This window comes from Sulfurimonas sp. (assembly GCF_029027585.1).
Taxonomy (GTDB): domain Bacteria; phylum Campylobacterota; class Campylobacteria; order Campylobacterales; family Sulfurimonadaceae; genus Sulfurimonas.
Genome location: NZ_CP093397.1, coordinates 57,672 through 115,342, shown reverse-complemented (window position 1 = coordinate 115,342; position 57,671 = coordinate 57,672). Strand labels below are relative to the sequence as shown.

The 57,671-nt window shown below is 31.3% G+C and carries 56 protein-coding genes, 2 tRNA genes and 3 pseudogenes (2 of these 61 cut by a window edge); 36 read left to right on the top strand and 25 right to left on the bottom strand.

All coding sequences use genetic code 11. The features are described from left to right. A protein-coding gene (locus MOV50_RS00550; protein WP_321778503.1) for a dihydroorotase crosses the window boundary here: on the top strand, positions 1-766 show its 3' portion. Its footprint begins 452 nt before the window's first position; the window shows 766 of its 1,218 coding nt (coding positions 453-1,218); the start codon falls outside the window, past its left edge; it ends in the stop codon at positions 764-766. A gap of 41 nt (positions 767-807) precedes the next feature. After that, positions 808-1,119, top strand: coding sequence for a response regulator transcription factor (locus tag MOV50_RS00545; RefSeq protein ID WP_321778502.1), 312 nt, complete (start codon positions 808-810; stop codon positions 1,117-1,119). Positions 1,120-1,189: 70 nt separating this feature from the next. Here MOV50_RS00545 and tgt read toward each other — a convergent pair whose 3' ends face one another. Further along, positions 1,190-2,308, bottom strand: coding sequence for a tRNA guanosine(34) transglycosylase Tgt (tgt, locus tag MOV50_RS00540; protein WP_321778501.1), 1,119 nt, complete (start codon positions 2,306-2,308; stop codon positions 1,190-1,192). A 109-nt stretch (positions 2,309-2,417) separates the two neighbouring features. On the opposite strand from tgt, the gene efp reads away from it, so the two are divergent. Together efp and MOV50_RS00530 are read left to right on the top strand one after the other, a co-directional pair. Then, on the top strand, positions 2,418-2,984 hold the full coding sequence (efp, locus tag MOV50_RS00535; RefSeq protein WP_321778500.1) for an elongation factor P: 567 nt from the start codon (positions 2,418-2,420) through the stop codon (positions 2,982-2,984). A gap of 90 nt (positions 2,985-3,074) precedes the next feature. Beyond that, entirely contained in the window at positions 3,075-4,496 is a 1,422-nt protein-coding gene (locus MOV50_RS00530) for a helix-hairpin-helix domain-containing protein (RefSeq protein ID WP_321778499.1), read from the top strand. Positions 4,497-4,850: 354 nt separating this feature from the next. On the opposite strand, the gene MOV50_RS00525 is transcribed toward MOV50_RS00530, so the two are convergent. From MOV50_RS00525 to MOV50_RS00485, 9 genes are all read right to left on the bottom strand, one after another. Further along, positions 4,851-6,173 (bottom strand): aminotransferase class V-fold PLP-dependent enzyme, encoded by a 1,323-nt coding sequence (locus tag MOV50_RS00525; RefSeq protein WP_321778498.1) that lies wholly within the window; start codon positions 6,171-6,173, stop codon positions 4,851-4,853. Between the two features lie 20 nt (positions 6,174-6,193). Next, positions 6,194-7,114 carry a cysteine synthase A gene (gene cysK / locus MOV50_RS00520; RefSeq protein WP_321778497.1) on the bottom strand — a complete coding sequence of 307 codons (921 nt, stop codon included), beginning with the start codon at positions 7,112-7,114 and terminating at the stop codon, positions 6,194-6,196. Positions 7,115-7,203: 89 nt separating this feature from the next. Beyond that, entirely contained in the window at positions 7,204-7,536 is a 333-nt protein-coding gene (locus MOV50_RS00515) for an Rrf2 family transcriptional regulator (RefSeq protein ID WP_321778496.1), read from the bottom strand. A 67-nt stretch (positions 7,537-7,603) separates the two neighbouring features. Next, positions 7,604-9,211 carry a nitrite/sulfite reductase gene (locus MOV50_RS00510; protein ID WP_321778495.1) on the bottom strand — a complete coding sequence of 536 codons (1,608 nt, stop codon included), beginning with the start codon at positions 9,209-9,211 and terminating at the stop codon, positions 7,604-7,606. An 8-nt stretch (positions 9,212-9,219) separates the two neighbouring features. Further along, complete coding sequence (cysN, locus tag MOV50_RS00505; RefSeq protein WP_321778494.1) at positions 9,220-10,632, bottom strand: sulfate adenylyltransferase subunit CysN; 1,413 nt, start codon at positions 10,630-10,632, stop codon at positions 9,220-9,222. A gap of 1 nt (position 10,633) precedes the next feature. Then, positions 10,634-11,545: a sulfate adenylyltransferase subunit CysD gene (gene cysD, locus MOV50_RS00500; RefSeq protein WP_321778493.1), complete on the bottom strand. Its 912-nt coding sequence runs from the start codon at positions 11,543-11,545 to the stop codon at positions 10,634-10,636. A gap of 13 nt (positions 11,546-11,558) precedes the next feature. After that, positions 11,559-12,254: a phosphoadenylyl-sulfate reductase gene (locus MOV50_RS00495; protein ID WP_321778492.1), complete on the bottom strand. Its 696-nt coding sequence runs from the start codon at positions 12,252-12,254 to the stop codon at positions 11,559-11,561. A gap of 9 nt (positions 12,255-12,263) precedes the next feature. After that, positions 12,264-12,491, bottom strand: a complete 228-nt coding sequence (locus MOV50_RS00490; protein WP_321778491.1) for a DUF2061 domain-containing protein — start codon at positions 12,489-12,491, stop codon at positions 12,264-12,266. A 164-nt stretch (positions 12,492-12,655) separates the two neighbouring features. Further along, the gene (locus MOV50_RS00485) at positions 12,656-13,162 is read right to left on the bottom strand and encodes a hypothetical protein (RefSeq protein ID WP_321778490.1); all 507 of its coding nucleotides are present in this window, start codon (positions 13,160-13,162) and stop codon (positions 12,656-12,658) included. 150 nt (positions 13,163-13,312) lie between these two features. On the opposite strand from MOV50_RS00485, the pseudogene MOV50_RS13470 reads away from it, so the two are divergent. The 9 genes and pseudogenes from MOV50_RS13470 to MOV50_RS00440 form a co-directional block, all read left to right on the top strand. Beyond that, positions 13,313-13,659, top strand: a pseudogene (locus MOV50_RS13470) (type I restriction-modification system subunit M N-terminal domain-containing protein); the annotation flags it as partial. Continuing rightward, on the top strand, positions 13,648-14,859 hold the full coding sequence (locus tag MOV50_RS00475) for a type I restriction-modification system subunit M (RefSeq protein ID WP_415846390.1): 1,212 nt from the start codon (positions 13,648-13,650) through the stop codon (positions 14,857-14,859). The pseudogene MOV50_RS13470 and the gene MOV50_RS00475, both read left to right, overlap by 12 nt. Position 14,860: 1 nt before the next feature. Further along, positions 14,861-15,352 carry a type II toxin-antitoxin system PemK/MazF family toxin gene (locus MOV50_RS00470; protein ID WP_321778488.1) on the top strand — a complete coding sequence of 164 codons (492 nt, stop codon included), beginning with the start codon at positions 14,861-14,863 and terminating at the stop codon, positions 15,350-15,352. A gap of 3 nt (positions 15,353-15,355) precedes the next feature. Next, the gene (locus MOV50_RS00465) at positions 15,356-16,627 is read left to right on the top strand and encodes a restriction endonuclease subunit S (protein WP_321778487.1); all 1,272 of its coding nucleotides are present in this window, start codon (positions 15,356-15,358) and stop codon (positions 16,625-16,627) included. Positions 16,628-16,684: 57 nt separating this feature from the next. After that, positions 16,685-16,954, top strand: a complete 270-nt coding sequence (locus MOV50_RS00460; RefSeq protein ID WP_321778486.1) for a hypothetical protein — start codon at positions 16,685-16,687, stop codon at positions 16,952-16,954. Then, positions 16,944-17,279, top strand: a complete 336-nt coding sequence (locus tag MOV50_RS00455; protein WP_321778485.1) for a hypothetical protein — start codon at positions 16,944-16,946, stop codon at positions 17,277-17,279. The genes MOV50_RS00460 and MOV50_RS00455 overlap by 11 nt, the downstream gene beginning before the upstream one ends. Continuing rightward, positions 17,276-20,188 (top strand): HsdR family type I site-specific deoxyribonuclease, encoded by a 2,913-nt coding sequence (locus tag MOV50_RS00450; protein ID WP_321778484.1) that lies wholly within the window; start codon positions 17,276-17,278, stop codon positions 20,186-20,188. The genes MOV50_RS00455 and MOV50_RS00450 overlap by 4 nt, the downstream gene beginning before the upstream one ends. Further along, positions 20,181-20,879 (top strand): SprT family zinc-dependent metalloprotease, encoded by a 699-nt coding sequence (locus tag MOV50_RS00445; protein ID WP_321778483.1) that lies wholly within the window; start codon positions 20,181-20,183, stop codon positions 20,877-20,879. Before MOV50_RS00450 ends, MOV50_RS00445 begins: the two co-directional genes overlap by 8 nt. 9 nt (positions 20,880-20,888) lie before the next feature. After that, a complete protein-coding gene (locus MOV50_RS00440) occupies positions 20,889-23,648 on the top strand; it encodes an FAD-binding and (Fe-S)-binding domain-containing protein (protein ID WP_321778482.1) in 2,760 nt (919 codons plus the stop codon). A gap of 1 nt (position 23,649) precedes the next feature. Here the strand turns inward: MOV50_RS00440 and MOV50_RS00435 are convergent, their stop codons facing one another. Further along, positions 23,650-24,948: a pitrilysin family protein gene (locus tag MOV50_RS00435; RefSeq protein WP_321778481.1), complete on the bottom strand. Its 1,299-nt coding sequence runs from the start codon at positions 24,946-24,948 to the stop codon at positions 23,650-23,652. Continuing rightward, a pseudogene (locus tag MOV50_RS00430) lies at positions 24,945-26,005 on the bottom strand (quinone-dependent dihydroorotate dehydrogenase). Before MOV50_RS00430 ends, MOV50_RS00435 begins: the two are co-directional and overlap by 4 nt. Positions 26,006-26,080: 75 nt before the next feature. Here MOV50_RS00430 and MOV50_RS00425 point away from each other — a divergent pair. After that, a complete protein-coding gene (locus tag MOV50_RS00425) occupies positions 26,081-26,851 on the top strand; it encodes a DUF4197 domain-containing protein (RefSeq protein WP_321778480.1) in 771 nt (256 codons plus the stop codon). Positions 26,852-26,860: 9 nt separating this feature from the next. Continuing rightward, positions 26,861-27,391 carry a DUF4136 domain-containing protein gene (locus MOV50_RS00420; protein ID WP_321778479.1) on the top strand — a complete coding sequence of 177 codons (531 nt, stop codon included), beginning with the start codon at positions 26,861-26,863 and terminating at the stop codon, positions 27,389-27,391. Between the two features lie 3 nt (positions 27,392-27,394). Here the strand turns inward: MOV50_RS00420 and MOV50_RS00415 are convergent, their stop codons facing one another. The 10 genes and pseudogenes from MOV50_RS00415 to murJ form a co-directional block, all read right to left on the bottom strand. Then, positions 27,395-29,836, bottom strand: a complete 2,442-nt coding sequence (locus tag MOV50_RS00415) for a diguanylate cyclase (RefSeq protein ID WP_321778478.1) — start codon at positions 29,834-29,836, stop codon at positions 27,395-27,397. 57 nt (positions 29,837-29,893) lie between these two features. Beyond that, positions 29,894-30,813, bottom strand: a pseudogene (locus tag MOV50_RS00410) (class I SAM-dependent methyltransferase). Between the two features lie 8 nt (positions 30,814-30,821). Then, positions 30,822-32,222: a cysteine--tRNA ligase gene (cysS, locus tag MOV50_RS00405; RefSeq protein WP_321778477.1), complete on the bottom strand. Its 1,401-nt coding sequence runs from the start codon at positions 32,220-32,222 to the stop codon at positions 30,822-30,824. 179 nt (positions 32,223-32,401) lie between these two features. Next, a complete protein-coding gene (locus MOV50_RS00400) occupies positions 32,402-33,760 on the bottom strand; it encodes an ankyrin repeat domain-containing protein (RefSeq protein WP_321778476.1) in 1,359 nt (452 codons plus the stop codon). Between the two features lie 40 nt (positions 33,761-33,800). Then, entirely contained in the window at positions 33,801-35,063 is a 1,263-nt protein-coding gene (locus tag MOV50_RS00395; RefSeq protein WP_321778475.1) for a TIGR03862 family flavoprotein, read from the bottom strand. After that, a complete protein-coding gene (locus MOV50_RS00390) occupies positions 35,000-35,590 on the bottom strand; it encodes a pseudouridine synthase (RefSeq protein WP_321778474.1) in 591 nt (196 codons plus the stop codon). The genes MOV50_RS00395 and MOV50_RS00390 overlap by 64 nt, the downstream gene beginning before the upstream one ends. A gap of 21 nt (positions 35,591-35,611) precedes the next feature. Next, positions 35,612-37,105 (bottom strand): ATP-binding cassette domain-containing protein, encoded by a 1,494-nt coding sequence (locus MOV50_RS00385; RefSeq protein WP_321778473.1) that lies wholly within the window; start codon positions 37,103-37,105, stop codon positions 35,612-35,614. A gap of 31 nt (positions 37,106-37,136) precedes the next feature. Further along, positions 37,137-37,271, bottom strand: a complete 135-nt coding sequence (locus MOV50_RS00380; RefSeq protein WP_321778472.1) for a hypothetical protein — start codon at positions 37,269-37,271, stop codon at positions 37,137-37,139. A 47-nt stretch (positions 37,272-37,318) separates the two neighbouring features. Further along, the gene (locus MOV50_RS00375; protein WP_321778471.1) at positions 37,319-37,561 is read right to left on the bottom strand and encodes a hypothetical protein; all 243 of its coding nucleotides are present in this window, start codon (positions 37,559-37,561) and stop codon (positions 37,319-37,321) included. 105 nt (positions 37,562-37,666) lie between these two features. After that, positions 37,667-39,073: a murein biosynthesis integral membrane protein MurJ gene (gene murJ, locus MOV50_RS00370; protein ID WP_321778470.1), complete on the bottom strand. Its 1,407-nt coding sequence runs from the start codon at positions 39,071-39,073 to the stop codon at positions 37,667-37,669. An 88-nt stretch (positions 39,074-39,161) separates the two neighbouring features. Here murJ and MOV50_RS00365 point away from each other — a divergent pair, with 88 nt between their 5' ends. The 8 genes from MOV50_RS00365 to MOV50_RS00330 all read left to right on the top strand — a co-directional run bounded on the left by MOV50_RS00365 (position 39,162) and on the right by MOV50_RS00330 (position 47,195). Next, the gene (locus MOV50_RS00365; protein ID WP_321778469.1) at positions 39,162-41,066 is read left to right on the top strand and encodes a flagellar assembly protein A; all 1,905 of its coding nucleotides are present in this window, start codon (positions 39,162-39,164) and stop codon (positions 41,064-41,066) included. A gap of 17 nt (positions 41,067-41,083) precedes the next feature. Further along, the gene (gene ruvA / locus MOV50_RS00360; protein WP_321778468.1) at positions 41,084-41,650 is read left to right on the top strand and encodes a Holliday junction branch migration protein RuvA; all 567 of its coding nucleotides are present in this window, start codon (positions 41,084-41,086) and stop codon (positions 41,648-41,650) included. Between the two features lie 20 nt (positions 41,651-41,670). Continuing rightward, positions 41,671-42,012 carry an arsenate reductase family protein gene (locus tag MOV50_RS00355; protein ID WP_321778467.1) on the top strand — a complete coding sequence of 114 codons (342 nt, stop codon included), beginning with the start codon at positions 41,671-41,673 and terminating at the stop codon, positions 42,010-42,012. A gap of 10 nt (positions 42,013-42,022) precedes the next feature. Then, positions 42,023-43,060: a D-alanine--D-alanine ligase gene (locus MOV50_RS00350; protein WP_321778466.1), complete on the top strand. Its 1,038-nt coding sequence runs from the start codon at positions 42,023-42,025 to the stop codon at positions 43,058-43,060. Next, a complete protein-coding gene (locus tag MOV50_RS00345; protein WP_321778465.1) occupies positions 43,060-43,782 on the top strand; it encodes an alpha/beta hydrolase in 723 nt (240 codons plus the stop codon). Before MOV50_RS00350 ends, MOV50_RS00345 begins: the two co-directional genes overlap by 1 nt. Further along, complete coding sequence (locus MOV50_RS00340; RefSeq protein WP_321778464.1) at positions 43,775-45,220, top strand: UDP-N-acetylmuramoyl-tripeptide--D-alanyl-D-alanine ligase; 1,446 nt, start codon at positions 43,775-43,777, stop codon at positions 45,218-45,220. Before MOV50_RS00345 ends, MOV50_RS00340 begins: the two co-directional genes overlap by 8 nt. Before the next feature lie 180 nt (positions 45,221-45,400). Next, positions 45,401-45,901, top strand: a complete 501-nt coding sequence (locus tag MOV50_RS00335; RefSeq protein WP_321778463.1) for an HIT domain-containing protein — start codon at positions 45,401-45,403, stop codon at positions 45,899-45,901. Then, positions 45,891-47,195 (top strand): M23 family metallopeptidase, encoded by a 1,305-nt coding sequence (locus MOV50_RS00330; RefSeq protein WP_321778462.1) that lies wholly within the window; start codon positions 45,891-45,893, stop codon positions 47,193-47,195. Before MOV50_RS00335 ends, MOV50_RS00330 begins: the two co-directional genes overlap by 11 nt. A 151-nt stretch (positions 47,196-47,346) precedes the next feature. Here the strand turns inward: MOV50_RS00330 and MOV50_RS00325 are convergent. Both MOV50_RS00325 and MOV50_RS00320 read right to left on the bottom strand, forming a co-directional pair. Continuing rightward, positions 47,347-47,421, bottom strand: a tRNA-Gln gene (locus MOV50_RS00325). A 20-nt stretch (positions 47,422-47,441) separates the two neighbouring features. After that, positions 47,442-47,518: transfer RNA gene (locus MOV50_RS00320), tRNA-Met, on the bottom strand. Between the two features lie 194 nt (positions 47,519-47,712). On the opposite strand from MOV50_RS00320, the gene MOV50_RS00315 reads away from it, so the two are divergent. From MOV50_RS00315 to MOV50_RS00300, 4 genes are all read left to right on the top strand, one after another. After that, entirely contained in the window at positions 47,713-47,973 is a 261-nt protein-coding gene (locus MOV50_RS00315; protein WP_321778461.1) for a phosphopantetheine-binding protein, read from the top strand. Further along, entirely contained in the window at positions 47,951-48,943 is a 993-nt protein-coding gene (locus MOV50_RS00310) for a beta-ketoacyl synthase N-terminal-like domain-containing protein (RefSeq protein WP_321778460.1), read from the top strand. The genes MOV50_RS00315 and MOV50_RS00310 overlap by 23 nt, the downstream gene beginning before the upstream one ends. 116 nt (positions 48,944-49,059) lie before the next feature. Continuing rightward, entirely contained in the window at positions 49,060-49,701 is a 642-nt protein-coding gene (locus tag MOV50_RS00305; protein ID WP_321778459.1) for a beta-ketoacyl synthase chain length factor, read from the top strand. Then, positions 49,698-50,063, top strand: a complete 366-nt coding sequence (locus tag MOV50_RS00300; protein ID WP_321778458.1) for a hypothetical protein — start codon at positions 49,698-49,700, stop codon at positions 50,061-50,063. The genes MOV50_RS00305 and MOV50_RS00300 overlap by 4 nt, the downstream gene beginning before the upstream one ends. 11 nt (positions 50,064-50,074) lie before the next feature. On the opposite strand, the gene MOV50_RS00295 is transcribed toward MOV50_RS00300, so the two are convergent. Further along, positions 50,075-50,629: a hypothetical protein gene (locus tag MOV50_RS00295; protein ID WP_321778457.1), complete on the bottom strand. Its 555-nt coding sequence runs from the start codon at positions 50,627-50,629 to the stop codon at positions 50,075-50,077. 90 nt (positions 50,630-50,719) lie between these two features. On the opposite strand from MOV50_RS00295, the gene MOV50_RS00290 reads away from it, so the two are divergent. The 9 genes in view from MOV50_RS00290 to MOV50_RS00250 are tightly spaced (at most 14 nt apart) and all read left to right on the top strand, a layout consistent with a single transcriptional unit that may run on beyond the window. Next, entirely contained in the window at positions 50,720-51,631 is a 912-nt protein-coding gene (locus MOV50_RS00290) for a dialkylrecorsinol condensing enzyme (RefSeq protein ID WP_321778456.1), read from the top strand. A gap of 9 nt (positions 51,632-51,640) precedes the next feature. Continuing rightward, a complete protein-coding gene (locus MOV50_RS00285; protein WP_321779684.1) occupies positions 51,641-52,777 on the top strand; it encodes a beta-ketoacyl-ACP synthase III in 1,137 nt (378 codons plus the stop codon). 1 nt (position 52,778) lies between these two features. Beyond that, complete coding sequence (locus MOV50_RS00280) at positions 52,779-53,189, top strand: hypothetical protein (RefSeq protein WP_321778455.1); 411 nt, start codon at positions 52,779-52,781, stop codon at positions 53,187-53,189. After that, a complete protein-coding gene (locus MOV50_RS00275; protein ID WP_321778454.1) occupies positions 53,182-54,177 on the top strand; it encodes a BtrH N-terminal domain-containing protein in 996 nt (331 codons plus the stop codon). Before MOV50_RS00280 ends, MOV50_RS00275 begins: the two co-directional genes overlap by 8 nt. A gap of 3 nt (positions 54,178-54,180) precedes the next feature. Next, positions 54,181-55,041 (top strand): ABC transporter ATP-binding protein, encoded by an 861-nt coding sequence (locus tag MOV50_RS00270; RefSeq protein ID WP_321778453.1) that lies wholly within the window; start codon positions 54,181-54,183, stop codon positions 55,039-55,041. Positions 55,042-55,055: 14 nt separating this feature from the next. Continuing rightward, positions 55,056-56,168 (top strand): ABC transporter permease, encoded by a 1,113-nt coding sequence (locus tag MOV50_RS00265; RefSeq protein WP_321778452.1) that lies wholly within the window; start codon positions 55,056-55,058, stop codon positions 56,166-56,168. Next, positions 56,169-56,432: an acyl carrier protein gene (locus MOV50_RS00260; protein ID WP_321778451.1), complete on the top strand. Its 264-nt coding sequence runs from the start codon at positions 56,169-56,171 to the stop codon at positions 56,430-56,432. Continuing rightward, a complete protein-coding gene (locus tag MOV50_RS00255; RefSeq protein ID WP_321778450.1) occupies positions 56,429-57,556 on the top strand; it encodes a beta-ketoacyl synthase N-terminal-like domain-containing protein in 1,128 nt (375 codons plus the stop codon). The genes MOV50_RS00260 and MOV50_RS00255 overlap by 4 nt, the downstream gene beginning before the upstream one ends. Then, positions 57,553-57,671, top strand: partial view of a hypothetical protein gene (locus MOV50_RS00250; RefSeq protein WP_321778449.1) — the 5' portion only. 685 nt of this gene lie beyond the right edge of the window; only the first 119 of its 804 coding nucleotides appear in the window; its start codon is at positions 57,553-57,555; the stop codon falls past the right edge of the window. Before MOV50_RS00255 ends, MOV50_RS00250 begins: the two co-directional genes overlap by 4 nt.

Here is a 57,671-nt window from a genome sequence, read left to right as displayed (position 1 = left end):
TATCAAAATAGCAGAATACGCTTTGATGTATGATGTCACTATCTTCTGTAAGGCGGAAGATAACTCGCTTATAAAAAGTGGTGTAATGCTAGAAGCAAGAGTAAATTCAAAGTTAGGACTTGCGGGTATTCCTGATTTGAGTGAAGTTTTACATGTTTCACGAATGATAGAGATAGCAAGACATTTTAAGATAAAAATCCTTTTTAAGTCAGTAGCATCTCCTCGTTCTATTTACTTGATAAATCAGGCTAAAAAAGATGGGGTAGAGGTTAGTTGTGAAGTTTCTATTCATCATCTTATGTTTTGTGATGAAGCTTGTGAAGACTTTAACACAACGGCAAAGCTAGACCCACCATTGGCATCTAAAAGTGATATGAAGTTACTCCAAGATGCCTTAAAAAACAAGCAAATAGACATACTAACAACACTTCATCAACCAAATTCTCCTTTAAATAAAGAAGTTGCATTTTTCAATGCTGCTTATGGTTGTGAAGCAATAAGTGACGCGATGCCACTCTACTACACAAAACTTGTCAAATCAAAGATGATTAGTATGAGTGAGTTGGTAAAACTTACAACAAAAAATAGTGCAAACAGTATTAAAGAAAAGTATGTAAACATAGAAGTTGGACAGAAAGTAAATGCTATGTTATTTGATAAAAATGTAAAAAATGTGGTTAATAATGAACAATCTTTGTACAATGGACAAACTTTAAACGGAAAAGTTATAATGACATTTATGAATGAGAATGTAACTAGATTCTAGATTTTTGCAATAATTAAGCGACAATTAGTTATAGTCCAAATATGAAAATTGTAATTTTAGATGATTCCTTAACTATTAGAATGATACTCGAATCTTTTTTAGAAGATTTAGATGTAGATGATAGTGAAATATACTCATACGAAAATGGCAATGAAGCACTAGAATTTATAGAACAAAATGGTGCAGATATTGTTTTTAGTGATATAAATATGCCTAAAATGGATGGTTATGAGTTTGCATCTGAAGTTTTTAAAATACAGCCAAGTTTAAAAAAAGCTTTTTTTGCAATAAGTGGCGATGAAAATCGTGAAAGTTTTATGAAGATGAAAGATAATGGTGTTTATAGATTTTAAAAAAACCTATAAGTGCTGAGTATTTTAGACACTTTGTATCTCCAGAAATATCTAAGCACCGTCTTAAAGTTTAGGCTCTTTTTTTATAAAATTCTTTTTTATACTCATCAAATTTATCTTCTAAAATCGCTTCTCTAACTTCTCTCATAAGATTTAAATAATAGTGTAAGTTGTGAATAGTGGCAAGTCTAAAGTAGCTTATTTCACGAGCGCGAAAAAGATGATTTAGGTAAGAACGAGTATATCTTTGACATGTTAGACATTTACACTCAGCATCTATTGGTGTGGCGTCTTCTTTAAACTTTGCACCTTTTATATTTATGCGACCAAATGAAGTGAAAAGTGTACCATTTCGAGCATTTCTAGTTGGCATAACACAGTCAAACATATCGATGCCTCGCTCAATGTTTTCTATGAGGTCTTCAGGAGTTCCAACACCCATAAGGTAACGAGGTTTATCCTCTGGCATATATTGTACTGTATGTTCAACTGTATCGTACATTTCGTTGTTTAACTCTCCAACACTAAGCCCTCCAATAGCAAAACCATCATAGTCCATAGCACATAACTCAGTGGCACTTTTTGTACGAAATGCCTTATCTGTACCACCTTGAATAATTGCAAAAATATTTTGCTCAACACCAACGCCTTCTTTTTGTTTAGCACGAAAATACTCAATAGATTCTTTTGCCCAAGCAGTAGTTCTTTCAATAGAAGTTTTTATACGCTCTTGTGTAGCAGGTAATGCAACTAAATCATCTAAAATCATCATAATATCGCTTCCAAGATTGTGTTGAATATCTATAACTTTTGTTGGTGTAAAAAAGTGTTTACTTCCATCTATATGAGAACGAAATTCTATACCATTTTCTTTTGGCTTAGAAATATCAGAGAGGCTAAACGCTTGAAAACCACCACTATCCGTTAAAAAACTTTTTGGATAAGTTGTAAAGCCATGAAGTTTACCCATTTTGGCAATGGTTTTATCACCTGGTCTTAAGTATGTATGGTAAGTATTTGCTAAAATTATTTCAGCACCAAGAAGATTTAATACATCGTCCATATCGAGAGCTTTAACGCTTCCTAAAGTTCCAACAGGCATAAATACAGGTGTTTTTATGGTTGAGTGAGCAGTAGTTATAGTACAAGCACGAGCATTTTTAGAGGTAGCATTTAGAGTAAAGTTCATAAGTATAAATATCCTAAAAAGTATATGATTTTTGACATTATAACATTCTAAGTCCATTTAGTGTAAAATTCTATTAATTAACAATAAAATAAAATTAAGGATAATGTTTATGGCAACAGTGGGAATGAGTGATATAAAAAAGAATGTTCGTTTAATTGTAGGTGAAGTACCATATAAAATTGTAGAATTTCAACATGTAAAACCAGGAAAAGGTGCGGCATTTGTTCGTATGAAGATGAAAAGTTTTTTAAATGGAAAAACTGTTGAAAAAACTGTTCATGCTGGGGATAAATTTGAAATTCCTGTGATTGATTTTAAAACAATGCAGTATCTTTATGATGATGGAGATATGTATCAGTTTATGGATAACGAAACTTACGACCAACTAGGTCTTCCTTATGATCAATGTGAAGATGCTTCAAAATGGTTTAAAGATGGAATCAATGTTGATATTGTATTTTTTAGAAACAAAGCTATCTCAGTTCAAGCACCTGAAACAATGGAACTTATTATTACAGAAACTCCTCCTAACTTTAAAGGTGATACTTCAAGTGGAAGTAAAAAACCTGCAACTCTTGAAACTGGTGCTGTTGTACAAATTCCTTATCATGTGCTTGAAGGTGATTTAATTAAGGTAAATACAGTTGATTGTGAGTATTTAGAGAAGATTAAATAATCCAATACTATATTTAGCTAAATTGTAACTTAAATTTAAGATTAAAACAGTATAATCGCGTTTATATTTAAAAAATGGAGAAAAAGTAACATGGGATTAACAAATAAGCAACTACCAAAACTAGGATTTTTATATTTAGACTATGTATTGAGATTTTTTGACCACTCAAACTTTAAAGGTTGGCCAAACAAGATTGAAACAGTAACTTACCATTGGAAAAATGATAAAGATAGATTTATCAAAGAGGTAAAGCGTAAAAAAATCGATGTTTTGATAGGTAATATCCCTGCTACTGCTTATGAAACTTTTAGAGAGATTGCTAGAGCACTTCCTTATGTTCGTTTCATCCCATCTATGGATACTCAGTTTTCAAACAAGTCTAAAGAAAATGTAACTAGATTTGCTTGGAAATATGACCTTCCAATCCCAAAAACTTATATCTACTACAAGCATGATAATGCGGACAAATTTTTGAAAAAATGTGAGTATCCAAAAATCATCAAAAAATCTTATGGTCCATCAAACTACGGTGGTTACTTTGTTCATAAAGTTGACTCTTACAAAGAAGCAAGAGAACTTTATGATGATAAACAATACCACCCACAATACTTCCAAGACTTTATCCCTATGGAAGCAGATATTCGTGTAATGCTTATTGGTCATAAACCTGTTTGTGCATTTTGGCGTCGTGCTCCTGAGGGTGAATGGCTTACAAATACTTCTCAAGGTGGAAGTATGGACTATATGGATGTTCCTAAAAATGTTCTTGATTTAGCTGTAAAAGTTTCAAAAGCTGCTAATGCTGAGTACTGGGCAGTTGATGTTGCTTATGGCATAGATGGAAAAGTTCGTATTTTGGAATGTGCTACTGCTTTTGCAGCATTTCCATATATCAGAGATTGGATTGGTCAGTATATTATGTGGAGTTTAAGTGAAGGTAGATTTAGAAAACCTCACGCTCCTATGTTTAACTGGGAAGAGTTAGGTAAAATGGACGCATCTATACTTAGAACGCTTAGACACATACACTTTGGTAATTATAATGCTAGTTATGATGGTGCATATTTTGGTAAAAAGAGAAAACTATTTGGTGAAAATGAAATCTATCTTCATGTTTTGGATAGTGAATATAAGATGCATGATGTAAAAAGAAGATGGAGTGAAGAATGGCCAAGTGAGAAGTGGAACTATCAAGACAATCTTGCGCTTAAACCATCTGCAAAATCAAAGAAAAAAGATTTTAAAAATGCACCATCTCCAACCAATGATGAATCAGCAGAATCAACTCAAGAAGAGTTTGAAATAACTAAAAAAGAGTTAAAAGAATTTTTAACTTCTATTGATGGTATTGGAAAGAAAAAAGTTGATAGTATTGTAAAACACTTTGGTGGTGATGTTGATGAAGTGATTGGTGTACTTCATCAAAATACCTCAATGCTCACAGAAATAAAAGGCATCACAAAAAAACTTATTTCTAAAATAGAAAAAGCTTGGAGTAAACTTCTAAAATAATCACTACATTATTCTTTTTAGTCCCCATGTTTTGTGGGGACTTCACATTCAGCTTCAAACAGTATAATCAATAAAATATATTTTATTAGGTTTGGTGTTTAATGGCATACTTTCAAGTACTTTTTAGACTCCCGTATTTTTCATTAAACCAAGTTTACTGGTTTGATTTTAGGGGTTCATTATACTCGAAGGTGGAGTATTCTCTCACATGAAAAATATGATTAGTTTACATCGTGGATTGAGTAAAAGTATGAAGTTGAATTTAGTCGATTATTATTTAGTGAATTATAAGAAAAAGTAGAAAAGTAAGCACCCATTTTTACTATTAAGTCTAGATGTAGCATAAGCAAAAGGTTATTTTTTTAGTTGAACTAAGGCTTTTTTCAAAGAAGATAGTAGATGCTTTATACTTTCTTGTGAATGTGTATAGTTCACGCTAATTCTCAACCAACTTGGTCTTATGTTATTTGAATCTTCTGGTGAGATGCCAAATAAGTCATGTCCGTATGGACCCGCACAGCTACATCCTGCTCTTGTTTGGATGCCAAAGTCGTGAGATAGTAGTTCGCATAACTCAAAAGGGACTATGCCTTTAAAGTTTATAGCTAAGATGCCAACACTTCTGTGGTTCTCATTTTGACCATAGATAGTACAGCCTTCTATTTTTAAAAGTTCTTTTTTAAGTATTTCAAATAGTTCAACTTTCCTAATTTGAATGCGTTTTATCCCTATCTCATTTCTCAACTGGTAAGCAAAAGAAGCTTTTATGAGTTGTAAAATTGCTGGAGTTCCAGCATCTTCTCTTATCTCTATATCACTGTTAAAAATATGCTCATCTTTTGATACATAAGCCACAGTTCCACCACCTGCAAAAGTAGGGGATTCTTTCTCATTTATCAAAGATTTTCGTATAGCTAAAAGACCACAAGTTCCCGGCCCTCCTAGAAGTTTATGCGGAGACAAGAAAAGAGCATCAAAAAGATTAGACTCAACATTTAAACATGGTGAAGATGCTGCACTATCAAAAGCAATAATCGCGTTATACTCTCTAAGAAGTGCAGATATTTTTTGATATGGTGGAACTATTCCCGTTACATTAGATGCAGTTGAAAAAGCTCCTATAATTTCTCTATGGGAATTTTTTTCTAGAGTTTTTTTCAGATATTCTAAATCCACATTTCCTGTTGTGTCAAGTGGTATTCTTATCGTGTCACACATAGCTTCTCTATAACTTATCTCATTAGAGTGATGCTCAAACGGACCAACGATTATAAGAGGAGCATGCATCTTCTTGAAGTCTAGTTTAAATCTTGTTTTAGTTGCTGGTGGCACATAGATGCCAAGAAGTTCTTGAAACTTTTTAATAGCTCCTGTTGCACCATTTCCACAAGGTAAAAGTACAAAATCATTTTGGAGAGCTAGATGTTTTTTAAGATTTTCTCTTGCTATGTCGTAGTAAAAAGATGTAGTTCTTGCATCACTTGCAAATTCAGAGTGAGTATTTGCGTAAGTTGTTAGAACTTCTTGTATTCTCTCCTCTATGGGAGAGTATGCAAGACCTGAGGCTGTGTAGTCAAAATAGTTTTCTTTGTTTTTTCCAATTATATCTTTTGAAATATCTTCAAAAGAAGTTTCCTCATTTACAAAGGGTCTAAATATATCTTTGTTTTCTTGCATATCTTGTGTTAACTCTCTTTTTATGAATAGAGGCTCGTGCTTAAATATCTTTCACCTGTGTCACAAAGAATAGTAACTATTACTTTTCCTTTGTTTTCAGCTCTAGATGCTACTTGCGTAGCAGCCCAAATATTTGCACCAGATGAGATACCTACAAGTAATCCATCTGTTTTAGCCAGTTCTCTTGATGTGCTAAAAGCATCGTCATCATCTACTTTTATAATTTCATCAATAATCTCTGTATTTAAAATGCTTGGAATAAATCCTGCACCTATACCTTGTATCTTATGTGGTCCAGGATTTTCTCCTGATATTACAGGTGAAGTTGATGGTTCAACTGCAATAACTTGAATCTCTGGATTATGTTCTTTTAATACTTCACCAATACCTGTCATAGATCCACCAGTTCCAACTGCTGCAACTAAGATATCAACTTTTCCATCAGTATCTTTTAAAATCTCTAAAGCTGTTGTTTCTCTATGCATCTTAGGGTTTGCTGGATTGTTAAACTGTTGGGGCATAAAAGTGTTTTGTTTAGTTTCGTTTAACTCTGTCGCTCTATCTATCGCGCCTTTCATACCTTTTGCTGCTGGAGTTAAGTCTAAGTTTGCTCCTAAAGCACTAAGTAGTTGTCGTCTTTCAAGACTCATAGATTCTGGCATCGTTAAAAGAAGTTTAAGACCTTTCGCTGCACATACAGTAGCTAGTCCTATACCTGTATTTCCACTTGTTGGCTCTATGATTAGAGTACCTTCTTTTATATCTCCATTTTCTATACCTGCATTTATCATGGCTAAGGCAATTCTATCTTTAACAGAAGAAGATGGGTTTAAAAATTCACATTTACCCAAGATTGTAGCACCTGTTGTGTCTGATAGTTTGTTTATTTTAACTAATGGCGTATTTCCAATTAACTCAGTTACATCTTTTGCAATATTCATTTTAAATCCTTAAATATAATATGTGAAATTTTCAGAATTTTTTTGTAAAAATTCATCTAGTTCATTCAGTGTAAGTAAAAAAATCTCTTCTATTTTTTTTGAGAATCATCCCAAAATGGTTGAAGAAGAGAGTTTTTAGTTTTAGTATCTGTTTGTGCGAAACTACTCTCTAATGAGTTTAGAATTTCAAAAACAGATATGTTGTTGGCATTTTTAGATAGTCTATATCCACCACTAGCACCTCGAATACTCTCAACTATGCCACTTTTTTTCAAAGTAACAAGTATCTGTTCGAGGTAGTTTTGCGGTATATCGCCCTTACTTGCAATCTCTTTGATTTGTAATAACTTCTGTTCATTTTCTTTTGCTAAAATAACCATCGCTGTTAAACCATAGATGCCTTTGGTTGATACTATTGCCACTTCTAAACCTTTATCTTTAAATAACTGAAAAAATTATATCGAATTAAAAATATAATGTCAAGTAACTCTATCGATTTACTATGGAATAAACTGTGAACTCATCTCCTTCTATTAAATCTTTTAAAAACAATCCTAAATATTTTTTAGAACTTTTTATATATGCATCAATTATATTTGCAACTGTATGATTTACATCTTGTGGTGCAATTTTTAACTTCATCTTCTTTCCTAATGTTGATTTATTTCCCTCTAAGTTCCCACCTAAAACTAACTCGAATCCTGTGATAGTTTCTCCATTTTTATTTTTAAACTTCGTTCCAACTAGACCGATATCTACAATGTCTGGATGCCCACACGAATTTGGACAACCGTTTAAAGATAGAGATACTTTCTCGTTAAAGTCAGGAAACTCGCTATTTAAATACTCTGCAAGTTCAATAGCCTTATCTTTTGTTTCAGTCACTCCAAATTTACAATACTTTGAACCAGTACAAGATAGGGTTCTTGCTTTAAATGGGTTTGGATTAGCATCTATGTTTATGTCTAGTAACTCTTTTGCTAAATCCTCTGCATTTTCACTTGGTGCATCAACTATTACAATATTTTGTGTAGTTGTTGTTCTAATAGTTGTTGCTCCATGCTTTTGTAAAACATCAGCTAAAGAAGAAAGTCCAAGAGAACCAATAAAACCACCGTTTACAGCACAACCGATATATGACTTGCCATCTTGCTTAGATTCATGGATGCCAAAATGTTCTCTCTTGCTGTATGGAGTATATTCCCCAATCAAATCACTTATAAAGTTAAAACCAAGACTTCTTTGCACTTCATCTTTAAACTTATGAATCCCCCATTTATTTATAAGATGACCAAGTCTAGCTTTTCTTCTACTCTCTCTAAGTCCTTCATCTCTATAAATAATGCTAACAGCTTTTAAAACATCTAAAATTTGTTTATCTTTTACATAGCCTAGATGCAAAGCAAACTGTTTAGCAGATGCTAAACCTCCACCAACACTTACATCAAAAAGAACTTCACCATTTGCACTTTTTACTGCTGTAAAAGACAAGTCTTGTATCTCATGTCCCATACAGTGTTTAGAACAGCCACTTATTCCAACCTTATATTTTCTAGGAAGATTAACTAACTCTTTATTTCCATCAAGATATGCATTTAACTCTAACGCCAATGCACTAACATCATAAATCTCACTCTTATCGATGCTAGAAACTGGACAAGTAGTGATATTTCTAGGAACATCACCTGCTGCAAAAAGTGTGCTAAGTCCAACACTTTTTAATCTGAAAAATATTTCAGGTAAATCGCGAACTTGTATAAAGTGAAACTGTACAGCTTGTCTAGTTGTAATGTTTGCAGTTTCTCTCGCAAACTCTTTTGAAATATCAGCTAAAACTCGCATCTGTTCTATGTTTATAGAACCAAGAACAAGTTTTACTCTTAACATAAAGTACAGAGTCTCATCATCATCAGCTTGTAAGTTTTTATTTTGAGTATAGAGTCCATACCACTTAAACCTATCTATATCTTCTGGGTCTATCTCTTTGTTATGTATGGCATATTCATGTATATCTTTAAGTACATCTATCCCACTTTTTTCTTTTTTTATGCGCTCAACTCTTTGTGCAGGGTTCTCTTTTTTCATAATTTTTGTCATTTCATTTCCTACAAAATTTCTTTAGCTTCCCAGTGAGGAAAGTGCTTTCTAACAAGAGCGTTAAATTCAACTTCAAACTCTGAATGCTCATGTATAGATGCCTTAGTGTTAGTATCAGACTTTTTAATAATCATTCCAGCACCAACTGTATTGTTTGTGATTCTATCTATGATGATAAAAGAACCCATCGCTTTTATATGGTCATACGCATCAAAGGCTATCTTTTGATTTAAAGATAGTTTTGCATGACCAATCTCATTTAAGTTGAGTAGGTTTGCACTTTGTTGCTCCAGTGTATTTACATCAGTTTTATGATAAAAAGATTCTATAGTCCCTGTTGTTACAGTTGAAGCTCTTTTTATAAAGTATTGCTTGCCTTTAGTTAAAGGTTGCTCATCCATCCAAACTATGTTTACATCAAAGTCACTCGCTATATCAGGTTGTTCATCACTTTTTACTAAAATATCTCCACGAGAAATATCTATCTCATCATTTAGAGTAATAGTAATAGCCTGCTGAGCATAAGCATGTTCTAAATTTCCATCGTAAGTTACAATCTCTTTAACAGTTGAACTTTTACCAGAAGGTAAAACAGTTATAGAATCTCCAACACTTATGATTCCTGCTGAAATAGTCCCACAAAAACCTCTAAAATCAAGGTTTGGTCTATTTACATACTGAACAGGCATTCTAAAGTGAGTTAAATCTCTGTCTGATGAAATTTCAATGTTCTCTATTGTATTCATCAAAGTCTCACCCTTATACCAAGGTGATTTAGAACTTCTATTTACAACATTGTCTCCATCTAGTGCAGATAGCGGTATAAAAGTAAGGTCAGAAGTTAATCCTAACTCTTTAGCAAAATCTAAATACTCAGCAGTAATCTCTTCGTATCTTTGCTGTGAAAAATCAACTAAGTCCATTTTATTAACTGCAATGATTAAGTGCTTAATACCTAACATTTTTGTTATAAAAGAGTGTCTTTTTGTCTGTGTTTGAACTCCATATCTAGCATCTATTAGTATTATCGCTAAGTCTGCTGTTGAAGCACCTGTCGCCATATTTCTAGTGTACTGCTCATGTCCGGGAGTATCTGCAATGATAAACTTTCTTTTATCAGTTGCAAAGTATCTGTAAGCAACATCAATAGTTATCCCTTGCTCTCTTTCACTTTGTAACCCATCTACTAAAAGAGATAAGTCAAACTTTTCTCCAGTAGTACCACTTTTTTTACTATCATTTTTAATAGCTGCAAGTTGATCTTCAAAAATCATCTTAGAATCATGTAAAAGTCTTCCAATAAGAGTGCTTTTTCCATCATCAACACTACCACAAGTTATAAATCTTAGTAGCTGTTTGTTTTCATGTTCTTTTAAATAACTCTGTATATCATCAGCTATTTTTTTATCTAATATTGACATCTTAAAAGTATCCCTCTATTTTTTTCTTTTCCATTGAGCCTGCAGAGTCATTATCTATGACTCTACCTTGACGCTCACTTGTTTTTGTTAGTAGCATCTCTTGAATGATTTCAGGAAGTGTTGTTGCCTCTGACTCTACGGCACCAGTTAGAGGGTAACAACCAAGTGTTCTAAATCTTACACTCTCCATAGTTGGTACTTCACCTTCTTTTAATGGTAATCTATCATCATCAACTAAAATTTTGACACCATCTCTCACGACAACTGGTCTTTTTTTAGCTAAGTAAAGAGGAACAATAGGAATCCCTTCAAGATAAATATATTGCCAAATATCAAGTTCCGTCCAGTTTGAAAGTGGAAATACTCGAATACTTTCACCTTTTTTTACTCTTGAATTGTATATATTCCAAAGTTCTGGTCTTTGATTTTTTGGATCCCATCTATGTTTTTCATCACGAAAAGAATAGATTCTCTCTTTTGCACGAGATTTTTCTTCATCTCTTCTTGCTCCACCAAAAACAGCGTCAAACTTATACTTGTTAAGTGCTTGTTTTAAACCTTGTGTTTTCATAATATCAGTATGAACTGCACTACCATGAGTAAATGGTCCTATATCTTGTTCTATACCATCTGGATTTGTATGAACTAAAAGTTCAAACCCGAGTTTTTTAGCCATCTCATCACGAAAAGCTATCATCTCTTTAAATTTCCATCTAGTATCTACATGAAGTAGGGGAAATGGTAATTTTGCAGGAAAAAAAGCTTTTTGAGCTAAGTGCAACATAACTGCAGAATCTTTACCAACAGAGTAAAGCATTGCAGGGTTTTCAAACTCTGCTATAACTTCTCTCATGATGTGCATAGACTCAGCTTCTAGTTGTTTTAAATGTGTTAATCGTTCGGTGCTTATCATTTTTTTCTCCTTATTATTTTGTGTGCAGTCCACACTCTTTATGCTCTGGGTTTTCCCACCACCATCTACCGCTTCTTACATCATCTCCATCTTTAATGGCTCTTGTACAAGGAGCACAACCAATACTTGGAAAGCCCTCGTCATGAAGTGAGTTGTATGGAACTTTGTTTTCTTTTATGTATGACCATACATCTTCTTCACTCCACATAAGTAGAGGATTTACTTTTATAACCTTGTTTACTTTATCAAACTCAATAACCTTAAGTTCTTCTCTTGTTACACTCTGAGTAGCTCTAAGTCCCGTTATCCAAATAGATAATTCTCCTAAAGCTCTTTGAAGAGGCTCTATCTTTCTAACAAAACAACATGTCTTTCTATTTTCAATAGATTCATAAAAACCATTTACCCCTTGTTCTTGGTATAGTTTTTGAACTTCATCAGTTTTAGGAAAAAAAACATTAACTTTTACACCATATTTTAGGTTTGTAGCATCCATCACACTATATGTTTGTGGATGAAGTCTTCCAGTATCTAGTGTAAATATATTTGCCTTTTTATCAAGTTTAAGCAACATATCTGTTATAACTTGGTCTTCAGCACCAAAACTACTTGATAATGCTGCTTTAGTTCCGTATTTTTTTAAAAAATACTCTAAAACCTCTTGAGGTGATAAGTTTTTAAATCTTTCATTTAAGTTAGTTGTGTCCATTTTATTTTCCTATATTTGGTAGTCTTGAGGAGTTTTAATTAAGCCAAAAGATGACTTACTCCAAGCTCTTTCATGAAAATAGTAAAGAAACATTTTTGTAAAAAGCTCAATCGCTCCAATAGATGCAGCCATTTTAAGATTACCTGTTATAAAGTAAGAAATAACCATAGTGTCTATTGTTCCAAGTGCTCTCCATGAGATAGTCTTGACAATACTTCTAAAAGGCTTTTCATGCATCTAATACTCCAAATTTGTTTATCTATCGATTTAGTATAGATTAAATCTTAAGTGCAATAATAGGGTAATTTTATTTTAATGTCAAGTAAATATATAAGTTTAATAGGGAATAAATAGGAAAGTAAAAAAAAAGAGTTTAAATTGAGGCTAGATGCCTCAATTTGCTAGTTTGTTTGAATAATATTTTTTAACTCATCAGCAGAGTTTATTGTTTTTATTGATGTTATAGTTTTATTTTCGAGATATACTATAACAATTTTTTCTACATCAACACCGCTTCTAAAAGGTGCAGCAGCTTTTTTATCATCTAAGATTAAAACTGTGTGTTTAAAATCTTTCAATCCGGGAAGTATAAACATACTACGAATTAAAGATGGAGCAGCACTAACATCTGCAATAAATTGAGTTTTATTATCACTCAAGTAAGTTGGTTTTTGTGTTACAAAGTAGTCATTACAAGTATGAGCAACATCTTTTGAAAATGCAAAAATAACTTTTTTTGTATTAGCATCTATTGTTTGAGGCTTTTCAAATTGGTCATTAATTACTATAGCATCTAAGCTTTTTCCAACAACAAGTTTAGGCTCTACCACTACTGTTTCTTCTGAACCTTTAGAACCACAACCTATAAACAAAAAGGCTATCATAAGCCCTACGATAATTTTTTTCATTTTTTCTCCATATTATTTTTGTAAATAATACTATACTAATATTTGGATTAGGTAAACAGAGATGATTAGTTTAATAATTCAGGTTTGTGAAGTATAATAAACAAATTATACCCTCAAGGGGTACCTCGTAATTTATAGGATTTAAATAATATGAACAAACTCACACTTGAAACACTTGAACGATGGCTATGGGATAGTGCTGATTTAATGAGAGGGCATATTGATAGTTCAGATTTTAAAAACTATATCTTTGGATTACTATTTTAAAAAGAGCAAATGACCAGTTTATAGAAGAAGCAAATCAAGCTGTTAAAGATGATGGTGTAAGTTTTAAAGTTGCTCTCCTTGATGAAGATTATCACCAATTTTTTATTCCTCGTGATGCTTATTGGTCTGAGCTAACTAAAAAGACTGAAAACATTGGTCAAGCACTTGACAAAGCTTTTTCACTCATAGAAGAGAATAACTCACAACTTGAGGGTGTTATGACTGCTGTTCATTTTGGAGATACTGAGAAACTTCCCGATAGTTTACTTTCAAGACTACTACAACACTTCAACAAATACTCTCTTGCTAATGAACATCTTGATAATCCAGATATTTTAGGGTCGGCTTATGAGTATCTAATCCGTGAATTTGCTGATGATGGTGGAAAAAAAGGTGGAGAGTTCTACACTCCAAAAGAGGTAGTGAAACTTGTTGTAAGCCTCATAAAACCAGAAGCTGGGAATAGTGTTTATGACCCTACTTGTGGAAGTGGCGGCATGTTAATACAAAGTGCTTCGTACATTAAAGCTAATGGTGGAACTGTTGGTAAGTTTGTAGATGCCAAGCTTTATGGTCAAGAGAAGAACCTTGGAACTTGGGCTATTTGTAAGATAAATATGATTGTGCATGGCTTTAAAGATGCTGATATACAAAAGGGTGACACTCTAGCAAATCCAAAGCATGAGCAAAACAGCGAACTAAGAAACTTTGACCGTGTAATCGCAAATCCGCCATTTAGCTTAAAAAAATGGTGGGCAAGGGCTGAGATAGATGTAAAAACTGATGACAAAGGTAAAGAGATAGCACCAAAGTATAACTCTGTTGTTTGTGATGAGTATGGTAGATTTAAGTATGGCATACCACCGAGAGGTTATGGAGATTTAGCATTTGTTCAGCATATGATAAGTGTTCTTAAAAATGATGGACGAATGGGTGTTGTATTGCCACATGGTATTTTATTTCGTGGTGGAACTGAGGGTAAAATACGAGAGGGATTACTTCAAGATGACATTATAGAAGCTATTGTTGGACTTCCTGAAAAGTTGTTTTACAACACTGGCATCCCTGCATCTATCATCATCATAAACAAAAGCAAAGCTCAAAATCTACAAAACAGAGTTGTGTTTATAGATGCTTCAAGCCAATTTAAAAGTGGCAAAAATCAAAATACTTTGACAAACGAGAACATTAAAAAAATAGTTGATGGCTATGATGGACTTACAGAAATAGATAAATTTATGAGAGTTGTCGATATGAGTGAGATAAAAGAGAACGATTACAACTTAAATATTTCACGATACATAGATACAAGTGATGAAGAGGTTATTATTGACATCAAATCTACAATGCTAGATATTAGTGATTTAGAAGTAAAAGAACAAGAGATAGATAGTAAGTTAAATGGTTATTTAAAAAGTTTGGGTTTTTAATATGTATGATAAATCTCTAAAATTAAACAGTTGGAATGATGTCAAACAAAATACTCAAAAAATAGATAAAAAAGTATATTTTAAAGAGAGAGATATTTTTTGGTTAAAAATTGGTGAAAATATTGGTTTTGAACAAAATGGAAAAGGCGATAAGTTTCAAAGACCTGTTTTGGTTTTAAAAAGATACACCAACGATATGTTTTTAGGTATCCCACTTTCAACAACTTTAAGAGAGGGGAGTTTTTACTTTCAGTTTAAATTTTTAGATGAAAAGATAAGTACGGCATTGCTTGTTCAACATAAACTTTTTAGTTCTAAAAGATTTATCAAAAAAATAGGCAAAATAAATGAGAATGATTTTAGATGTTTAAAAAAGAAATTACATGATTTAATATTTGAAGAAGATTTTTGCCCCTCTAAAAAAGAAGGGACGATCCCGAAGGAAAATTGTATAGATATTATAGCAGAAAGTACTTTAGAAGTAAAGAGCTGAAAAATGACTAAGATAAAAGATGGTTATAAGGATAGTGAGATAGGAGTTATTCCTGTTGAGTGGGAGGTTGTTTATTTAGATGACATTACAATAAAAATCACAAGTGGAGGAACACCCTCTCGAAGTAAAAATGAATATTTTACAAATGGAACAATCAATTGGTTGAAAACAGGAGAACTTAGAGATTGTTATATCTATGGAACAAAAGAAAAAATCACAGAAGATGCTATTAATAATTCTTCAGCAAAATTATTTCCAATAGACACTTTATTAATTGCTATGTATGGAGCAACAATTGGTAGAACGGCTTATCTTAAAACTGAATGTGCCACTAACCAAGCTTGTTGTGCAATTATGTTTGATAATAAATTAGCAAGTCCATTTTTTTATTGGAAATATTTTTATTTTATTAAAGATACTCTAATTGGTTTAGGACGGGGAGCAGGACAACCAAATATTAGTCAAGGAATTATAAAAGAGTTAAAAATCCCACTTCCACCACTAAAAGAACAAGAGAAAATAGCTGATATTTTATCAACTGCTGATGACAAGATAGATGCTATTGCTACTCAGATAGAAAAAGCCCAAACACTTAAAAAAGGGCTACTACAAAAGCTATTAAGTGAAGGTATAGGACATAGTGAGTTTAAGGATAGTGAGCTTGGGAAGATTCCTGAGAGTTGGGAAGTTAAATCCTTATCGATGATTGGTTCATTTTCAAAGGGTAAAGGTATATCTAAAAACGAAGTAATTAAAGATGGAGTACCTTGTATGCGATATGCTGAGATATATACTGAATATGATATTGTATTAAAAAATATAAAATCTTTTATCAATAAAAAATCAGCACTTAATAGCAAAAAAATAATTAATGGAGATATATTATTCGCAGGGTCTGGTGAAATTCTTGATGATATTGGTAAATCTGTTGCTTTTATAGATGATTTTGAAGCATATGTTGGAGGGGATACTGTTATTTTATCTAAAAGTATAGATTACAATTCTCTTTTTATGGCATATCAATTAAATTCTACTTTTGTAAGACTTCAATTAAGAAAACTTGGTCAAGGTAGCTCAGTTGTTCATATTTATTCTTCTGGATTGGAAAAGATAAAAGTTCCTTTTCCTCCCCTCAAAGAACAAAAACAAATAGCCGACATATTATTAACTGCTGATGAAAAGTTAGAAGTGCTTAGAGCTAAAAAAGAAAAGTATGAAACACTTAAAAAAGGTTTATTACAGAAGCTTTTGAGTGGAGAGGTTAGGACTGTTTGACTTATGTATATAAATAGTATATAATTTAATATATAAAAATACTAAAAGGATTTTACTATGCACTCACTAGCACAACTTCAAAAACAACAAGTAGGGCTTAGACTTCCCGTTTATTTAGTAGAGCAGATAGATGAATTTACAAAAGAGTATAACTTAAATAGAACAGATATTATCATTGAATCTATAAAATCATATATAGAAAAACAAGAGGCAGAAGCGTTTTACAAAAGTTTTGATGCATCTTGTAAAGAACTAAGAGAGGTTTTAGATGACCCTAAAAAGGCAGATGAGTTACAAACCATAGAAGAGTTTCTTGATGAGCTTTGATATTAAGCCAGTAGCTGGGTTTAGAAAAGATTTTAAAACATTGTCAAAAAAATATAAAAAATTAGAAGATGATATTAGAAAAGTTATCTTGGAGTTAAGAAAAAAACCCAAAGCAGGTACTTATCTACAAAATAATTGTTATAAAATTAGAATGGCAAACTCTTCTACTCCTACAGGAAAGAGTGGAGGTTTTAGAATTATCTATTATTTTATAGATGAACAAAACAACCTTTATCTTATGAATATATACTCTAAAACACAAAAAGAAAGTATCAGCGAAAGTGAACTATTGGTACTTTTAAAACTTAATGGTTTAGGAAAATGAGCGAATACCTACAAAGTGAACTCCCAGCGATAGAGCTTTTTAAAAAGCTAAAATATGATTACTTTGATGCCAAGGGCGAAATGTATGAAGTTGTTCTTGAAGATAGATTAACAAACTCATTAAAAAGAATAAACCCTTGGCTAAATGAAAACAACCTACAAAAAATAATCCGTAAAATTTTAGCTGTAAGTGGTAGCTCACTTATGGAGATAAACTCCCAAATTCATAAGCTCATAACTCGTGCGGATGCACTATCACTTAAACCTACGACCGATTCAAAACCAAGAGTTGTAAAGTTTATAGACTATAAAAATCTTGAAAACAATGAGTATTTGATAGTAAATCAAATGAAGTTTAAAGGCGAAAGAGCTAACTCTATCCCTGATTTAGTTGTGTTTATAAATGGACTACCATTAGCAGTCATAGAAGCAAAAAATCAAAAGGTAGATATATCTGACATTCCTGATTTAGACTACTACCAAGCTAACTCTCCAAAACTATTTCATTACAACCAAATCATAAGTGCTATTAATCGTATAAGTGGATTATATGGAACAATCCAAGCAGATATGAAGTTCTACTCAAAATACAATGAAGTTGCATCTGATGAACTCATAAAACTTCTTGAGAATGAACCAACACCACAAGATATTTTAATCTATAACCTTTTTGAAAAAAGAAAGTTTCTTGACATCATCAAATACTTTGTAATTTTTGAAGTTGTTGAGGGTAGAACAATCAAAAAGCTACCAAGATACCAACAACTTAGAGCTGTAAATAAAATAGTAGATAGGCTTAAAAATGAAAACCGTGGTGGTGTTGTATGGCATACACAAGGAAGTGGTAAATCTATTACTATGATATACCTTGCTACTAAGTTAAGAGCTGCTACAAGTGGGTTTGATAATCCTACTATTTTAGTTCTAACAGATAGAACAGATTTAGATAATCAAATCAGAAGTACTTTTAACAGAGTTGGTTTCTCAAATGTTCATCAAGCAAATTCAATCTCACACTTAAAGACACTACTCAAAGATAGCTATGGTAAAACTTTAACTTCAACAATACAGAAGTTCCAAGAGAGAGCAGAAGAGAAAAAAGAAGTTGAAGTTCTGAGTGATAAAGAAAACATATTCGTTCTTATAGATGAAGCCCACAGAAGCCAATACGGACTAACTGCTTCATATATGAGACAATCACTTCCAAATGCTAAGTTTATAGCCTTTACGGGAACACCAATAGACAAAGAAAACAAATCAACACTTCACGAGTTTTATGGTGGCGATTACATAGACAAGTACACTATAAAACAATCAGTAGCAGATGGTAATACGCTACCAATTTTATATGAAACAGGGCTAAGTAAGTTCTTCATAGAAAAAGAGCTTTTAGATGTTGAGTTTGCTAAGTCGTTTGGAAATGAAAGTGCTAAAAAACAAGCGATACTAAAAACCAAAGCAACGAGCCTTGATAAAAATGCTACTCGTAGAGTCCAAGAGATAGCAAAAAGCATTGTAGAACACTATAAAAATAAGAGCTATTTGGACGGTTTCAAGGCGATGATAGTTTGTCACAATAGATACCAAGCAATAGCTTATAAAAAAGCATTTAATAAATTGGCTGAGCGAGGTGTTAATAATTTTCAATCAAAAGTTATAATGAGTTTTGATACAAAGAAAGACCCACAAGAGTTTTATGATTTAGCCTCGCCCCAAGCAGATACAAAAAAAGCGATAGAAGATTTCAAACTACCATTTGGAGATGAGAACGATAAAAGCCGTGGTGGTAAAAGACAATTTGATAACACTGCTTTTTTAATAGTAAGTGATATGTTATTAACGGGATATGATGCTCCAATACTTCAAACTCTTTATGTTGATAAGATACTTCGTGAGCATAATCTACTTCAAGCAATAGCAAGAGTGAATAGAACTCGTAAAGGTAAAAATGCTGGGTATGTAGTTGATTTTGTAGGAATAACTAAATACCTCGTAGATGCTCTTGAAATATTTAGTGGAGATTTAAACCCGTGTGATGTTATGGTAGATATAGAGAGTGAAAAAACTACACTTGAAAATAGACACACAAAGATGGTTGATTATTTCAAGTCAGTTAAGAAAAATAGAGAAAATGAAAGAGATGATTTTATACTTCAAGCTCTAACCCACTTAAAGCCACAAGATATAAAAGATAAATTCAAAGAGCTTGTAAGTGATTTTAACAAATCAATGAACATAGTTCTTCCAGACCCTTTTGCAACAAGATATGATTATGATTTTAAACTATTTAATGAAATAAAGATGATAGTTAGAGATTCTAAAGAGAAGATTACTCGTGAAGATTCTAAAAAGTTACAAATGATTTTAGATGAACACCTTAGAGCTAATGGGATAGAATATCTACTTAAAGCACCTATTGATATTACAGACTATAAACAGTTTCAAGCAGAACTTACAAGAGAGGGAAAACATAACCCACTTGATAAAGCAAAAGCAATTATAAAAGCAAATGAAGAAAAAAATCCAGCGTTAGCACTTGAACTTTCAGAGTTATTGGAGAGAAAATTAATAGATGCTAAGGTAGACCGAAAGCAGGCTATTATAGATTTGTTTAGTGATATGCAAGTGATAATCAATCGCCATAAAAATAGACATAATAATAGTGGTTTAAGTGATGAGAAGCAACTTGTAGTTTATGACTTAGTTACAGAGTTAAGTGATGAAGCAACTGAGCTAACACTTGAGATATTTGATACTCTTGATGAGTGGTTAAATAAAAAAGCAATACTGACTCAAAGTGATGCTCAAAAAGAGATGAGGAACTCTATCAAGCCGATACTTGCTAAGTATAAAGTGGATAAAAAACTCTCAAAAGATATAGTGGCTAAGTTGGTAGAAACAAATGCATAGTATAGAGTATGGAACTAAAAATATTGTATTTTATATAAAGAGAAAAACTAAACTAAAAAATACATATATTCATGTTGATACTGATGGAGTGCTTGTCAAAACAAATGATACTACCCCCGTAGAAGATATAAACAAGATGGTTAGTAATAAATCAGCTTGGATAAGCAAGAAGCTTGATATATTTAAATCAATAGCAGTCAATAAAGATATAACAACTGGTTCAAGGCTTTACTATATGGGTAAGAGCTACTATGTAAATATGCTTAAAGATGAAGATGCCGACACTGTTACTATAAATTTCACTCACTCCAAGTTTCATATAACAATACCATTAAAATGTAGTGATGTTGAGCTTCATAATGCTATTGAAAACTTTTACAAGCAAAAAGCGATAGACAAAATAATACCACTAACAAAAAAGTGGGCTAAGACTATGCAAGTTCTACCAGAACACATAAGTTTTAGATACTCAAAAAATAGATGGGGAAGTTGCAGTTCAACTAATCGTATCTCATTTAACTATCATCTTGTAAAACTATCTTCATCATTAATTGAGTATGTTGTTATACACGAATTAGCTCACATAACTTATCAAAATCACTCTAAGGATTTTTGGAAATTGGTTCATAAACACCTATCAGATTACAAAGTGAAAGAAGAGAAGATTAGAGTATTTGAGAAGTTGATATAAGGAGAAAAAATGTTAGAAACAAAATATCAACTTTTTTATGATGAAATTATCAAAACGATTTCTAAAGAGTATGTTTTTACACAGAAATTACATCTACTTGCATTTGGTACAGATGCTTCCTTTTACAGACTTATACCAAAGATAGTTATAAAGGCTCAAAATAGTGATGATGTTGTAAGTATTTTAAAACTTGCTACAAAGTACAAACTGAGTGTAACTTTTAGAGCGGCGGGTACATCTCTTAGTGGACAGGCTATAAGTGATTCTATCTTAGTTGTGACTGCTCGAACTTTTAACAAGATTAGTATGAGTGAAGATAAATCAGAGGTAAGTTTAGAACCTTCAGTCATAGGAGCAGATGCAAACCTTTTTTTAGCTCCTTTTTTGAAAAAAATAGGTCCAGACCCTGCAAGTATAAATACAGCAATGATAGGTGGGATAGCTGCTAATAATGCGAGTGGAATGTGTTGTGGTGTAGCTGATAACTCATACAATACTCTTAGTAGTATGAAGATTGTTTTTTATGATGGAACTCTTTTAGATACTTCATCTCAAAAGAGTAAGCAAGAGTTTTCTTTATCCCATAAAGTTTTTTTACAAAGCCTAGATGCTTACGCTAAGGAGATAAAAGCAGATGAAGTTTTAAAAGCAAAAATCATTAAAAAATTTAAAATAAAGAATACTTGTGGATATTCTCTTAACTCTTTTGTAGATTTTGATGATGTTTTTGAAATCTTAGAGCATCTAATCATCGGAAGTGAAGGAACTTTAGCTTTTATAAAAGAAATAACTTATAAAACTGTACAAGATTATCCACATAAAGCGAGTTCTTTAGTCTTTTTTGAAGATATAAATGAAGCTTGTAAAGCGGTTGCTCTACTGAAACTTTCTTCAAAGGTAAGAGTAGATGCTGTTGAGTTGATGGATAGAAAAGCTTTAAGTAGTGTTGAGAACAAAAAAGGAATGCCAACTTATTTAAAAACACTTCATAAAGATGTAGCAACACTTTTGATAGAAACAAGAGCATCTAACAAAGATGATTTGCAAACTCAAATACAAGATATAAAAGAGTTACTAAAAACTGCAAAAACAATACAAGATATAGAGTTTACAGATAAAGAGGAAGAATATTCTTTGTTTTGGAAGATAAGAAAAGGATTGTTTCCTGCTGTTGGAGCGGCTAGAGAGATTGGTACTACGGTTATTATAGAAGATATTGCTTTTAATATTGAGCATCTAGCAGAAGCAACTTTGAAACTTCAAAATCTGTTTTCAAAATATAACTATGATGAAGCTTTGATATTTGGTCATGCACTAGATGGAAATCTACACTTTGTTTTTACTCAAGATTTTTCAAATAAAAAAGAGATAGATAGATATAAAAAGTTTATGGACGAGGTTGTAGCACTTGTAGTTAGTTATGATGGAAGTTTAAAAGCAGAGCATGGAACAGGTAGAAACATGTCACCATTTGTTGAGTTAGAGTGGGGCGCCCAAGCTTATGAGATGATGAAAAAGGTTAAAAAACTTTTTGACCCATTAAATATTTTAAATACTGGTGTTATTATAAATGATGACTCAGAGGCGCATCTCAAAAACTTAAAACCGATGCCACAAACTCATGAACTAGTAGATAAATGTATAGAGTGTGGTTTTTGTGAGAGTGTATGTCCATCAAATGTTATAACTTTTACTCCAAGACAAAGAATTGTGTCAAATAGAGAGATAAGTGTTCTCAATCGTGCAAATAAGCGTGATGAAGCATTAGAACTTGAAAAAGAGTACCAATATGCTGGTTTAGACACTTGTGCTACTTGTTCTCTTTGCTCGACTCTTTGTCCTGTTGATATAGATACGGGTGCATTTACAAAGTACTTAAGAGAAAAGCAGATAACTAGCTTTGATAATAAAATGGCAAATCTAATAACAAATAATTTTTCCACTACTTTAAAGTTTATGAAAGTAGGGCTAATGGCAGCAGATGTCACTCACTCTATAATCGGTACAAATCTTATGAGAAAAATTCCAAAATGGATACCAACTCTTCCAAAACCAATAAGCATAGATGCCAATAGGTCTAGTATTAAAAGTCAAAACAAAGTAGTTTATTTTCCATCGTGTGTAAGTAGAACAATGGGTGGTAGTTTGTTTGACATTACATTTTCTTTACTAGAAAAAGCTGGTTATGAAGTGATTATGCCAAAAAATCTAGAAAATCTTTGCTGTGGTATGCCATTTTCTAGTAAAGGTTTTAGTTCTCAAGCAAAGATGAAATCTAGGGAGTTAGAAAATAGTTTGAAAATTGCTACTCAAGACGGAAAATATCCTGTACTTTGTGACACAAGTCCATGTACTAAAAAAATGATAGAGAGTTTTGAAGGTAATTTAAAAATATACGAACCAATAGAGTTTAGTTTAGAATTTTTGATACCAAAGCTAAAAATCACAAAAGTTAATGAGCCTATAGTAATCCACTCAACTTGTAGTACAAGAAAAATGGGACTTCACTCTAAGTTTATAAAACTTGCAAAATTATGCTCAAATGAGGTAATAGTTCCTAGTGATATAAAATGTTGTGGTTTTGCGGGAGATAGAGGTTTTAACTTTCCTGAGTTAAACAAGTCTGCACTGAGAACTTTAAAACAGCAAATTCCTAAAGGAACTAAACTTGCCTACTCAACAAGTATAACCTGTGAGATTGGGCTTAGTGAGCATGGCGATATTGATTATAACTCCATACTTTACTTAGTGCATAAATGCTCTAAGTAAGTTACTCTCCCTTTTTTAAAATAAGGGTAGTAGATTTGTTAAAGTTAAAATATTTTTTAGCTGCATCTTGAATTTTTTTAGCTGTTACTTTTTTGATGTCATCTTCATATTCTAAAAGTGGTGTTAAATCGCCACGAACTAGATAACTTCCAAATAGATTCGCAACAGAAGTAGAGCTTTCAAGAGAGTAGATAAAATCTGCTTTTGTATTTATCTTAACTTTGTTTATTTCAGCTTTAGTGACTTTTGTATTTTTCATCAGTTCTATTTGTGCTATTAGCTCTTTTTCAACATCCTCAGCTTTTACACCAGGGTTACAAGTTGCTAAAAATATAAAAAGACCTGGGTCAATATTTTCCATATTATAAGCATATATAGAGTTCACAAGGCGTTTTTTATCAATTAGTTCTTTGTAAAGTCTTGAGCTTTTTCCAGAAAAAAGAATCTCAGAGATTACACTTAGAGTTACTTGGTCTTTGTCTTTAAAATCAGGAATATGAAAAGTAATAGCTAGCATCTCTACTTCACTATCTCTATAAATAGTTACTCTTTTTGGTCCATCTTGTTCAGGCTCTACAAATTTAAATTCTGGTATTTTAGCTTTGTTTTTGATGCCTCCAAAAGCTTTTTTCGCTTTCTTGAAAACTTCTTTTGCCTCAACATCTCCTGTAACCATTAATATGGCATTGCTTGGTTGATAGTAAGTTTTATGAAAATCTTTTATATCATCAATAGTCCAAGTTTGTATATCATTCATAAAACCAATAGGCGTCCAATGGTAAGGATGATAAACATAAGCGTTGTTAAAAAGTGCAAAGTAAAGATAACCTAATGGAGAATTCTCTGTTCTCCAGCGTCGCTCTTCTGCAACCACATCTCGTTCTGGTTGAAACTCTTCATCTTTAAGATTAAGATTTTGCATAAGTTCAGCATATAGAGTTAGTGACTTGTTAAGGTTATCTGTACTTGATTTTATGTAGTAATGAGTATAGTCAAAACTCGTAGATGCGTTGTTTACGCCACCTATACTTTTAACTTCTTTGTCAAACTCTCCAGCTGGTAAGTTTTTTGTAGATTTGAAGTTCATATGCTCTAACATATGAGCAATCCCTGTTTTACCCATGATTTCGTTTCTACTTCCAACCTTGTAAAAGATGTCAGTAGATATAACATTCGTAGAGTTTTTTAAAGGAATTACAACTATTTGTAAGCCATTTTTTAAAGTTTTTGTTTCGTATTTTGGTAATGAAGATGCCATTATTGTTCCTATAATTAGTGTAAGTATTAGTAAGTATTTCATGCTTTTCTATCTGCCCCTATGGCTTCAGTTATGTTTTTATAGCCATCTGCTTTTATAAGTTTTGTTAACTCATTATTTATATTCATAATCATATTTGGACCATGAAATACAAGTCCGCTAAGGATTTGAATAAGAGATGCACCTGCCTTTATGCGTTTGTATGCTTCTTCTGCTGAGTCAATTCCACCAACTGAAATAAGCACAGTTTTTCCATAAAGTTCTTTTGCGATTGCTTCAAAAATTTTAAAACTTTTTTCTTTTAAAACAGCACCACTTATACCGCCAATCTCTTTTGGCTCTTTTACTAGTGAGTAATCTACGGTTGTATTTGTCGCAATGATTCCATCTGCACCTTTTTCAACCGCCATTTTAGTAAGTGCTACAGCATCTTCTATTTCCATATCAGGAGCGATTTTTAAAAGGATTGGCATCTGTGTAAGTTTTTTAGCTTGTGTAAATAGTTCTGATATAAACTCTTCATTTTGTAAATCTCTTAAACCAGGGGTATTTGGAGATGAGATGTTTATAACAAAGTAATCTCCCCAACCGTTAAAAGTATCTATAAGTGAGATATAATCATTTATAGCTTGATCATCAGGAGTTGTTTTGTTCTTTCCAATATTTACACCAATAGGAGTAACATAAGGAAATCTTTGTTTTAACATATTTACAACTTTAGCCGCACCATTGTTGTTAAAACCCATCGCATTTTGGATAGATTCTTCCTCAATATGACGGAACATTCTTGGTTTTGGGTTTCCTTCTTGGGGCTTTGGTGTTACTGTACCGATTTCTGTAAAACCAAAACCTAAGGTTCTTATACCCTTTATCATAGTTGCATTTTTATCAAATCCAGCTCCAAGTCCGACAGGATTAGAAAATGTACGACCAAAAAGTTCTTGAGTTAAGACACTGTTATCCACAAAATGAGATTTTAAAAATGGTTTAAATGGGATTTCACAAAGATTTGTAAGTCTTAGTACACATTCCGCTAAATGGTGGCTTCTTCAGGGTCTAATTTAAAAAGCCAAGGTTTTATTGCTTCATAATTTATCATAATACTAAATATACCTTTTATTTTTTTCGAGATTATACTAGAATTAAACCAATGATTTGATAAGAGGAATTTTATATGAGAAATAATTTTATAATAGTTTTGATTTTTTCCTCAAGTGTACTTTTTAGTTTTGATTTTGGAAGTTTTATGAGTGATGTCGTTAAGAGTGTTTCAGAACCAACTCCATCTTTTTCTTCAAAGAGTACACTAAGTCGTGATACTATCTCTAGTGGACTTAAAGAAGCTCTTAGCATAGGCGCAAAGTATGCCGTAAAAGAGCTTGGTAAGAAAGATGGCTATCTTAGTAATGCATCTGTGAAAATACCACTTCCAAAAAGCATAAAAAAAGCAGAAGATATCATTCGTGGTTTTGGTGGAGATAAGTATGTGGATGATTTTATAGAGTCTATGAATAGTGCGGCAACAGATGCCGCTCCTAAAACAATAGATATATTTTTACATGCTATACAACAAATGACAATTGATGATGCAAGAAAAATCTTATCTGGCAATGAAGATGGAGCAACTGAGTATTTTAAAATATACACAACTAACTCTTTGACAAAGTTAATACTTCCTATTGTCAAAAAAACTATGGAAGCAAATAATGTAACGGCTTATTATAAGAAGGCAAATAGTTTTTATAAGTCAGATATAAAGAGCAGGGCAGTAGAATATGGGATAAGTTCATTCTTACCAAAAGAGAGTGAAGAAAATTTAGATGAGTATGTAACTTCAAAAGCGATAGAAGGGTTGTTTATAATGATAGCTCAAAAAGAGGCAGAGATAAGAAAAGACCCTCTTGCTCAAACAACATCACTTTTGAAAAAAGTATTTGGAATTTAGGAAAAAATAATGAAAAAAATTACAGTGTTATTTATTGGATTGTTTCTACTTGTTGGGTGTTCTACCTTAAAAATAAATGTTGATTATGATGAGTCTTTTGCTTTTAAAGATAAAAATAGCTTTGTTATAAAGCATAAAGATAAAGCAGGAGATGATACTTTAACAAATGATAGAATTATCAACTCTCTTATAGCTGATTTAAAATCAAAGAATTATAAAAAAGTTTCTCAAAATGAAGCTGATTTAATTTTCGTTTTTCATACATCTGTAAAAGATAAAATGGAACTTCAAACTGATTATAATACTATGGGTTTTGGAAGATATAGATTTGGTGGAGGAATGACAACTACAACAACAAGTTATAACTATGTAGAGGGAACACTTATCATAGATGCTCTAAACCCAAAAAATGAAAAAATAGTTTGGCGAGTTGTTGGAACTATGGAGATAAAAGGGATAAAATCTCCAAAAGAAAAAGAAGAAAAAATCAATAAATTAATATTAAAACTAATGAAAAAATTTCCTATACATAAAAACTAAATCTTATACACACAGAGATACAACTTTGTTCCTTCCACTATTTTTAGCTTCATAAAGAGCTTTATCTGCTCTTATGAAGGTTTCTTCTTGTTTATCGTTCTCGCTATAACTAGAAACCCCTGCACTACAAGTCAACTTATTAATATCACTAAAATTAAAGTTTTGAATTTTTTCGCGTATCTTTTGTGCTAATATTGTTGCTTTTTCTAGGTTTGTTTCAGGACAGATTATTAAAAATTCTTCTCCACCCCATCTCCCAAGAGTATCGCTACTTCTTATGTTTTGTTTTAAAATAGTTGCAAACTCTACTAAAATATTATCGCCAATTTTATGTCCGTAAGTGTCGTTGATTTTCTTGAAAAAGTCTATATCTATTATGATAATAGAGAGGTCATATTTATGTCTAGTAACTCGCTTAAGTTCTTTCTCATAACTATTGTCTAGATGAAGTCTGTTTGGAATCTTTGTTAAAGCATCTGTAATAGATAGCCTTTCAAGTTCTTTTTTATCTGTTATATTATGACTTATTGCATGGTAAGATTTGATATTGAAACTTTTATCTAGAATAGGGGTTATTGTTACAGCTACCCAGTAAGAACTTCCATCTTTTTTTAAGTTTTTTATTTCTCCTTGCCATATTTTTTTCTTTAAAAGTGTATTTAGCATATCTTTAAATGTTATGCTAGATGTATCTTTATGCCTTAAAATATCATGATGTTTACCTATCAACTCTTCTTTTTTGTATCCTGATAATTTTGAGAGTGCTTCACTGATATCAGTAATAATACCTTTTTCATTACTTGATGAAATTAGAACATTTTTATTTATAATTTTTAATTGTCTAGCTATTTTTTTATTATAAGTTTGTAATGTTATATATCTGTACAATAAAAATATAGATATAAGCGTTAAAATAGCAAAAAATTTAATAAAAAGAGAGTAGTCAAATTCTTGCTCATATTTTATTGGAATATGCTTGCTTAGAATATCTTGCTCTATTTTAGGTGTTAAGTTTTCTATGATTTTATTAAATATACTTAAAAGAATCAAATCATCATTTCTAACACCGACTCCTAACTTTATAGTAGTATTGAGTTTACCACTAATTTTGAGATTATTTGAGTAGTTTGATTGAAGTTCATTTGAAATAACTGGTATGGTGTCTATACATCCAAAAATTTCTCCTCTCTCTACTTGTTGAAGACCATCTGTGATATTTTGTATTTCTATTATATTTATATCTGGATACTTTATTTTTATGATTTGGGCAATGCCGTAATCTTTCACAATACCGATTTTCATGCCCTTCAAGCCATTAAAATTATCTATAAATGATATATTTTTATTTGTTGCAAGTCCTATGGGTGCTTCTAAATATTTTTTAGAAAAATTTAAATATTCACTATTTTTTTTTGTTGGCATTAGTAAAGATAAGATGTCGCACTTTCTTTTTTTTGCAAATTCTAGTGACTGTGTCCAACTATGTGTAGCAATCAATTTTATGGGTATTCCTATTTCTTTTTTAAATATTTTAAAGTAAGAAGCAGATATACCAATATGTTTACCATTCTCTACACTTTCAAATGGCATCCACATGGGATCAATACACATAGTAATTTGTTTTTTATTTTTTAGATATTTTTTCTCTTTTAGAGTTAGTTCTTTTAGTTTTGTGTTTGCAGTTGCAAAAAACCATTTTTGCTTTAGTCTTATTCTTTCATGGTTAGAGATTGTTGCTAATCCTTTGTTTAAAATACTTAAGGCTTCTGGCCAGTCTTTTCTTATACTAAAGACCAAGTCTAATTTATGTTCAAGTGGATAAGCAAAGTCTAGGTAAGGAAGTCCCATTTTACTAAGTAGATAAGTTATTGATATATGTCCAAAAATCACATCTGCTTCGCCATATATTATTTCAGTTAGCATCTGCTTTGTTGTGTCTGCATAAATTATTTTAGAGTTTTTAAATTTTTTTACAATATTTTCATCTGATATATTGCCTTTAAGGATAGCAATAGTTTTTCCATCTAAATCTTTATCAGATTTTATATTTTTTGGGTTTCCGCGTTTAGTCATTACTATTTTTTTCGAAGAAATATAAATATCTGAAAAATTAAACCATTTCTTCTGTTCTTTAAATATAGCTGTTACACTAAGACCATCTATTTCTTTAGATTTAGCTTTTTCTTGTATTTGCGACCAGTTACCTAGAACTTGAGCAAAATTTGCACCTGTTATTTTATTGATTATACTTAAAATATCATCGTTATAACCAATGATTCTTCCATTAAAGTCTTTCATGACAAAAGGTTCCCAACTACTGTCAGTACCTAATATAATTGTAGGGTTTTTTTTTAAAAAAGCTTTTTCTTTTTGCGTAAGAGATACTGCTTGTAAAGCAAGAATAGAGATAATTAAAAAAAAGATAATAAAAACGATTTTTTGCATAAGTTATATTGTACTCTTATTTGTGAAAAAAAACAAATTAAAACATTAGTCTGTGATTTATAAACTACTTAATTCTCTTTTAAATACCAGATTTTTTAGGCTTCTATCTTCATTTAAAGATTCAAACTCTTTTACATTTTTGAGTCTTTTTACAAACTTAAAATTTGGAGCCCATTCTTTTATAAGAACCTTTATAAACTCTTCATCTAAGTCTGGTGAGTTTAAACAAGTTAGTAGCAGACATTCTTGGGATGCAATTTGTGGTAGTTTTATGATGAGTTTTTTATAGTCTTTAGTTGCCTCAAAACTTCCTTTTTGAAAACTTGGAGGGTCTATGATGATTAAATCATAAGGACCTTTCTTTTTAATGCGTGAGAATGATTTTAAGATGTTGTAAGGGTGAAAACTAACATTTTTAGTATCTATGTTGTTTAGATGGTGATTTGAGCGTCCTGTACTTAAAGCACTTTTATTCATATCGATGTTTGATATTTTTTTTGCTCCGCCTTTAATTGCAGACAGACTAAAAGCACAAGTGTAGGAAAAAAGATTTAAAACGCTTTTATCTTTAGAATTTTCTCTTACAAACTCTCGTCCATTTTTCATATCAGCAAAATATCCATTATTACGATTTGTAAGAAGGTTAGTTTTATTTTTATGCCATTTTCCATAACAAATAAATCTTGTGGTAACTCTCCAGCTAAAACTTCAGATGGAGAGCCTTTTAAATATCTGCGTTGTAAAACTATACTTTTGTGTCTTGAATTTTTTACAAACTCTTCAAGCATCTCTATAAGTTTAGCTTCATCTTTTTCTTCATCATAAAGTGCTACGCTTAAAACGGTGTCAATGGAGTCTATGCATAGATGCTTAAAGCCTTCATAGAGTCCACCACGACCATGAAAGAGTCTTTTAAACTCAGAAGATAAATCTTTCGAGTTTTCTTCTAAGTGGTTTTGGATATCAGAGAATTCCATTTATATATTTATACTTTTTCCCAAAAAGTACCTTGAGCCGTATCCATTATGCTAACTCCAAAAGCTAAAATCTCATTACGAAGTTTGTCAGATGCTTCAAAGTTTTTTTCTTTTTTTGCTTCATTTCTTAAAGTTATAAGTTCATCTATCTTTTGTTTAGTTTTTTCATCTATGCCAAATTGAAAATACTCAAAAGGATTTTTAACACCAAAACCTAAAATCTCTTCAACAAAAGATAGATTTGCAATAGTTTCTTTTTTAAGTAGTTTATGCTTTCCTGCTGTGTCTAAAGCTTCGTTTGTGCTTGAAACAAACGCTTCAATAAGAGCTAAAGCAGAAGAAACATTCATATCATCGCTCAAGGCTTTGAGAAGTTCATTTTTAAAAGTTGTTTGGTCTGTATTGTTAGCAAGTCCAAAAAGGCGTTTTTTTAGTCTGTAAATTTTGTCTAGTCTTTTTTTAGCTATTGCTAAATCATCAGTATTGAAATTAAAATTACTTCTATAATGAGTGCTTAAAAGGTAGAATCGTAAAACCTCGCCATCATATTCTTTTAGGGCATCTTTTAAAAAGAAACTATTTCCTAAAGATTTGCTCATTTTTTCGCCGTTTATATTTACAAAACCATTATGCATCCAGTAGTTAGCAAGTTCATGGTTTGTTGCGCATCTAGTCTGAGCAGCTTCGTTTTCATGGTGAGGGAAAAGTAAATCAGCACCACCTCCATGAATATCAACTGCAAAAGGAGCATCACTAGATGCTAGATGTTTTTCTATCATCGCAGAACACTCTAGATGCCACCCTGGACGACCTTTACCAAAAGGAGAGTCAAACGATATGCTTCCATCTTTTATACTCTTCCAAAGAGCAAAATCTACACTATTTTTTTTACTTTTTGAACTTTGAACTCTTTGTTGTTTGTCATCTTCATCTTGAACTCTACAAGATAGTTTTAAATACTCACTATCACTTACAGTATCAAAGTAAACATCACCTTCTTCTGTTGCATAAGCATGATTGGCATCTATGAGTTTTTGTATAAGTTCAAACATAGCATCTAGGCTTTGTGTAGCTTTAGGTTCTATATCTGGTCGAGCGACTCCTATGGCTTGCATCTCTTTATGAAAGGCATCTGTGTAAAAGTCTGTAATCTCCTTGATATTTTTACCAAGCTCAACAGCCTTTTTGATAATTTTGTCATCAATATCTGTGATATTTCTAGCGTAAGTAACATCTAATCCATTAGCTTTTAAAACACGAGTTAAAAGGTCAAAAACCAAAGCACTCTTAGCATGACCTAGGTGAGCATCATCATATACAGTTGGTCCACACACATAAAGGGAAACTTTTCCCTCTTTCATCGGCGTAAACTTTCGTTTTGTTTTTTGTACTGAATCATATATATACATTTGATGATTTCCTATGATTGTAATTAATTATTGAGGTTTCTCTATTTGTAATTATAGCATAGTGAGTTTATTTATTTTTTATGGATATTCCCATTGGTTAGGATAGGAGTAAGTTGGGTGTAAAATCCTTCCCACAGAAATGTAAGGCAAGTATATTCTGTTATATACTTGACAATATCTTATGGTTTTAATAAATTAAGTATTTTTTTATCTGGAAACTGCATTTTATTTACAATATCATAAGGTGTTCTTTTCATCTTGTCTTTTATATTTTTGTCTGCACCTTTATTTAGTAAATATTTTATTACATAATAAATTCTTTTTTTATTGTCATATTGAATATTTCTAGCGGCATGATGAAGCGGAGTTTGAAGAAAGTTGTCTTGAATATTTATATCTTTAAAAAAACTAGAAATATATTTAACTTGTTCAAGTTCACCTTTTTCTGAGATAAGATGAAGAGTTGTTGTTCCTCTTTTATCTACATGAATAGGGTTTGCTCCTTTAGAAACCATAAACTTCAATAGTTTTAAAGTGTCATAGTAAGTGATTCGAGCAAATATGTTTTTTCTATTTCGGCAAACATCAAAAATAGGTGTTCTTCCATTGCTTTTTTCTAAGTTGATATCTATTGCATTTTCTAACCAAAAATTTATTAATTTTATTTGTCTAGTTTGTGCAGATCCAAATATGGGTGATTTATCACCTAGTGAATCTTTATCAAAGTTAAATCCAGATTTTAAAATATATTTTATTGTTTGTAAGTTTGCATCATTTGAAGATGCTCTTGAGAGAGCATTTCCATAATTGTTTTTATAGTTTATATCAGAACCATTATCTAACAAAAATTTAACAGTTTTTAAGTTTGATACCTCCACTGCTAGTAAAAACATCTCATTCATGTTAATAGTAATATTATGATTTAAAATATTTTGTAGTTTTGCTATGTCATTTTCATATACTGCGTCTCTAAATGCTTTTTCTTGTTTAAGTTGGTTTGGCTTTTCTTTTTGTATATACCATTTTCTAGTACCTTGAAAATTAGTAAGTTTTAAAATATCTTTACTTTTAAGTTCAAAAGCTGAAAGAGACCAAAAACCTTTTGATAGTTTTTTTTCTCCAATAGCAGTTTCATAAACAATAGCACCTATCATTTGAGTTTTTGGATTCTTGCAAATATCTGGATAATATTTATTAAGTTTAACACCATTCTTCTCAACAATACCATTCCAAACTAAACAAGTTTTTTTAATACTTGTATATACCCAATACTTACCTCTACTCCCAATAAGCCCACCATCTGAGTTTTTTAATTTACTTGGTAAGTAGTTTTTAAAATTTCCATTTGTATCTATATCTAAGACGGAATTACCTTGTCTCTTGTATAATGAATCTGACCATTTAAAAGCAATCTGTTTCATAACATGGGCTTTATTATGTTTGACTTTATTTAATAAATTTATTATTTTATCATCCATTTGCTCATTAGAGGCAAATAGAATATTCACTAAAAAAAGATATATTAGTAGTTGTTTCATTGTTTTATTCCTTAAATTTACTCACAGTATTTCATGTAGTTTACAATAATTTCAAAAGACCAAGGGCTGCTTGTTTACCTTGACCCATAACACCAGTTAATAGATAGCCTCCAGTTGGTGCTTCCCAGTCTAGCATCTCTCCAACACAAAATACTTTAGGAAAATCTTTTAGCATCAGATGCTCGTCTAAATTTTCAAATCCTAATCCTCCAGCTGTACTAATTGCCTCTTCAAGGGGTCTAAAAGTTTCTAATGTTAAGGGAAACTTTTTAAGCGTCTTTGTCACTAACTCAGGCTCAGTTAACAACTCCTTTGCTAACACCTCCCTTAATAAAGAAGCTTTTACACCATCCAATCCTAAGCGCTTCCAAAAGGAACTCAAACTCTTTTTACCTTGTTTTCCACTTAGCTGTTCATGTAACTGACTTTGGGTGCGATGGGGGAAGAGGTCTAAATAAATTGTAAACGGAGATTTCTGTTCTAACTGCTCTCTTATAAATTTAGAATGGGTATAAATTAAACTGCCTTCAACCCCATTTTGACTTACTAATAACTCACCGAGTTTGGATTGAAGATTACCGTTAATATCTCTGAAGCTAAGTTCTACATTTTTTAGTGGAGTGCCTGAAAACTTCTCTTTAAATATCTCTGACCAATTCACATTAAAGCCCATATTCGCAGGTTTAAGCGGGGATATTTCTAGCCCTTTATCTCCCAGTATCTTTGTCCAAGCGCCTGTTGAACCTAAGTGTGGCAAAGAAGCACCACCTAAAGCCAAAATCACTGCATCAAATGAATAATTTTTTATCCCATCAGGTGTTTCAAATTGCCAAATATCCTTAGACCAACCAACTAAGCGATGTTTCATTTTAAACTTAGTACCGTTTGCTTTGAGTTTATGTATCCAAGTGCGTAGTAAGGGTGCCGCTTTTTTATCCAAGGGATAGACTTTACCAGAGGAGCCAACAAAGGTTTCAAACCCAAGACTTTTCGCCCACAAGCGCATGTCATTTGGGCTAAAGTTATCAAGCGCAGGTTGTAAAAAAACTTGGGCTTCAAAATAACGGCTGCAAAAGAGCTCAAAGTTTTCAGAATGTGTTAGGTTTAAACCACCTCGTCCTGCTATTAAAAATTTACGCGCGGCAGAAGGCATCGCGTCAAATATTGTCGGTGCATAACCTGCATCTGATAAGACTTGTGCCGCCATCAGACCCGCAGGACCAGCACCAATAATAGCAATCATAAATTGCTCTGATGAAGATTTTGAAGTAGCATCTTCTCTTCTTCTGTTGTAAGGTAACACCACTTACCGCTATCGATGTTGAGTTTAAAACTTCCAATGCTGATTCGCTTTAAGTCTAAGACCTTTAAAGGCGTTCCAAATTTTGGATCTTTCATCGCTCCAAAAAGTCGTCGGATATGCCGATTTTTACCTTCATCTATTTGTATTCTGAGTTTTGTTTTTGCGCCACCAGTGCCTATTTTTTCAACTACAAGGGCTTTGAGTAAATCGTCTTTACTTTTCACTCCTTTTAAAGCCTGTGCAATATGTTCGTCTGTTACATGACCTCTAACCCAAATCTCATATATCTTGACGCAATTTCCAGGTTTGGTCAATACATTACCTACCTGTCCATCTCTTGTGAACAATAAAAGTCCCTTAGATTCTAGATCAAGGCGTCCGATTGGCATCCATCCATCATCAAAAACCCAATCAGGTAAAATATCATAAACTGTTTTTCGCCCAAGATCATCAGATCGTGTGACCAAATAACCCTTAGGCTTATTGAGTGCAAATAGTACTTTAGAATTGTTCGTTTGAGTATTCATTAGGTGCATTCCTTTTGTAAATCACAAGATTTCTTGAAGCGTATATGCTTGGTCTTGATTCTTCTCAAATACCCATCGCTTCGTACTTAAGTTCTCTAAAAAAGTCTTGTCATGAGTAATGAACAACAGAACTCCTGCATACTCTTTTAGAGAAGCTTCCAAGGACTCTATAGATTCCAAATCCATATGGTTTGTCGGCTCATCTAAAATAATCAAAGAAGGTCGCTTCAACAACCCTTGAGCTATAAGTAGTTTTCTTACTTCACCCGGACTCGGTATGCTACTATTTAGAAGTGCTTTAGCATCTGAGCCTAGTCTTTGAATAAGAGTGAAAAGTTCACCTTTGGCATCAGTGTTTAAGTCGCTTATCTCATTAAAAAGTTGCTCTGCTTCTTTGTCTGTAATCTCTTGAGGTATGTAAAGATAGTCATGTTTAAAATCTATTGCTTTCACAAAATAGCGTATAAATGTACTTTTCCCCGCACCATTTTCACCACAAATACCTACCTTATCTCCAATATTTACTGATAACCTTGGAAAACAAAGTTGTGTTGACTCAAAAAGCTCAATGCAGTTTTTCTCAACAGCTATGGGAAAATTATACTTGGCAATTTCTCCCTCAAAGCTGATTCCTGTTGCGTATTCTTTTGAGAGTTTATTCATATTTTCACTTAAGTGACGCTGTTTAGTAAGGGTGCGCTGTAGCATCTGTCCATCATTCTTGTCTTTACCAGTTAAGATAGCGCCGTTTATTTTCTCTTTCATTGAGCTGTCATGTTTAGAAACACCTTTTTTAGAAAAACGCTTTTTAGCAAGTGATACTTTTTCTCTTTGGACTTGAACAACTCGGTTGATTTTTTTTAGTTCATTTTCTTGTTCGCTAATTGCTTTTTTCTTATGAGAGAGTGTTTGTCCATAAGCAAGGTGAGCCAAAGAAAATTTTGATCTATATTTTAAAACTTCACCCGCTTTTATCATGATAGTCTGTTGAGTTAAAGCATCTAGTAAAGTTCTGTCATGGCTTACCAAGATGCCAATACCTTTGTAGCTTTTAAGTGCTTTAACTACAATCATCTGAGAACGAGAGTCAAGATGGTTGGTTGGTTCATCGACCATTAGTACATCACTCTCACTAGATAGTGCAACTGCGAGTTGTAGTTGTTTGCGTTCTCCATGACTCAGTACTTCCCAAGTGCCTAGCCATTCGTCCTTCACCTGCAAAAGGTCTCTGAGCTTATATGCCTCTTTTGTATAGGTCATCATAAACTCTTCAAGCTCTAACGGGGGAAATTCTGTACTTTGCGCGCAATAAACCACAAGAGAATTACCAAGAATCATTCCCTTCTCGGTTTTTAGTTCTTTTGAAATTAGTTTTAAAAGTGTACTTTTACCAGAACCATTTACTCCAGTCACTGCACTCCATCCCTCTTCAAAGTCTAAATTTAGAGCATTAAAAATTGGTTGGGCTGCGCTGGGGTATTTGTAAGATAGATCTCTGATTTTTAAACTATGCATAACTTCCTATTTATGTTGAGCGGATATATGGTTATAACTTTGGTTCAAGTTCTAGGTCTTGTATTCTATCCAAGAAAGGCTCAATATAATTTATTCTTGAAATATACAAATTATCTATTGGAATTTGTGAGAGTCTTTCAACAACTTCTTTTTTCCCTTTATACATTATAAATGTATATTTGTAAAGATAACTCTTATAGCAGTAACACTGTGCTATTCAAAAATAAATCCTGCCTCATAGTTTTTTAGAGATTCAGGGTCATTTTCTCTTAATTTATCTTTACGAGTCGGTTGTTTTAATTGTGAATTGTCTTTGGTATAGTTTGGATTAGGATTGTTTTCTTTTCCTTGCCATATTTTAATACTCTCTTTTTTCTTTGCTATGGGAGGAGGTGCATCCCATTCCCCTGCGATAATTAATACACTAGCTACAAGCATAATCAATACAATATTCATTCCATATCCCTTTTGTAAAGTTTAATTTTTTTTATCTTCATACTTCTAGTCCAATTTCCTTGTTTCCACCTGTGATTAGTACTGTTTTTTTCATTTAGTTTTCCTTTATATATAAGCTTGTATAAAATCCCTAAAAACAAAAAGTAATCCTGTAAACGCAACAGCACCAACTAGAAGATATACAGCATTTTTAGAACGAATAATATCAAAGAAGTTTTTAACTCCAAATACCTTTATAGTTAGAGTAAAACTAACAAAACCACCGACGGTAGATGCCAGAGCTAAACCACTTACTCCCATAGGTGATATAAGTGATAGTGCTATGATGATATAAGTAAGTAGAGAGTAAGTAGCGATTTTTGCGGCTTGTCCTTGCATCTGTTTTGCATATAACCATAAAACAAAAAGTTTTTGAAGACCAAATGGGATAAGTCCAATCATATACATTTGAAGAACTAATGTTGTGTTTGCTGTATCTTGTGCATCAAAAGCACCTCTTTCAAAAAGTAGATGCGTTATCTCATTTGCTAAGATAAAACCACCAATAGCACTAGCTGTAAGTAAAAATGCTAAAAACCAAAAAGCTTTTTGTAAAAATTCTAGGGCTTTTGTTTCATCTTTGTTTCTTATGTATCTTGCAACGCGAGGAAAAAGAGCGATGGAAGTTGCAATGGCAAAGAGTGCTAGAGGGAGTTGAAAGATTCTGTTTGCATAGTAGAGGTAAGAGATAGAACCAGTTAGTAAAAATGAAGCTAAAAAAGTGTCTAAAAAAGCGCTGACTTGCGCAGTTGAATTTCCCCACATTGCAGGAAAAAACTGACTTCTAAACTCTTTTGTTTCTTTTTGTATAAGTTTTGCTTTTGTACCTAGATGCTTAAATCCACCTACGATAAGTTTGGATAATCCTAATCTTTGTATGGCAATGATATGTACTAAAAGTTGTAAAATACCACCAATAACTACACCCCAACTAAGATAGTAAACTATCTCTACTTGTGATTTGTCTTGTGAAAATAATAAAGCAAAAATAAGTGAAAGATTTAGCAGTGCAGTTGAAAATGCAGAGGTTGCAAAGTGATGTTTGTACTGAAGCAGAGCACTTAAGAAAGTTATTGCAAATATAAGAGGTAAATACCAAAAGTTTATAGCGACAAAAGGTGCCGCTATTTCTATGTTTTTTTCATCAAAACCAACGGCAATAGCCTGTGCGGCGAGAGATGGAAGTAAATTTACAAGTAGAGTAATTATAAGAACTATGGAGATAAATATTAAAAAGATATTTGCAGATAAGACACCTTTGTGTCTTGATTTGGCAAAAGCTGGTATAAAAACTTGTGTAAATGCACCTTCAGCAAAGATACGGCGAAAAAGATTGGGTAGTTTAAAAGCTATGAAAAATATATCGCTATATATATTTGCACCAAGTATAGATGCTGTTAGTAAATCTCTAAAAAATCCTAAAATTCTTGAAAATAAAATTCCAAAACTGTTGGTAAATATAGCTTTAAACATGGGCTTCTTTGTTCGTTTTACGAAAGTTTAACAAATATTTGATTAAAATAGAGGGTTTAGTTTTAAAATTTAAATATTGTAGGAAGATATGGCACTTTTTGGTTCAGATAAAAATAGCAAAAAATCATCAAAAAAAATTCGTCCAACCGTTGTACGCACTCAAAATGTTGCAAAAGAGTTGGTAGAATTAGCTAAATCCTATGAAATCAATGTTAATAAGATTGATTTTAATATATTGGAAGTTCAGACATATACTCGTAAGAATGATGGTGCAAAAGAGGTTGATTGGGAGGAGATGTCTAGCGAAGACCTTACAGAGTTAGAAGATAAGGGCTCTTTTTTAGATAAAGATTTCCAAATAAAACAGATGTATGAGATTGAGATTTTTTCAAAAGTTGAAAATGATACTTATGCTGATTTATCATTAGCTATCGGAGCTAATGCTACAAAATGTAAAGTTTATCTAAGTATTAAAGAAGGTTCTAGCGTTAGTTACAGCCCAAGGTTACAAAGAGAACTTTTGATTCTTATAAACAAGAGTAAAGTTCGTGCAAATATACTCATAAATATTTTTGATGAGATGATGGAAGATGTGATTTCAAAAATTGTTGCACATGTTAGAGTGGAAGAAAAAGCAACTTATAACAAAAACCAAACATATCTTGTAGCAGAAGCATATGAGCCAACATTAACTACTGATGATGAAATCGTTTTGCATTATGATAAAAAAGAAGAAGTTACAGAAAGTTCTAAGATAGATTATTCAAGTAGAGATTTTATACAAAGTGTTCATAAAGATGAGTTACTCATAGAATATATAAAACCTAAAGAGGGTAAAGCAGGTAGAAATTGTCGTGGTGAATATATGGAGCCAAAAGAGCCAGTTGAAGCCAATGTTCCTACTTTTAGCACTGATGATACTATTAAAGTTGTTGAGACTGATGACAATATTGAATATCGTGCAGTTGAAAATGGTTATATAGTTTTAGAAGGAACAAATTATACTATTTCGTCTGAAGTTGACATAGGTGAGATTAGTTTTAAATCTACTGGTAATATAACCGCAGGTGTGGATTCAGATATAAACATAAGTGTCAAAGAAACAGATGAGCAAAAAGATGCCATAGGCTCTGGTATGGAAGTTGAAGTGTCTGAAATAGATATAGATGGTAATATAGGTGCTTTTGCTAAGGTAATAGCATTAAAAGCAACAGTATCTGGTCAAACTCATAAAGATTCTATAATAAAAGCAGACAAGCTAGAGATAAATGTCCACAGAGGTGCGGCGTATGGAAAGAACATCCATATAACTAGGATTGAACATGGAGAAGTTGATGGAGATATAGTTGAAATTTCTCAAGCTATTGGTGGAGATATAAGAGCGAAAGAGATAGTTATAGAGTTATGTTCTTCTCATGTTAAGGCTACTGCTTCAAGATTTATAGAGATTAAAAAGTTACAAGGAAGTGAAAATACTTTTACCATAGACCCTGTACTTAAAAAATCAAAACAAGAAGACCTTGGTGAAAATCATGAAGAGATCCAAAAACTAGAAGCTGATGTAAAAAGTATAAAATCTGAAATAGATAAATATGGTGAAATTATTAAAGGAAATTTAGCTATACACAATGATGTAAAAAAACGCTTACTTCATTATAAAAAAAGTGGTGTAAAAATGCCATCTTCCTTTGTAAAACAATATAAACAGTTTACGAAAATGCAAGAGCATTTAAAGACAATAAAAACAGAACATGATGTAAAGCTTGACCACTTAAAACTTCTTACAGAAAAAACAGCCTCTTTTCAAGATAATATTTTTGATGCAAGAATTATTAACAGAGATAAATGGGTAGGATATAACGAAATAATATTTAAACTAGTTGACCCGCCCATAGAGTTGCTTCATAAACCAGCGGAAAATTCAACAGATATGGTTTTTGCAGTTGTTGAGGTTGAAGATGGAGAGTTTAAAATAGAGGCAGTGAAAGAATAAGTGAAAGTAGTTTATAAATGATAGTAGGGATAAATGGACATATAGTCTATAAAGAGCCGAGTTTTGTGCATGTTGATGTTAAAGGTGTAGTTTATGAGGTTTTTATATCTCTGCAAAGTTTTGCATCTATTGGTAGTGATGAGGTAAAACTTTTTACAACTCAAATAATCCGCGAAGATGCGCAACTACTATTTGGCTTTTTAGAGATGAGTGAAAAAAAGATGTTTGCAAGACTCATTAAAATAAATGGAGTTGGACCAAAGGTTGCCATGGCAATTTGCTCAACTTATACACCAAGCCAGTTTGCAACAATAATAAATAACAAAGATATGAACGGTGTGAAAAAAGTCCCTGGCATTGGACCTAAGAGTGCAGGGCGAATTTTAGTAGAGTTGGCTGGTTTTGATGTGGAACTTGTAAGTTCAACAGATGCACCAAAAAGTATAGCTTTTTCACAAGCAACTGAAGCATTAGAATCACTAGGCTTTAAAAAAGATAAAATAATAAAAGCTTTAAGTAATTGCAATAGTGATGACACAGCTTCTCTTGTAAAAGAGGCTTTAAAACTTCTTCAGAGTGTTTAAATTTAAAGGTAAAATATATAATGAAACTATACGGAATATCAACTTGTGACAGCGTTAGAAAAGCTAGAAAATTTTTTAAAGAAAATGAGATAGATTTAGAGTTTATTGACTTTAAAAAAACTTCTGTTGATTGTAAAAAGGTTGATGAGTGGTTAGAACAAATTGAAATGGATATACTTTTTAACAGTCGTGGGACTAAGTATAGAATTTTAAAATTAAAAGAGTTAAATCTAGATGCAAGTGGAAAAAGAGAGTGGCTTTGTAGAGAAAATATGCTTTTTAAAAGACCAATCATAGAGTATAAAGGTCAAGTGATAGTTGGCTTTGATGAAGAAAAATACGAAAAAATATTTATAAAATAAAGGATTATATTTGAGATTAATAATATTGTTTGGTGGAGCTAGTTTCGAGCATGAGATAAGTATAGTAAGTGCGATAACTTTAAAAGAGAAGTTATCAGGAATTGATATAAATTATATATTTTGTGACCAAGACCATAAGTTTTACTTGATAGAAGACTCTAAGATGAAAGCAGTGACTTTTTCTAAAGGTGAGCACAAGAAGATGCCAGAGTTAAGCATCTCACATGGTGGGTTTTCTCAAAAAACTATGTTTAGTTCAACCCAGTATTGTGGTACAGTTTTAAACCTTATTCATGGTGCAGACGGAGAAGATGGAACTATCTCGGCTCTGCTTGATTTTTTCTCTATAAAATATATTGGACCGAGAGTAGATGCCAGTGTATTTTCTTATGATAAAAGATATACAAAGTGGCTTTGCGAGGCAAAAAATATAAAGTGTGTAGATTATGAAACCATATCATCTGATGAACATCATCATATTAATACTTCTTACCCTGTTATCATAAAACCTGCAAGACTTGGAAGTTCGATAGGAGTAAGTATAGTTAAAGATGAGAGTGAACTTGACTATGCTTTAGATGTTGCTTTTGAGTATGATAAAAGTGTTTTAGTAGAGCCATTTATAAACAATGTTAAAGAGTATAATTTAGCTGGATTTATGGCAAAAGGTGAAATGCACTTTTCCATAGTAGAAGAACCTCAAAAAAATGAGTTTTTAGATTTTGAAAAAAAATATATGGATTTTTCACGCTCTGAGCAAGTTGTAAAAGCAGATATTGATGATGCTTTAGAATCAAAACTAAAAAATACTTTTACTAAAATTTATAAAAATATGTTTGAAGGTGCTTTGATTAGATGTGACTTTTTTGTAGTAGATGGAGAAGTTTTACTAAATGAGATAAATCCTATCCCTGGGTCTATGGCAAACTATCTTTTTAATGATTTTAAGACCTCTTTAGAACTTATTTGTGAAACTTTACCAAGTAGTAAAAGAAAAAAAGTAAATTATGAGTATATTCACTCAATTAGCCAAGCAAAAGGTAAATAATGGCAATAAAATCCATTGTGTATAATCAACATACTTTTGATGTAAGCTATGAGATACTAAATCCTCAAGCTAGTGTCGATTTGGTTGTTTTACATGGTTGGGGTTCAAATAAAAACTTAATGAAGCAAGTTTTTTCTCCATTTATGGATGCTTTTCGTCATATTTATATTGACTTGCCTGGTTTTGGTTTAAGTAATTGTGATAGTTCTTTACATACTAAAGATTATGCAAATATCATTGAACTTTTCATGAATGAAATTAATGCTTCAAAAGACATAATACTTGGACACTCTTTTGGTGGTAAAGTAGCTCTTTTACTCAAACCCAAAGTTATTATTTTAGTAGCTAGTGCAGGAATTTTTATACCAAAACCATTGAAAATAAAAGTAAAAATAGCTTTATTTAAAATCTTGAAAACTTTTGGACTAACAAAATTTCGTTCTATGTTTGTAGCCCAAGATGCAAAAAATATGAGTGAACAAATGTATGAAACTTTTAAAAATGTTGTTGATGAAGATTATAGTGATGAATTTGCTTCGTATGAAGGTAAAGCCCTTCTGTGTTGGGGAAAAGAAGATACTGCGACGCCTTTAAGTTCTGCAAAAAAGATTGATAAACTCATGAAATACTCTACTTTAAAAGTTTATGATGGTGACCATTACTTTTTTATAGACTATGCTAAAGAAGTATCCACAGAGATAGAGGCAATTTATAATGTTTGATTTTGAAATATTAACCGCTTTTGTAACCAACATACTTTTTGTTACTCTTCTTGGTTGGTACCTAATCACAAATCTTCAGTGGTATGACTATAAACTTTCTCGTGTGATTTTAAAACATCATAAACCTCAATGGCATGTTTTATACTTTTTTATACCATTTATCGCGTATCATACAACGGGCAAATTTTTTCCTATCTTTTTCTTTTTTGCTGTTTTACCAGCTATATTTATTTGGCACAAAAAGTTAGATAAAAAGCTTGTTCTTACTTGGCGTGTAAAGCGTTTTTTAATTCTTTTACTTTCTTTAGTATTTTTTCAAGATGTTCTTTGTACTTTAAAAGGTGTTTGTGAAACTTACGGTGTTTTTATGCCTTTAGCTCTTGCATATATTGGTAGTGTAATGGTAGAGAAGTTTCTTTTTGAAACCTTTAAAAAAGAAGCAAAGAAAAAACTTCGAAGTATCCAAAATTTACAAATAGTTTGTATAACGGGAAGTTATGGAAAAACAAGTATCAAAAATTTTGTATATGAGATACTAAGTAAAAAGTATAATGTCTATGCAACTCCAAGAAGTGTAAATACTTTGGGTGGAATAATGCGTGATGTAAATGAGTCATTACCTAGTGATGCCGAGATATATATTTGTGAAGCAGGAGCTAGACAAAGCGGGGATATATACGATATCACTACTTTTTTAGAGCCTCAAACAGTTATTGTTGGGAAAGTTGGAGAGGCTCATATAGAGTACTTTAAATCCTTAAAAAATATCATCGCTACAAAACTTGAAATCATGCAGTCACCAAGATTAGAGCATGCTTTTATTCATGACTCTGTGACTGATGAACCACATGAAAAAGTAACTTTTTTTGGAGATAATATTTCAAATATAGATGCTTCGTTAGAGTCAACTAAATTTGATTTAAATATCTTAGGTGAAGTTATGCATCTAAGTACAAATATTTTAGGTTCTTTTCAAACTATGAATATTGCAGCAGCAGTTCATGTTGCAAAAAGTTTTGATATGAGCAGCGAAGAGATTACAAAAGCAGTTGCAAAACTAACACCTGTTGAGCATAGACTTCAAAAGATAGTAGCAGGCGGTAAAATCATACTTGATGATGGTTATAACGGTAACATAGACGGTATGCTTGAGGGTGTTAGACTTTGTTCTTTACATGAGGGAAGAAAAGTCATAGTGACCCCTGGTTTAGTTGAGAGTAGTGATGAGTTAAATCTCAAACTATGTGATGCAATAAATGAAACTTTTGATATAGTCATAATTACAGGTGCTTTAAATGCAACACTTTTTGATAAAAATTTAAAAGTAAAAAATAAAACTATACTACATGATAAATCAAAAATCACAGAAGTTCTAGCATCTCAAACTGCATCTGGAGATATTATTCTCTTTGCAAATGATGCACCGAATTTTATATAAATGATTAACAGATATAATTATGATAAAAACTAAATATCTTTTATATGCTGTTAAATGTAAACAAAACGAGAGAGATAACTACTGGTATAAGACTGATGATAGATACTCTAAATCAAAAATCATAAAATTTAGATAACATAGCGTATAAAATTTACAATTAGTTTATTGAAGGACTTTATGATGGAAGATATTTTATACGCACCTTGGCGAGATGAATATGTAACAAATAAAAATATAGAGGGATGTACTTTTTGTCATATAAGCACAAATGAAAGTAACGATGAAGAGATGCATGTTCTTTATAGAGATAAATATTGTTTTATTGTTATGAATAAGTATCCATATACTCCAGGTCATTTTATGATTATCCCTCATTTTCATACAGATAAACTAGAAGATTTAGATAATGAGGCTTGGTTACATATGAGTGCTTTAGCACAAAAAGGTGTCAAGCTATTAAAAGAGGCTTTAAATGCTCAGGGTGTAAATATTGGTATGAACCTAGGAAAAGCTGGTGGAGCAGGGATAGCAGAGCATATACACATGCATCTAGTGCCTAGATGGGAAAGAGATACAAACTTCATAACTTCTATCGCAGATACAAGAGTTTACTCTACTGATTTCCAGATAATATATGAAAAGATAAAAAGTTTAATACCTAAATATATAGATGCTACTTAGATATCTATTTTTATTTTTTCTATTATTTACATATATAGAAGCTTCCAAATATCCCATTACTTTCGCAAAGATGGGGACACCTCTTTTTAAATCAACTAAACCTATATCAAGATTATCAGACATTGATAGTTTAAAGGTAGTATCAGACGACTATATTAAATTTGCAAATACAACTATGCTTATAGGTTTTTTAATAGACGCTTCAAATAATGATTTCAAAAAGAAAGAATATCTTTTTAAGTTAAGAAAACTACAAAAAAAGTATGATAAGTTTTTGCATCAGCTACATAGAAATATTGATTTATCTATGAAAGAGAAAAATTATGACAAGTTTTTTAGACTGATATCTTATGAGTTTGATGGACTTCTAAGAGGCAGGGCTTTACAAAGGAAGTCTATAGAATTTTATAATAGCGTGAAAGCTAAAAAAAGAAGTAAAGTCTTAGATGAAAAAATAAGACATAAAAAGCTAATAGCAATAACTCAAAGTGAATTTCATACAAAAGTTATCAAATCAAATTACAATTCAACTAGTAAGAAAACATCTACTAAAGATGTTTATTTATTTGTAAAAAAATATGACAAATATATAATAGTTTTTGCTGGTAATAGAAATCCTTTTAGTGTAACTATAAACATAAAAGGCAAGTATAAAAATTTGAGCTATGGAAATGTTAAACAAACTTTTTCTATAACAGCAAACTCAACAATACAATATATTAAATTATACAAACAAAAGGGTTCTTACTCATATAACTTTACCTATAGTTGGATAATGGGCTCTATGGATGCAGTTCATGATGATAGTTACATATATAGACTTCCCTATGCAAGAGGCTCATCACATGTAGTTTCACAAGGATTTCACGGCAAGTCAACTCATAAAGGTATAAATTCTTATGCGATAGATTTTGCTATGGAGATTGGCACAAAAATATATGCTTCAAGAGCTGGTGTAGTTGTTGATACAAAAGATGATTCAAATAAAGTTGGATATAGTAAAGAATTTGCAAAACATGGAAACTTTGTAACAATAGAGCATAAAGATGGAACTTTTGCAACCTACTATCACTTAAGAAAAGGTGGTGCTTATGTTAGGGTAGGCGATAATATAAAAAGAGGGGATATAGTGGGATACTCTGGTAATACTGGCTACTCAAGTGGACCACATTTGCATTTTCAAGTTTATAAAGTAGTTAATGCTAATAGTATAAAATCTATTCCTATACAATTTCTAAGTCACAAAGGAATTATTAGTAATCCAAAAAAAGGTATATATTATAAGGCAAAATAAAGAGGTGCTATTATTATTTCTTTTTCTTACTTTTTAATATGAAGTAAAATATACCAGCAATTACAATGAAAATAGCAATACGGAATGTTAAAGTTGTTAAGTCAGAAGTGTCATTCATGATAAAATCTTTATTTGGAAATATTTAAAAAGGTGGATGGGGATATAGGATTCGAACCTATGAATGCTAGCACCAAAAGCTAGTGCCTTACCACTTGGCGAATCCCCATCATTTATAGTTTTGAAAATTGGTTGCGGAAGCAAGATTTGAACTTGCGACCTTCGGGTTATGAGCCCGACGAGCTACCGAACTGCTCTATTCCGCGGTGTTTACAAACTCTAAAATGTGTTTGTGAGCCGAAATTATAGACAAAAAGTTTTTGAATGTCAAGTGTTTTTTTACAAAAAGTGAACTTTTGTAAATATTGATGTTTTATATGCGATTTTAAATAGTTAAACTCATATTTATGCAAAAGAATATATAATGTACGCAGATTAATACACTAGGGATTTTTTTAATATGATAACATCACAAGAATTGAAAAATAAAATAATAGAAGGCTTACATTTAGAAGATATAACTACAGATGATATTGAAGATGATATGGCACTTTTTGGCGAAGATGGTCTTGGACTAGACTCAGTAGATGCTATTGAATTAACACTGGTTTTGGAAAAAGAATTTGGTGTTAAAATTACTAATATGGCTGAAGCAGAAACTATTTTTGCATCATCAGCATCTTTAACTAAATATATAAATGATCAAAAAGCAAACTCTTAAGGCATATATCAATGCAACTTCTATTAGAAGTGCATTTGGTGGTACGGGTACAACTTTAGAAGCTATTTTCAAAAAACAAAGTGCTATAAAAGTATATGAGGACATCGTTCCTAACAAAAGTGTTGCTATTGGTAGATTTAATACTTCAAAAGATTTTTATTCTATATTGTTTGATAGCATTGATGAAGTTTTAAATACTTCAAATTTACATGATTTCTCAGACACTTTGCTTTTGGTTGGTTCTTCGGTAGGTGGTATGGCAACAACTGAAAGAATATTTTTTAAAGAAAATAGTTATGAAAATGTAGATACTACTCAACATACAATAGATACAATAGCCTTTCAAGTAAATCATAAATATAACTTTTTATCTACACGCTCTTTCTCAACAGCATGTACTTCAAGTGCAAATGCATTAAAAACAGCAAAAGAATTGATAAGTATTGGAGCATATAAAAATGTTTTGGTTATAGGTGCTGATGAAATATGTCACACTACAATTTTTGGGTTTTCAGCTTTGGGCATTTTATCTGATGAAATTTGTACACCTTTTCAAAAAGAAAGAAAGGGTATGAATGTAGCAGAAGGTATAGGTATATTACTATTGCAAAATACAAAGCAAATAGATTCAATAGAACTTATAGGAGCTGGAACAAGTAGCGATGCACATCATATAGCAAACCCTGATCCCGAAGCAAGAGGAGCTATATCTGCAATAAGAAATGCTATTGATAACGCTCAAATAAAAGCCATTGATATTGCTTATATAAATGCACATGGAACAGGTACTGAAGCAAATGACTCAACAGAAGCTAAAGCAATTTTAGAGATATTTACAAGTAGTGTACCAGTTAGTTCTTCAAAGGCAAACATTGGTCATACTCTCGGTGCGGCAGGGGCTATTGAAGCTATTTTATGCGTTGAAGTATTAAAAAAAACAAAAATTACTTCCTCAATTAGATGCAAATAATTTACAAGGTTCTATAAATATTGTAAAAGAAGCAAAAAATGTTAATTTAAAATACACTTTGAGTAATTCATTTGCTTTTGGTGGAAACAATACTTCTCTTATATTTGGAATTTGTGATGAAAATTAATATAAAAATATTAAAAAAAGCATGGGTAAGTGATAAAATAAAATTAGAAAATCTTAATGAAAAAGAATTAGTAAAAAAAATGATTTTAAGACGCCGTCTTAGTAGAAGTTCTAAAATTTTAATAAAATTAGCAAGTGAGTGCGAGTTTAAAACTGGTAATATGATTTACGGCAGTGCTTATGGAGAAGTATTTGATACTGTAAATATTTTAAACTCTATACAGAATAAAGAACCTGTAAGTCCAAGTGCTTTTCAAAACTCTGTTTACAATACAGCTGCATCTTATCATTCTATACTTTATGGAAATAAAAGTGAGATTATTACACTTTCTTGTGGAGATGAAACATCATATTGTGCTATGCAACAAGCTGCTTTAACGCTTTTTCAAGAAGATAAAGTTTTTGTAAGTTGTGTAGAAGCTATTGGTTTTAATGGTGTGGATGAGTTAAATAAGTGTGACTATGACTTAGAATGTGGTGTTGGATTTTTAATTGAGAAGACAGATAAAGAAGCGAATATAGTTATAAATATTAAAAAGCAAAAAGGTGTTCCAAACTCTATGTTATGGATGAAAAACCTTTATGATTTATGTGGAAATAAAAATGAATGTATAGTGAGTATAAAGTTATGAGTAAATTAAATCTACCACATAAAGCACCAGTTAGGTTTGCTCAAGAAGTAATATATAAAGAGTTAGATAAAGACATAGCAGTAGTTAGTGTAAAATTTGACTCGTTACCTAGTTTAGCCATGATAGTTGAAGCTGCTGCACAAAGTTCAGCTGCATTTGGGGGTAATGATAAAAAAATGGGTTTTTTAGTTTCTCTTAAAAATATAAAACTGCTTGAAGAGTTAAAATCTTTAGATTACTATGTAGAAATCTTTGCGCAACATCAACTAGCAGGATTGTCCTATTTTAATTTTAAAGTTTTTATAAAAGAAGAAAAAGAAAAGGTTCTAGCAAATGGAACTTTTATTATAGCTCTCCTGTAAGAGAGCTATATCTATTTAATAATTGAACTTATTTTATTGTTTTTAAATTTATAAATAATTGTATCCCATCTACTTGCCCAGTATTTCCAACTATCTTTCTTTAAAGAGCTAGTAGTGTGTGTAGGTGGGTATCCTCTTGCTATAATAGTTGCTTCTTTACTCATGTTGAGTGCAAGTTTTCCTTTAAGTATATTGGACTGTTCTTTTTTTGAAAATTTAGATAAATTAACTTTGGATTTTGAAAAAGTTCTATCAAGTAGGGTTTTTATATCTACTTTTGTGTATTTAGTATTTATAATTAGAATATTTTTACCATTATAGGTAAATTTTATTTTTGATGAAGATACAGCTACTATAGTCACTTTACTATTGACTGGAATAAACATGCCAGTTGAGTAGTTAGTTCCCTTTACCTGATTTTTATATGACCACATAGAAACTTGTGTATATAAAGTTTCTCTTTTTTTGATATACCCTTGTTGTTCAGGTGTTAGTTTCGCCGACCCACATCCTATGAAAAATAAGGTTGTGATTGAAATTAATATAATATTAATGAATGTTTTCATTAGTTTTCCTTTATATCTGAATTTTGTAATGATACTAAAATTCTCTTAAATATAGAGTATAATAAGAAAAATTTTAAATAAGCAACATTAATGAAAAAAATATTAGTCATTTATTATTCTCAAAGTGGTCAATTAAAACGCGTTATTGATAGTTTTACATCTAAGTTAGCAAATGAAAACATATGTGTTGATTATAAAAAAATAGTACCAAAAAAAGCATATCCTTACCCATGGTCATTTTATGAGTTTTTTGATGAGTTTCCAGAGTCAGTTTATCTCGATGGTTGTGAAGTTAATGAGCTTGATAACTTAGATTCAGAGTATGATTTAATCATACTAGGTTACACTATTTGGTTTCTTTCTCCTTCTCTTCCTATCACAGGATTTTTAAAAACACAACAAGCAAAAGAGCTCTTTAAAGACAAACCAGTTATCACTTTAGTAGCTTGTAGAGATATGTGGGTAATGGCTCAAGAAAAGATGAAGCAGTTACTAAAAAATGTAGATGCAAAACTTATAGATAATGTAGTTTTAACTGATCAAGGTAAGAGTATATATACATTTTTCACAACTCCAAGATGGTTGCTTACTGGCAAAAAAAATGCTTTTGCCTTTTTCCCAGCAGCTGGAATAAGCGAAGAAGAGATAACAAATGCTTCAAGATTTGGTGAAAGAATAAAAAATAATATAGAAACTTTAAACAGTTTAAAGTATAATTCACTACTTAAAAATATTGGTGCTGTTAATGTAAATGGTAAACTAATAGCGACTGAAAAGATTGCAACAAAAAGTTTTAAAATATGGGGAAAATTAATAAAATTTGCTGGTGATAAATACTCATTTAATAGAAAAGTTGTTATAACAATTTATGCTGTATTTTTGATAGCTCTAATTTTAACGGTTGTTCCATTAAATATTTTTATTAGAAAATTATTAAGTCCTTTTCAAAAAGAAAAAATAAAAGAACTAGAGAATTATTATGAATTACCAAGCGGAAGATAGGAGTATGTTATAGAAGTTTACATTAACAAAATATCAGCATATTTACCAAATGAAGCCATAGATAATGAGTATATAGAAAAAATTTTGGGTCAAGTCAGTTCAAGACCATCAAGAGCAAAAAGAATAGTTTTGAAATCGAATAAAATCAAAACAAGATACTATGCGATAGACCCACAAACGAGAAAAACAACACATACAAATGCACAGATGACAGCTAATGCCATAAAAAAACTAGATAAGGTAAATTTAAATGGATTAGATTTACTTGTATGCGGAACGACTATTCCTGATCAGATGATGCCAAACCATGCTTTAATGGTTCATGGCGAATTGAAAATAAAACCACTTGAAGTTGTTTCAACAGCTGGTATTTGTCTTAGTGGTGTTACAGCTTTAAAATATGCATACACATCTATAAAAGCAAAAGAAGCAGATAATGCTGTTTGTACAGGAAGTGAAAATTCATCAGCATCTATGCGTAGTGAAAACTTTAAACAAGAGATAACTTTAAGAGTAGATGCTTTAGAAAAAAATCAAGAAATTGCTTTTGAAAAAGATTTTTTAAGATGGATGCTTAGTGATGGTGCTGGAGCTATGCATCTAAGTAACACTAAGAACAAAGATTCCTTATCACTTAAAATAAAAAGTATATTTTCAAGATCTTATGCAAATGAGTTAGATACTTGCATGTACTCTGGATGTGAAAAGCAAGAAGATGGAAGTATCAAAGGTTGGAGAGAATACACCCAAAATGAGTTAAGTAACAAGTCTATATTTTCAGTAAAACAAGATGTAAAACTTTTAAATGATAATATTATTAAATATACGGTTACCAAACCGTTAATAGAGATGCTAGAAAAAAAGATATTTAATCCAGATGAAATAGATTGGTTCTTGCCACACTATTCTTCAGGTTATTTTAGAGATAAGGTTTATGCTGGTATGAAAGAGGCATCTTGTGATATATCTCAAGATAAATGGTTTACAAACCTAGCATACAAAGGAAATACTGGATCGGCATCTATATACTTAATGATAGAAGAACTTTTTAATAGCAATAGTTTTAACAAAGGTGATAATATCTTATGTTATATACCTGAAAGCGGTAGATTTTCAACTGCATTTATATTATTAGAGGCGGTGTAAAATGAATATAGGTAGTGTTCCTCAAGACAATAGTTCAACTTATTCAAACAATAAAAAAGCAATTTATGCCTCAGATGAGAATGGTGATATAAAGGTAGTTCGTTCTAGTGGTTGGGAAGTCGAAGAAATAGCTACTAAACAAGCCTTACATGATTTAGAACAAGCATCTATAGATGCGTATAAAGAAGTAAAAAGTAATGATAAATCAACTCTTTATTTTCATATGTACAATGTCAGAATGGATTTACAGGTTTTGTCAGAATCAACAGGTTTTTTTAAATGGACAATTAAAAAAGATTTTAATCCAGTAACTTTTGCTAAAATAAATAAAAAAAGATTAGATGTTTATGCAGATGCAATGGGTAAATCAGCAGATGAACTTTTGATTTTACCGGAGTTAAATAATGAGTGAGTATAAACACAATCATTCAGCACATTGTGAAAGTGGTGTTATGTCATCAATGCTTAAACATCATGGATTAAATCTTTCAGAACCAATGATTTTTGGTTTGTCAAATGCCATGACATTCGCTTACCTCCCATTTTTAAAACTTGGAGGTATGCCACTTATAGCGTATAGAAGTATGCCAAAATCAATTATCAAAAATTTACAAAAAAATTTAAAAATAAAGATGAAACTAGAAACTTTTTCAAATAAGAAAAAAGGTGAAGATAAACTAGATGCTCTTTTGGCTGAAGGAAAAATAGTAGGTATTCAAAGCTCTGTTTATTGGCTTCCTTATTTTCCAGAGGAGATGCGGTTTCATTTTAATGCTCATAATCTTATAGCTTATGATAAAAAAGGGGAAGATTACCTTATTAGTGATCCTGTATTTGAGCATCCTGTACAGTGTGACAAAGAATCTTTAACAAAAGCTAGATTTGTAAAGGGTGTTATGGCTCCAAAAGGCTTACTTTATTATATTGAAAATATTCCAGATGATTTAGATTTAAAACCTATAATCATAAAAAATATTAAAAAAACTGCAAAAAGTATGTTAAATACTCCTGTTCCTATTGCTGGGTTAAAAGGTGTTAGATACCTTGGAAAAACTATTTTAAAATTAAAGTCAAAAGATAAAAGATATGCTAAATTATTTTTAGGTCATATAGTTAGAATGCAAGAAGAAATAGGTACAGGTGGAGCAGGGTTTAGATATATTTATGCTTCATTTTTAAAAGAAGCTAGTGAATTGTTTGATAACGATGAAATATTAGCAGATGCTTCAAAAATGTTATTAAATGTAGGTGATAGTTGGAGAGAATTTGCTCTAATGATTGCAAAAGCTATAAAGTCAAAGAATGATATAAATTATATAGCAATTTCTCAAAAACTAATGTCTATTGCTGATGAAGAAGAACAAATGTATAGAAAAATGCTTGAGTTTAATGGTAAGTAAAAAATGATAGAAATATCAAATATCACAAAAGAATATGGGTCGCTAAAAGCTTTAAATAATCTATCACTTAGAATTAAAGAAAAAACTGTTTTTGGTTTACTTGGTGTAAATGGTGCTGGAAAAAGCACTCTTTTGTCTGTTTTAAATGGTCTTGTTAAAATTGATAGTGGTTTTGTTAAAGTTTTTGGGCTTGATTTAGCATATCATAAGAAAGAGATAAAAGAGATGAGTTCTATTATCCCTCAGCATCTTGCTTTTTATGAAAACCTCAGTGTAAAAGAAAATTTAGATTTTTTTTCAAAAATTCAAAAAGCAAGTAAAAAAAATATAGATAAAGCTATTGAAGTAAATAGGTTAAATGAACTCTTAAATCAAAAATCAAGCACATTATCTGGTGGACAAAAAAGAAGACTAAATATTGCGATAGGTTTGCTAAACAATCCAAAGATTATATATTTTGATGAACCAACAGTTGGACTTGACCCAAAAAGTAGAAATGAAATACTTGACTCTATTAAAACATATAAAGACTTAGGAGTAAGCGTAGTTTATACTAGCCATTATATGACTGAAATAGAAAGAATATGTGATGAAGTTGCTATCATCGATAAAGGAAAATTGATAAAGCAAGATTTGCTTGATAATCTACTCTCAGATAAATTATCAGATAAGATATTGATAGAAATAATACATAGCGATAAAGTAAATAATCTAAATTTTAATATTACAAATGACTCTATGATTGAAACAAATAAAGAAGAACTTTTTTCCATCATAGAAAAGTTAGATGAACATAAAATAAATATCAAACAGATTAAGTATGGTGCTTCTAATCTTGAGAAGTACTTTTTAGAAGTGACTTAACTATGTTCTTTGCTATGATTAAAAAAGAATTTTTACTAGTTTTACGAGATAAACATGCATTAGTAGCTTTGTTTATAATGCCAGCGATTTTTATACTTATTATGTCTATCTCTTTAAAAGATCAATTTACTCAAAATAGTATTAGCTTTGAAATAAATATAGAAAATTTAGATAAATCAAGAATGAGTAAAAAGTTTATAAGAAAAATAAAAAAAGATAAAAATTTTGTAATACTTAAAACTAAAAATAGTGCAGATATAAAGATATTAATACCAAAAAATTATTTTAAAGATAGCAAAAAAGAAAAAGTTAATACGCAATTAATTATAGAAATTGATGGTATTGTTAAAGGTACTGAAATTGAGGTTTTTAAAGCAAAACTTAGTAGGATTATAATTGAAATGCGTTTAGCTAGTATTAGTAAATCTTTAAAGTCACGAGTAAAAAATACTTTGAATGAAGAACTTTTTGATATAAAATATGTTAAAGCTAACAAAATGCCAAATTCAACGCAGCAAAGTGTACCAAGTTGGATAGTTTTTGGAATGTTTTTTGTAATTATTCCAATGTCAACAATATACATAAATGAAAAAAAACAAAACACACTTATTCGACTGACTTCAATGAATATATCTTTAATATCAATGACTATATCAAAGAGTATTCCTTATATGATTATAAATCAAATTCAAGTTTGGATTATGATTGGAGTAGGGGTTTTTATAGTACCATTTTTTAATGCTCCTGCTCTTGAAATAAATGGTTCGATTATGGCTATTGTAGTTTTATCTACAAGTATTAGTTTAGCGGCTATTGGTCTTTCCAACCTTATTGCAGTTAGTGCACAAACAGGGGAGCAGGCTACAACAATTGGTGGTATTTTAAATATTTTACTAGGTGCTATTGGTGGTGTTATGATACCAAAATTCATTATGCCTGAATCTATGCAAACTTTAGCAAATTTTTCACCTATGTCATGGGGTTTAGATGGTTTTTTAAAAATATTTTTAAATTCGGCAGATACATTTATGATAGCCAGAGAGTCACTAGTTTTAGTTGCTTTTGGTACCTTTACCTTAATGATTTCTATGCTAATATTGCAAATAAGAATAAGAAGAGGGCTTTAGATGGAGATAGAAGAGTTAAAATATAAACTTAAAGAGATGATAATACAAGAGTGTGAAAAAGAAGATATTACTCCTGATGATATAGCAAATGATGTAGAACTTTTTTCAAAAAAAAGTGGTTTAGAACTTGACTCTTTAGATGCTCTTCAAATTTCCATGGGTATTCAAAATAACTATGGAATTCGTTTAGCTGACCCTAAAGATTTTAGAAGAATAGTGACAACTATTGATAAACTTGCAAGCTACATTCAATCACAAAAATGAGTAAAATAAAAATACTTAAGTATGAAATAAATTCAGCTCAAGGAAATATATCTCAGACTATTAAAGCTATTAAAACGAATAATATAAAATTATTTCATAAAAGGGCATCTACGATAGATGGCTATATAGATGTCCCTTACTATTTACTTTCTAAAGAAATTAAAGAAGAAAAAAACGCTATCTTGAAAGGTTTAAGAGATGTAGTGGCTAAAACAGTAGTTGACTTAGATGATAAACAACGGTCATCTACAATCATTATATTAGGTACATCTTTGGCTGATTTAAATATTGTAAATAATATTCAAGATTCTCTTAGTTCTCAAGATAAAATATATAAATCTGTAAAAAGTAGTATAGACAGCTACGCAAAAAAACTTGCAACAGAATTTGGATTAAATGATTTTACAGTAACCATAAGTAGTGCTTGTACATCAAGTGCTAATGCTATTCTTGAAGCTAGAAATTTTTTACTAAATGATATTTGTGAGTATGTTGTTGTTCTTGGAGCTGAAATATTTTCAAAAATAACGAATGATGGTTTTAATTCTATGAGAATTCTCTCAGCACAAAAACAAAGACCTTTTGATGTAAATCGTGATGGCTTAATCTTAGGCGAAGGTATCGGGGCTGTGTTGCTTAGTAAAAATGGCAAATCATTTTGGACGCTAGAAGGTGGTTTTAGTAATTGTAATGCAGTAAATATAACTTCAGTATCTGAAGATGGGCTTGAGTATGTAGATGTAATGAATGCTTCTTTAAAAAATTCTAAAATTAAAGCTCAAGATATTACAGCACTAAAAGCTCATGCTACGGGAACTTATACAAATGATTTATCTGAGATAAATGCAATAAGCAAAGTTTTTGATAAAGATGTTGTTTTTACAGCATTGAAACCTTATGTAGGGCATACTTTAGGTAGTTCTGGAGTTTTAGAACTCTGTATATTTATAGATGCTATTGAAAATGGTTTTATTCCAAAAACTTTAAATCATTCAAAATCAATCTTAAAAGATTATGTACCCTTGCTTGAACATAAAGAGTGTTATGAGGGTGTTTTCATGTTGAACTATTTTGGTTTTGGTGGAAACAATACTTCACTAATTATAAAAAAAGAAAAGATATGAACTTATATATAAAAGAGTTTAGTACTTATAGAAGTGATAAAGAAGATGTTGATATTAAAAAACAGTTAAAGCAACATTATAAACAAGATGTAAGAAGAAAAGATGCTTTTATTCA

Coding starts and splice junctions, on each gene's coding strand:
- MOV50_RS00455 (WP_321778485.1), top strand. CDS start 16,944: ATGAGCTTTGATATTAAGCCAGTAGCTGGGTTTAGAAAAGATTTTAAA.
- cysD (WP_321778493.1), bottom strand. CDS start 11,545: ATGATAAGCACCGAACGATTAACACATTTAAAACAACTAGAAGCTGAG.
- cysN (WP_321778494.1), bottom strand. CDS start 10,632: ATGTCAATATTAGATAAAAAAATAGCTGATGATATACAGAGTTATTTA.
- MOV50_RS00315 (WP_321778461.1), top strand. CDS start 47,713: ATGATAACATCACAAGAATTGAAAAATAAAATAATAGAAGGCTTACAT.
- MOV50_RS00270 (WP_321778453.1), top strand. CDS start 54,181: ATGATAGAAATATCAAATATCACAAAAGAATATGGGTCGCTAAAAGCT.
- MOV50_RS00295 (WP_321778457.1), bottom strand. CDS start 50,629: ATGAAAACATTCATTAATATTATATTAATTTCAATCACAACCTTATTT.
- MOV50_RS00485 (WP_321778490.1), bottom strand. CDS start 13,162: ATGAAAAAAATTATCGTAGGGCTTATGATAGCCTTTTTGTTTATAGGT.
- MOV50_RS00495 (WP_321778492.1), bottom strand. CDS start 12,254: ATGGACACAACTAACTTAAATGAAAGATTTAAAAACTTATCACCTCAA.
- MOV50_RS00470 (WP_321778488.1), top strand. CDS start 14,861: ATGTATGATAAATCTCTAAAATTAAACAGTTGGAATGATGTCAAACAA.
- MOV50_RS00290 (WP_321778456.1), top strand. CDS start 50,720: ATGAAAAAAATATTAGTCATTTATTATTCTCAAAGTGGTCAATTAAAA.
- MOV50_RS00445 (WP_321778483.1), top strand. CDS start 20,181: ATGCATAGTATAGAGTATGGAACTAAAAATATTGTATTTTATATAAAG.
- MOV50_RS00400 (WP_321778476.1), bottom strand. CDS start 33,760: ATGAAACAACTACTAATATATCTTTTTTTAGTGAATATTCTATTTGCC.
- ruvA (WP_321778468.1), top strand. CDS start 41,084: ATGATAGTAGGGATAAATGGACATATAGTCTATAAAGAGCCGAGTTTT.
- MOV50_RS00435 (WP_321778481.1), bottom strand. CDS start 24,948: ATGAAATACTTACTAATACTTACACTAATTATAGGAACAATAATGGCA.
- MOV50_RS00450 (WP_321778484.1), top strand. CDS start 17,276: ATGAGCGAATACCTACAAAGTGAACTCCCAGCGATAGAGCTTTTTAAA.
- MOV50_RS00545 (WP_321778502.1), top strand. CDS start 808: ATGAAAATTGTAATTTTAGATGATTCCTTAACTATTAGAATGATACTC.
- MOV50_RS00525 (WP_321778498.1), bottom strand. CDS start 6,173: ATGCAAGAAAACAAAGATATATTTAGACCCTTTGTAAATGAGGAAACT.
- MOV50_RS00365 (WP_321778469.1), top strand. CDS start 39,162: ATGGCACTTTTTGGTTCAGATAAAAATAGCAAAAAATCATCAAAAAAA.
- MOV50_RS00390 (WP_321778474.1), bottom strand. CDS start 35,590: ATGAATACTCAAACGAACAATTCTAAAGTACTATTTGCACTCAATAAG.
- MOV50_RS00305 (WP_321778459.1), top strand. CDS start 49,060: ATGAAAATTAATATAAAAATATTAAAAAAAGCATGGGTAAGTGATAAA.
- MOV50_RS00460 (WP_321778486.1), top strand. CDS start 16,685: ATGCACTCACTAGCACAACTTCAAAAACAACAAGTAGGGCTTAGACTT.
- MOV50_RS00345 (WP_321778465.1), top strand. CDS start 43,060: ATGGCAATAAAATCCATTGTGTATAATCAACATACTTTTGATGTAAGC.
- MOV50_RS00335 (WP_321778463.1), top strand. CDS start 45,401: ATGGAAGATATTTTATACGCACCTTGGCGAGATGAATATGTAACAAAT.
- MOV50_RS00380 (WP_321778472.1), bottom strand. CDS start 37,271: ATGTATAAAGGGAAAAAAGAAGTTGTTGAAAGACTCTCACAAATTCCA.
- MOV50_RS00385 (WP_321778473.1), bottom strand. CDS start 37,105: ATGCATAGTTTAAAAATCAGAGATCTATCTTACAAATACCCCAGCGCA.
- MOV50_RS00265 (WP_321778452.1), top strand. CDS start 55,056: ATGATTAAAAAAGAATTTTTACTAGTTTTACGAGATAAACATGCATTA.
- MOV50_RS00425 (WP_321778480.1), top strand. CDS start 26,081: ATGAGAAATAATTTTATAATAGTTTTGATTTTTTCCTCAAGTGTACTT.
- MOV50_RS00375 (WP_321778471.1), bottom strand. CDS start 37,561: ATGAATATTGTATTGATTATGCTTGTAGCTAGTGTATTAATTATCGCA.
- tgt (WP_321778501.1), bottom strand. CDS start 2,308: ATGAACTTTACTCTAAATGCTACCTCTAAAAATGCTCGTGCTTGTACT.
- MOV50_RS00475 (WP_415846390.1), top strand. CDS start 13,648: ATGACTGCTGTTCATTTTGGAGATACTGAGAAACTTCCCGATAGTTTA.
- MOV50_RS00310 (WP_321778460.1), top strand. CDS start 47,951: ATGATCAAAAAGCAAACTCTTAAGGCATATATCAATGCAACTTCTATT.
- MOV50_RS00355 (WP_321778467.1), top strand. CDS start 41,671: ATGAAACTATACGGAATATCAACTTGTGACAGCGTTAGAAAAGCTAGA.
- MOV50_RS00465 (WP_321778487.1), top strand. CDS start 15,356: ATGACTAAGATAAAAGATGGTTATAAGGATAGTGAGATAGGAGTTATT.
- MOV50_RS00530 (WP_321778499.1), top strand. CDS start 3,075: ATGGGATTAACAAATAAGCAACTACCAAAACTAGGATTTTTATATTTA.
- efp (WP_321778500.1), top strand. CDS start 2,418: ATGGCAACAGTGGGAATGAGTGATATAAAAAAGAATGTTCGTTTAATT.
- MOV50_RS00340 (WP_321778464.1), top strand. CDS start 43,775: ATGTTTGATTTTGAAATATTAACCGCTTTTGTAACCAACATACTTTTT.
- MOV50_RS00255 (WP_321778450.1), top strand. CDS start 56,429: ATGAGTAAAATAAAAATACTTAAGTATGAAATAAATTCAGCTCAAGGA.
- cysK (WP_321778497.1), bottom strand. CDS start 7,114: ATGAATATTGCAAAAGATGTAACTGAGTTAATTGGAAATACGCCATTA.
- MOV50_RS00330 (WP_321778462.1), top strand. CDS start 45,891: ATGCTACTTAGATATCTATTTTTATTTTTTCTATTATTTACATATATA.
- MOV50_RS00300 (WP_321778458.1), top strand. CDS start 49,698: ATGAGTAAATTAAATCTACCACATAAAGCACCAGTTAGGTTTGCTCAA.
- MOV50_RS00490 (WP_321778491.1), bottom strand. CDS start 12,491: ATGCATGAAAAGCCTTTTAGAAGTATTGTCAAGACTATCTCATGGAGA.
- MOV50_RS00440 (WP_321778482.1), top strand. CDS start 20,889: ATGTTAGAAACAAAATATCAACTTTTTTATGATGAAATTATCAAAACG.
- MOV50_RS00260 (WP_321778451.1), top strand. CDS start 56,169: ATGGAGATAGAAGAGTTAAAATATAAACTTAAAGAGATGATAATACAA.
- MOV50_RS00280 (WP_321778455.1), top strand. CDS start 52,779: ATGAATATAGGTAGTGTTCCTCAAGACAATAGTTCAACTTATTCAAAC.
- cysS (WP_321778477.1), bottom strand. CDS start 32,222: ATGTATATATATGATTCAGTACAAAAAACAAAACGAAAGTTTACGCCG.
- MOV50_RS00420 (WP_321778479.1), top strand. CDS start 26,861: ATGAAAAAAATTACAGTGTTATTTATTGGATTGTTTCTACTTGTTGGG.
- MOV50_RS00275 (WP_321778454.1), top strand. CDS start 53,182: ATGAGTGAGTATAAACACAATCATTCAGCACATTGTGAAAGTGGTGTT.
- MOV50_RS00415 (WP_321778478.1), bottom strand. CDS start 29,836: ATGCAAAAAATCGTTTTTATTATCTTTTTTTTAATTATCTCTATTCTT.
- MOV50_RS00510 (WP_321778495.1), bottom strand. CDS start 9,211: ATGACAAAAATTATGAAAAAAGAGAACCCTGCACAAAGAGTTGAGCGC.
- murJ (WP_321778470.1), bottom strand. CDS start 39,073: ATGTTTAAAGCTATATTTACCAACAGTTTTGGAATTTTATTTTCAAGA.